This window comes from Thalassoglobus sp. (assembly GCF_048270125.1).
In the GTDB taxonomy this organism is placed as follows: domain Bacteria; phylum Planctomycetota; class Planctomycetia; order Planctomycetales; family Planctomycetaceae; genus Thalassoglobus.
Genome location: NZ_JBLWTN010000026.1, coordinates 1 through 57671, shown reverse-complemented (window position 1 = coordinate 57671; position 57671 = coordinate 1). Strand labels below are relative to the sequence as shown.

Here is a 57671-nt window from a genome sequence, read left to right as displayed (position 1 = left end):
GCGGGCACCGTCGGGAATGTTCGGATTCAACCTCTCGATCGCTTCTCGCAGTCTCCCAACGAGCACCACTTCATCGAACCCATTTCGCTCCGCCGCCGCTTCACCAGGGGCAATCTCCGGCCCATGCAGAACGGAATACGCGAGGCCATCCGTCCATTCAAGGACAGCTTCTTCAACGGTGGATTCGGTGAATTTATTGGTCATAAGGTTTTATCGTTTAGTAAATTCTAGCGCACGAGACACAAACCCTCCAAGTTCACCGTCATTTATTACTTCAGTGTCGTACGCAAGGTTTGTGTCATGATGGAATCTGTTCGCATAATCAATCAGATCACGTAGCTCGTCGATGTCGGCTTGATTCAGAATCTCGTCCGCCGTGCCCACTCTCTGTTCACAAACGCCTCGGAATGGGCCCAAGAGAGTTCCCGGCTGAAATTGTTCTGGATAAGCGACTCTACAAAATGCCTCCAGCAATGGACGGATTGCGGTAGCCACAGCTCTCGCATCTCCAGTTCCATTCGAATGATAATCTCTCAGGAGTCTATGCCTCCGATCATGTTCGGTGATGCAGTCATCAGCGACGTTCCATTGCTGAAGAGTCGAACCATTGCCATCACGCGCTACAACGATTGCGGTACGGGCATTCCTATCCGCTCCTTCCCAGATGTTGCAAAGAAATCTCTTGTTGTGCGACAGAACAACAACCTGAGAAGCACGTGCGGCGAGACGCCGAACCTCTTGAACAGTCGTTAATGACCGATGGTCATCAAGACTGGAGACCGGATCGTCAATCACGACTATTTTTTGTGCAAGATTCGGATCTTGATCAAGTGACGCAAAGAAGAATGCGAGAGCCAATGTGTTTCGGTCACCAGCGCTTAAAGCGGTGCGGAAGGATGGTTCCCCCGGATTTTCACGCGCCGCCACAGATATCGGATTGTTGTTGATCAATACACTGTAAGTACATGTGGGGCCGCCGCGCGTGAGGGCCGAAGTCACTTGGTCGAGCCGAAAACCCGCATTGAATCTGCCGAGATATGTATTGATAGCTGCTTGGAAGCCAGGAAACGTGGTTGTCCGATACTGGTCAAGTGACGATTGAGCCGTCGCTTTTTGCGTCTCGGTTTGGAGTTTAGCTGCCTTCTCTACAAGGTATTCCCGGCAAGCCGTGTCCGTTGCCGGTTCATGTCGAGCCTTCGTCGCTTTGAGACGGGCGACGTCTGCTTGTGCTGTCACAAGGTCTCCAGATTGCGCCTTCTCCTTCACGATTTCGATCGATTGATTCAAAGCTACCAGCGAATGGCTCAGCTGCTCGACAATTTGACGATGTCCATTGAACGTGTCGATTGCATCGGTGGCCTGTTGAGACAGTGAGACTTTCTCCAGTGGAGCTTTCGCTTTCTGTTCAAATGCAGCAAGCACAAGCTCACGAGCTAACTTCCAGTCTCTCTCAATTTCTGCGGTATCAACTTCTACCGCAGGCATTTCAGTGAACTGAGCCCAAAATGTTCGCCGATCTGTCGTGGCGCGAAATCGACGCTCGAACCCAGCGTGGACGTCACCACCGTGGTCTCTCCTAAAGGCGGCGGTAATCTCCGCAACTTCTCGCTTTAAGTCAGAGTAAGCGTCGGAAAAATACGCTCGATAATGCTCGACTAGACGCGTGCCGTCTAGATCCTGTGAGCAAAAAGGACACTCGTTGGAATCTGAGATCCTTGACATGCCATCGGCCAACCATGATTCGCCATTTTCTCCTATCGAAGCAAGGTGGGTTTGAAGTTCAGCGACTGCTGTAGCATCGAGCGAGTCAAGATCTCTTGTAAGCAAAGCCTCGATCGAGGCTGCATCAATTGCCGGAAGTGCGATCGATTCAAAAACAGGCGTCGTTTGGATGGCTTCTTGCTGCCGAACCGCAGCAAGAGTCTGTTCGGCGGCCTGGATGGCATCATCGATCTGTGCTTGTTTTGGCAGAGCGCAGAAATCGTCTACCGATAGACCTCCGCGAACTGCAACTGGAATAGCAGCGGCTTTAGCCCGTAGATCCGAGTTGTGTCGCTCAATTCTTTCCGCACATTGTTGAAGGGTTCGACTTAACGCGACGCCCTGAGCTCCAAGAATCAGTTCATGCAAGTTCTTCCGGTGATCGGCGTGAACTACGAGACCCGAATGTACGTTCGCATCGACAAACGAATCGTCAAAGACGCAGAGATCTGGAAGATTTCGATTCCACGAGCCATTCTGAAACATTGCGTGTGGTGGGCCGCCAACACAGTCCACGACAACGTGTGGAGTGTGTGGAGCAGCCAATCGCTTGCGTTCTGAAATAGCGACTGCGTCACCAGATCCAAGCGAACGCATGATTGAAGCGAGGGTAGTCTTGCCCCGACCATTCTCTGCGTAAATCAAAGTCAGTTTTTGGAACGTGAGGGCTGCTCCTGCGTTAACGGAATCAAACTGCCCGACGTTCCGAATGAGTTGCAGAGAATTAATCATGGTCTTGCTCCGTCAGGTATAGTGAGTTCGCCGGAAAGGAGTCTCGGCAACAATCTGTCCCGAGTTCGGGCCAAATCGGCGGACTCTTCGTCGTTCTTCTTCATCTGGGCAAACATCTCTTCAACGACTTGACCGAACTGGGACGCGATTGGTTCGTCGGGAATTGCGAGTGGATAGCCGTTGATGCAATCGGCTGGCACTCGTTGGCGACCAGACGTGCCAGTCATGTTTGCAATAAGGTGCTGCCGGAAGTCTTCGTTACGGGCGAGGAAGTAGGCGAAAACTGGCGGCAATGGCGCCCTCGGTCGTAGGACGATATATTCGGTCGAACCCGCCGCCGTTTCGTCGTCATCGAGAAAGTCGACGAACGCTGTTTTGCCGTTCTCCAGACACGGAGTAATGCGGGCTACGAGCGTATCGCCTTTTTCGAATTTTGTGCCCGACTTAAACTCGCGTTCCTCCCAATCGGTCGCTCTGGCGGAAGTGGTCGGCATGTTTTTCATGTCGAGCCATTTGATTGTTTCCCCCTTCTTGATCGTGCGTCGTGGATTGATATCGATGGCATCAGCAACGGCACCGTCTGTCCAGCCCTTCGGAATCGGCCCAATGGTGGAATCTTCGAACTCGTCGGGGAAGAGTTCGGCGATTTCGGGGGCCATGTTGGGGAGGGCGCGGCGGGAGAGGTCGGCGTTGCTGAGTTTGGGGTGCTGGCGTCGAAGGGTGGCTTTGGCATGGACGGGGTCGAAGTCGACGAACCAGCTCTTGAACAGCCGCCGCGCCATCGCCTCCAGCGTCTCGTTCATCAGTCGGTTCAACTCAATCTTGTCGTCCAGCGTGCCGAGGATTTCCGCGATGCGATCCTGAATCCGCAAAGGCGGCAATGAAAGGTCAGCACCGTAAATCTGCGCAGGAGATAGATTCGCTTGCCCTCCTGAACTCGTTGCTATCGCAATGAAGAGGTCTTGATATGTCGACGAACTCAATAGATACGAACAAAAGCGACGATTCAATTCAACGCCATTCTTGGGACGAAGAATGCCGACGCGTTGATTTACCAGATACGGTTGAGTCCCGCGATATTGTGCGATCTTGCCAACCCACGTGCTCGGAGTGCCGTCGTGACGATTGCCCGTCATTGAGATCAGAAGATCTCCGTCACGGACTACGAACTGCGGCTTGGTATTCAAATAGGCCGGATCGACGTAGGAAACATCATCAAAGAGAAGCTGATTTGCCTTTACATTCTTGATCTTCAAGACGGGCACACCGGACGCTACGAACTCACGGCTTTTGAAAGCAAATCCAGGCACGAGATCGAATAGGTCTCCTACGCAATATGGCGTCCATTCACTTTGCATGCTTCACCTCAAGTGAAAAGAGATAAAGTACGCGGTCATGCTTCGCGGAGAATCGCTCCTGCCCATGGTAATGGTGTACTGGCGTCATGACGATTCCTTACCGGTAAAGCCGAGGCTGGCCAGATTGGAGACAATCGTCTTTTCGAGTTTTCCGGACTCTTTGAATTGTCCTTTAAGCTTAGCGGTCAGGTACTCCATCCGTTCTTCAAACGGCATGTCGTCGTCGTCTTCAATGTCTTCGGCGCCGACGTACCGGCCCGGAGTCAGCACGTAATTGTGGCCGATGATGTCGTCGGTGCTGGCACTCTTGCAGAACCCGGCGATGTCCTCGTATTTGCCTGCATCCTTTTCGCCACGCCACGCATGATACGTGTTGGCGACACGGGTGATTTCTTCTTCGGACAATTCGCGGTGAGTGCGATCGACCAGCGTGCCAAGTTTGCGTGCATCGATGAAGAGCGTGTGCTTTCTTCTGTCTCTGAACTTGCCGTTCTTCTTGTTGCGAGCCAGAAACCACAGGCAGACCGGAATCTGTGTTGTGTAGAACAGTTGTCCCGGCAGAGCGATCATGCAGTCGACGAGGTCTTTTTCAATCAACTGTTTGCGAATCTCCCCTTCGCCCGAGGTGTTGCTGCTCATCGAGCCGTTGGCCAATACAAAACCCGCGATCCCGCTGGGAGCGAGCTTGTGAACCATGTGCTGCACCCAGGCATAGTTGGCGTTGCCTGACGGTGGCAGGCCGTAGGTCCAGCGAGCATCTTCCCGCAGCCGGTCTCCGCCCCAGTCGCTGATGTTGAACGGCGGGTTGGCAAGAATGAAATCGGCCTTCAGGTCTTTGTGAACGTCGTTATGAAACGTGTCGGCATTGTGTGGCCCGATGTTGCCATCGATGCCGCGAATGGCAAGGTTCATTTTGCACAGTCGCCAAGTGGTATTGTTACTTTCCTGCCCGTAGATCGACAGGTCACCAACGCGACCACCATGAGCCAGCACGAACTTTTCGCTCTGTACGAACATGCCGCCCGAACCACAACAGGGGTCGTAGATGCGGCCCTTGTAGGGCTCGATCATTTCGACCAGCAGTTTCACGACGGATTGCGGCGTATAGAATTCGCCTCCCCCTTTGCCTTCGGCGTTGGCGAACTTGCCGAGGAAGTATTCATAAACACGACCGATGACATCCTTGCTGCGACTGTCGGCATCACCCAGCCCAATTCCTCCGACGACATCGATTAGTTCGCCGAGCATCGTCTTATCGAGAGCGGCTCGCCCGTAGTCTTTGGGAAGCACCCCTTTGAGCGTCTGGTTGTCTTTTTCGATGGCCGTCATGGCGTCATCGATCAACTGGCCGATGTCCCGTTTCTTCTTCGAGTCGGGATCGACGTAGCCGGATTTGGCGTGCTGCTGAATGAAACTCCAACGTGCCCGCTGCGGCACCCAGAACACATTCTCAGCCAGATACTCGTCACGGTCTTCGGGATCGGAGTATTCGTCTTTGGAAAGCTGATCGTGCAATTCCTGAAACGCATCCGAGATGTATTTCAGAAAGACGAGACCGAGCACGACGTGCTTATATTCAGCAGCGTCCACATGGCCACGCAGCTTGTCAGCTGCGGCCCACAGTTTTTCCTCAAAGCCAAGATTGGCCCCGTTTGATTTCTTCTTTGCCATTGAGTTGTCAGTGCCGTTCTCTGTTGTTGGGTCCGTCGACATAAAGGCGAAAAGCGTTTGATGCGACGGTACGCCTGTTTGGCGTTTTGCTCCAGTATTTCCGTGAGTAATTCAAATTGAATGTGCAGCACTCGGGCTCGCACATGTTATTCATCCTTCCCCTTTTTCTTGCGGGGAGACTTCTTGCTGGACTTCTTCTTGGAAGCCGTTTTCTTCGTTGGTTTCTTTTTCTGAGCCTGCTTGGCTTCGCTTTCGATCTTCTTGAGTTCGTCGAGTGATTCGGCGAAGTGCTGATCGACCGGTTGGGGCAGGTTGCGTTGCTGCTGTTTGAACTGGGCGAATTCCGCTTCCGCTTTCTCTTTGGCAGAGTCGTGCGAAATCTTTCCGGCATGGGTCAGGATCTCGCGATCAGACAATCTCAGGAAGTCATCGAGCTTGCTGATCCAGTCAGCCATGTGCATCGGCTTGCGATTCATGGCCTGCAACTCGGCAAATTCGAGATAGGCGGTGACGATGCGATTGAGGGCTTCGATCTCCTCTGCCTTGAGATAGTTCTTGGCAATCGAGACATCGGCCTTGCGTGGACGGTCACCGTCGAACGTCGTCAGCCCCATGTTAGGCAGCGACGCATCAGCACGAGCGTGAACCACTTCGGCAGCGGTCTGACCGTGAGCGGCCCAGTGCATCTTGTTCTGCACCGTCTTGAAGAACAGCAGTGATGTTTCATCGCTGGGGTCGTAGTCGATGCTGGTCGAATAGATGTCGAGCACCTTCCGCCAGAACACCCGTTCGCTGGAGCGGATGTCGCGGATGCGGGCGAGCAGCTCTTCGAAGTAGTTGCCGCCACCGGCCTGCTTCAGTCGCTGGTCGTCCATCGCGAACCCCTTGATGAGGTATTCGCGTAGTCGCTGCGTGGCCCAGATGCGGAACTGCGTCCCACGATGAGAGCGGACGCGGTAGCCAACCGAGATGATGGCGTCGAGGTTGTAGTGCTCGACCTGCCGTGAAACCTCGCGTTTTCCTTCAGTTTGAACTGTCAAGTATTTCTTGACAGTTGCCTCTGGCTGAAGCTCACCTTCCTCGTAAACATTCTGCAAGTGGGCACTTATGTTCTGTTTCGTCGTCTGAAACAGCTCGGCCATGTCTTTCTGCGTCAGCCAGACCGTGTCCGCAGCCATGCGGACCTCGATGCGGGTTGAACCGTCATCGGTCTGATAAAGCAGGAATTCTCCTCCGTCGTCGGCAGCCGGTGCTGGAAGGTTGTTCGTCATGAACCACTTGGTTAATAATCTGCTGGCCCGAGTTTCGATCTCCGTTCCGGTCAAGGTAGACACGGCCTAACCACGTCGCTGTCACAGCGAGTGTCCGCGTGGATAGGGTGTGCGGTGAAACTGCCATAGGTGCCAACAGTTTACGACAAAAGACGTGGGCACTCCAGTAAGTCACCCAAGATGGCAGGCGAACACTGAAAAACCCCTGCATCCGAAAATGCAGGGCGTACCTGAAGTTTCAGGCACAAAGCGGGCAGCGGCCATGTTCTTGCGGAGATTCGAGGGTGGCGGTGACGGATCGAGCCCAGTCGTTTTGATCATCTTCGCCACGAAGTGTGGAAAGGATGTATTCCAGGGCACGGGCGTAATCGGACCAACCAAACGTGATCGATTCCACCTGACGCATGCCGCCATTGGGCAATTCCAGTCGGCAGACCGCGTATTCCTGAGCACCATCTTCCGACGTCGAATCGTTGAGCCACACATAGTGTGGTTGCCCAGCAATTCGAAATCCCTGACAGCAGCACCATGTGGTGCCAGTAAGCTTTTCGGCCAGTTCTTCCGCCGAAGGAACTTCTGCCACACTCCAGACTCGATTAGCATGCAGCATCGTCGACCTCCTGACCGGCATCACTCAGAATCTGACGGCAGACGCCTAAACAGACCGTTCGCGAGAATTCGCGATCCCATTCGAGTGAAAGTCCATCAATCGTGATCTCCGGCGGAAACCCTCCTTTGCTAAGCCAATCGAGTAGCTCCTTGGCATAGATGACCAGATTCTCTTTCTCCTCAAACCCGTAGGCGAGTTGGATACAGCCCCACGTTTCGTTCGGGTCCATTACCAGTCCTCCCCAAGTTCGGCCATCGCTTGAGGCCAATACTTTATTCCCCCATCATTGAATGCGTCTGGCTCGACATGCAGATATTCTCCGCAGTCGGTGCATTCTGCATCCAGTGACGCGTCATCGGCACCAGTGATCTCCAATTGCCCTCCACATTGTGGACAGCTGCCATCGTTTAGATCGACCAGCATGTCATCTCTCCTTGTAGCTCATGTTGAAAGAACATCCGCCGCAGCGGCTCCGTTCACCGGAACGAAGTAAGACGAGACTGCCAGCGATGCCGCCATGGCGCAAGAAGAAAGGCCGCCGGAGCGGCCCTTGAGTGACGCCTCAGAGAAAGGGAATCAATAGTCGCGAGTGATGGTCGACGACGGACAGGCGTTGAAGTACAGATCGCGTTCGACCGGCAACTTGAGAGCCCCGCGAACTTGTCGGATTTCGTGAATGGAGAAACTTCCCCACTCCGGGAACGGGCCGATCACAAAGCCGTGGCAAATGCCACTGTCGGGATCGTATTCGGCCACATACCAGGTAAAGCCCGCGTCCGGTGTGAACCACTTCAGATAGAACGTCGGATCAGGATTTTCGGCGGTTTCGCCCAGCTTCGGGATGGTCGCGACGATATCAGCGGGAAGTAAATCGTAGGCCGGTGATGTGAATGGTGATGAGGATTTCATCGGTGCATTGGGAAGGAAATAAATGCACCACGGCAACAAGCCACTCGTGGTCCGAAGCGGCAAGGTGGAGACTTGTACGACCTTGCCGTGACGGACGAGTGGCCAGAATGACCGGTGCTTATTTCCTGCAATCACCGAAAAGGCACGTCACAACTGTGACCGGAGATCTGATTGACACGCTGATGTCCGGACGTCAAAAGAGTTCAAGCTGGTTACCACGTGGACGAGACTGCTTGGGCGGGGTTTCTGCGGGTTTGGACGATTCGAGCTGAGGTGATGATTGATCTGGCACTGGGGTGTCTGGAGTCGCCTGAAACGATTGGGGTTCGCGGTCTGGCACCGGAACACGGTTGACCTTTCGGATCGCATTGCCCCAGACTTGGACTCGCCCCGTTTCATAGGTCAGCTCATTAGTGACCGTCAGTGTGTTGCCGTGAATGACGTGTCCGTAGTGGTTTCGTAAAGCAAGATTGATTGCTGTCATGCGGACGCATCGCAAGTCCACATCCTGACCGATGAAGTGCCAGTTCGGCTGGAGCTTCGCCACAGATAAGAGCATCCGACCCGATCCGCAACAGGGATCATTGACGGTGCGGCGACCATCGAGCCCGGTATTTTCATCTGGAACATTCATCTGGGCCATCATGTCGCAAATGGGCTCGGGAGTCATGAACTGGCCGCGTTCGCCGTACGTGATGGCACCTTGAAACAAGTCGCCCAACAGATCTTTGCGGGTTTCGGTCATCAGATGAACCAGATTCCCGAACATGTGGGCCATCTTATCGCAGCTCCGATTACCCTCTTTCCCCGCCTTGTGCCGTTCAATCGTTTGCAGGTACTCCTCTTCCATGAGCGGATGCCCGAGAGCACAGACCGACACATGCAGGAAGTCTTCAAACGCGACGGCTCGACTGACACCTGCCCGCTGCGAGACCTCCTCAAGTTGCTGGAAGAGGGTTTCAGTTTCCCGATGCAGGAAGGATTCACGTGACAGAAAGCAAAGAGGAAGATGAGGTGTCCGAATTCGTGGACATTACACAAAGCGACCTTCAGCGGTACGAGTCTTCAGTGCGAGCCAGAGACCGATGGTTGCAAACCAGCTAAAGACGAGCGTTAGGAACATCGATTTGGACTTGGAACGATTTCTTTTTGTCGCGATTCGATAGGAAATGAAGAAGGGCAGGATGAAGATCACGAAGAACGTAATTGCAGCCTGAATGGCGGAGGGACTGTCTTGCATAAAATGTCGGGGACGTGTCACAAGATTGCCACAGCTCAGACACGTTGACAAGAAGATTTGCGCTTGAGTTAGCCAAGGATCAGAACTCGACCGAGTCGTCCCGTCATTTCCAAAGGGCGAAGACATAGCCATCTGATAATAAAACTCTCAGTTTATTGCCCGTCCAGCGTGTCGGTGTTGACGACAATCAGATGCTCGACGCAGTAATCTGAGAGAATATCGTTGAGGAATCCAGCGGTGAAGTCGCTGGAGCCTTTGAGGGCGTAGGCGAAAAGTTCGCGACACTCGTCATCGGTCATCTGTTGATGGAATTCGTCGGAACGAAAGAACTCCATGAACTGCTCAGGAGTGACTTGTAGATCAGTGTTTATCGAAGTCGATGAATTGTGAATTGCTTCGACGGCGTATCGGCACTGGCAAACACTGCAATTTCGAAAGTCGCTGTCGCAAGTGCAATCGCGATGCTCAAGCACGCTTTGGCAAGCTCGATACAACGCTGATGCGTGGTCGTGTGTTATCTGGGTGTGAACGTTTTGGGATGGGTGATCCATACAGTGAGTTGGGAAAGAATAGAATGTTGCGGTGTTGGCTGTTGCTGAGAGCGGTCCAAGGTGGAGTTCGCAGAAAGCACCTTGACCGAACTCGCGAAGCAACGGCTACGTTGCCGCACATCTGTTCTTCCCAGGCTGCGGGATGATCTCGGAAATGAGACGGGCTGCCAGCGTAACTACCGACCAGCCCCCTGTTGTCCGTACCGCATCTGTGACACGCGTTTCACAATGTCGCTCCGCTTGGGCAGATAGCAGGGTGGTGGAAGTGTTTTCATGCTGAAGGTGTGAGCCGCTCCGTTGATGAGCAGTCGCAGGTAGGCGTGATACTTTGGAATGCGCATTAGGTCATCAGGCGTGAGGCCCGATCCCAGCAAGCTGCAAAGAATCTCGGCATCACGCGGGCCAACAGTCATACACAGTGTTGAACCACAGTTGCCCAGAACGCCTGCCAACGTCGCTTGGTCGAGTTGTTCCAGCATTTGAGTGGAAAGGACGTAGCTGGTGCGATACTTGCGGGATTCAGCCAGAGCATCGGCCATCGTGGTGTTGCCATCGGCGAGATACGAATGAAACTCATCCACCACGATAACGCAGTCATTGCGATCAGCTTCCGGGATGTCGGCACGGCTCATAGCTGCCAGTTGAAGACTGGAAAGCAACAGCGACCCAAGCAGTGTCGACGCATCATGTCCGAATGTTCCTTTGGACAGATTGCAAATCAGAATACGGGATTGATCCATCACCTGCCGCAGCTGAATCCCCTGCTGACCACAGTCAAGAATCGCTCGTAGATGCTGATTGGTCGTGAACGCTCCCAGCTTGTTCTGTAGACTCGCGATGTATTGTGTGCGGTCCCGTTCATTCCAACGGTTGAACTCGGTCAACCAGAAACTACGCACCGCTTCATTCTCTAAGCGGCCAACGACGGATTTGCGGTACACGGCATCAACCAGCAATCGCTGCACGGCGACCAGTGACGCATCAGGCGAACCGATAATCGAGAGCAGGCTGTTGCGGAAGATATGCAACAATCTGGGAGCAGAGCCGTCATCGAATCCGAACACATGCTTGAAGGACGTCAGAACCCCATCGGCAATCAGTGTCGGATCGGTGCCAGTAGGCCCCACCAGCGGATTGAAGCCAACCGGCGCGATGCGGTCAGCGGCATTCAGATAGATGACGTCATTTGTGCGTTGCTTTGGAACAACGTCGAGGATCTCTTCGGCCAACTGTCCATGCGGATCGAGGAGCACGACTCCGCGCCCAGCTTCCATTTGCTGGCGAACCAGATTGAAAAGAAAAGTCGACTTTCCGCAGCCCGTTTTCCCGATGGCCAGCAAATGCCTGCGGAGATCATCGGTTTCAATGCCAAACTGCTGACGTTGCCTGCGGTACTGCACTCGTCCCAATGTTGTTTGATCGAGCTTCCCTTTTCTTGAGGCGAGACATTGTGGTGGTTCGAGTTCCCGAAACTCCGTTCGCTGTAGGCGAGCTACAGAATCTCCAGAAGCCGTGGGCGGATGCCAGAGCGTAGCAACCTCCCGCGCCGAAAGCAGACTGGTAGTTGCTTGCTTCGATTCCTTCAGTCGAGCGTCAGCATTGAATCTGCCAAGCGTTGCGAAAATCTCGTCGCGTTTGCGGTTCGCTTGCGAGGATAAGTCTTTGAGAACGGTCACTCTCACCGTAAGTCGACAGTCAAACAGCGGTTCTTTGAACTTGGCGTCATCGAAAGCCTCGGATTTGCCACGTCTTGCTAACCTTCCAAGAATCATGGCAGCAAGTCTCCGCCTGAGTCGAGGATCGGTACGGCACGATAGAAAGAGTTGCTTGCTCCGCTGGGAACGAAACCCTTGAGAACAACGCCTAAAGACGGCGTGTGTCCATTGTAATCGTCTCTCGGTAGCCGGTTGTAGTTCAATGAGGAATTCGCACGACTGACCTTCATCTCGCTCAAACCGGACGGCCGACAACAGGGCGGCAATGGGATCTGTGAATTGACGTGCATCTGCCAGATCGAGAAACGCGTCGTACGTTCGGAGTGATAAGAATTCGGGGGAAACGCCAAGCGACTGCTCAATCGTGATTGAAGTGGGAGCCATGTCTTCGATGCGTCTGGCTGTGACCGTCACACCGGGGTAGGCATCCTGCAGTTCCTGTAAGAAGAGTGTACGCAGGTGATCTGGCACTGACGCGGCAATGCCAACGACTCCGCCTCGATAGAAGATGCGGAGGGTTAGTGACTCGGTTGATGGTGCGGCTCGATGGATCGCACGCAGTAGCGATTCGGTTGCGAGCGGACCGCGTTTGTTCCCGATGGGAGGACGGATTTCGAGTTGCATAAGTGCATAGGGCTTCCCGCTCCGCTTTGGAGACCGCCACGAAGCGGGCCCGACGTGCCCTCAATGTCCGCTCGGTCGCAATCCGTTATCCCAAAGCTTGTGAACGGGTTTCATTCACTTCTATCAGCCATATCGGGGCGACGCCACCGCAACCGACAACGCTGAGAGACGCTCGGCGAGAGAGAACGGATGATCGCTCGATCACGATCCATGCTGGCGGGAAGGGGCTACCAGCGGGGTTTCACCATATCACGCCAGCACCGTTTCCGTCATTGAAACCGCTCTGTTTTTGGTGGGCGGATTCAGCATAGGAATGAGCGTTCGCTTCAGGCCGCGATGGTCGCGGAAAATGGCTGATCCGAACGGATCGACTTGACTCAGCTGGTCGAGACTACATCCCAGAAAAACGGTGCGTTGTGGATTGTGCATCACCGCACTGGCCAGTGTGAGAATACGATCCAGTCGGCCAACACTGCGAGTTGTGACGAACAGTACCAGATACCGGCTGGGGTCATCGGCTGCAAATTGGCTTTGATGGAGATCGTAACCACGTAGTTTTCGTTCAATAGATTCGACGTCGAGACGAGACCGAACTCGCTCGGTTCCGTTGTCGAGTTCCACCATGAAATTGAAAACCGCACCGTCTGACCGTGCCAACTGGAATGCACAGTCAGGACGTAACGTAAAATCGCCAGCCGTAATACTAACGCTGTTCTCTCGTGCGAAATGCCGCATCACAATCCCCTGTTTGTGTCCGGCTGTCACCAGATGTACGATAAGTTCGGCCAGTGCGAACGTGTGATAGTGATGCCCGTGGCTGATTTCTTCGAACGTGCGGCGATGCGGCAACGGGGCATCCTGCCCATAGAGCAAACGGTACCCATCGCGAGTCAGCCGGAAATACCGGGGCGATCGACCTTCGGTTGCAATCGCATACGGCCACGACTTCAGCAGCCCGGCCTGCATCAGTGCTCGCAGGCGACGACGCAAGTTGTGTTGGTCGCGAAATGGCGAACCAAAGGTCACGCTGAGGCGGCAAAGTTGCTCGGTCGTTAGCGGTGTTCGGTCAAGCGAAGTGAGGATTTCGAGATCGCGAGGAGCGATTCTCGTGGGGAATCTTTTGCGCATTGGTAGTACTGGAGTGTACCATGAGCGCATCGTACTTTTGCTTGCATGAACTCGAAAAAGTCAGGCTACATTCAGGACGTCGATCGACTGATCGAAGAGACGCGAGTCGAGCAGGTGCTCTCGCATTACAATTTGCCTCTGCCGCAAAACGGCACTGGTGAGTATCGGATGCAGTGCGTCTTTAACGACAGCTGTGCTGACAGTCAGTATGGAAATTTGACCGTTCGCCTGGACGATCCCGCCAACCGTATCTACTGCCATACTTGTGAAGTACGTGGCAACCTGCTCACGCTGCTGCATGGACTGGAACACCGCTGTCCACCTGCAGGCGGACGCTTACGTGGGGCTGAGTTCAAAGATGCTGTCGCAAAACTTCGCGAAATTGCTGGAGAGTCGTTTGCTCCAGAGACAACGCCAGCGCGTTCCTCTGCTGCGAACATAACACCAGTTCCCCCGCCGAAAGAACCGGGCAACATTCCACTAATTCGCCACGAGAAGGAAGCGGCTCGCCAGTTGGCCAACCTCTACGAAGAGTTGGTTACAGACGTCTCGCAAATGAGTCCAGAAGCTGCTCAATATGTTCGCAAACGCGACTGGCTGACGCCTGAATTGATGGAGAAATGGGGTGTCGGCTGGATTCCTGGCAACGGTCGAAGTTTGTTCAGAAAGTCGTATCTCGTCTACACGCATCGGGATGAACGCAACCAAGTCCTCAGCTACAGCGGTCGCGATCTATCGTTTGAAGAGAAATGGAACAAGTGGCTTCGCGATGGTCGACCAGAAAGCAAGAAACCGAACAAGCATCGCTACGTCAGCGGCTATCGCAAGGGACAGGAACTCTACGGTGCTCAGGCTGCCAGGCTCGAAGAAGAATACGTTGGTGAATCGTTAGAGCGTCGTGGGGTCGTGGTGGTGGAAGGCATGAACGAAGTTCTGCGACTGGAAACGCTCGGTGTTGCAGCAGTGGGAATCGGCAGCAATAAGGCGACAGACACTCAAGTCCAAAAGCTGATCCGCTTTGCCAAGCATGCTGGCAATAATCGGATTCTGCTCCTACCAGACTGTGACGAAGAAGGCGAAGCCGGATTCAAAGATTTACTCTGGAAACTGGCCGAACATGGACTCGCGATCAGACTGGGCTGCAGCTCAAAGATGAATGAGGGCCGGTTCGCGGGCCGTCAACCGGAAGACTTCGATGCTGAAGATATCAAGGTCATCGACGCGAATCTCTGATAGGTCCAAAATCGCAAAAAATGGACCGTGGTGGTGCTTTTTGTTTTTGAGGGGTAGTCGGCCCCGTTGAAGAACGTTCTCGTTCATAGGTGGCGTTTTTGAGAGATTTTTCGGCTCTGCCGAAGCGGTGTTGGAGGTGTCCGATCGGCTTTCGCCGATCAGCGGAGCCGTCTCCGACGACGAGAGAGGGGTGCGACGCCAGCGTCGGGGCTGCGGGCGAGGAACGAGCCGCTGGCGCCGACCCGCGGAGATGGAGCAGCCTTCCACGGCGTCGTCGGAAGCTCCGCGGGTCGGGGGCAGAGCCCCTCGACGCGGCGTCCTCATCGAGGAGTCAGAGCATTGGCTTGTCCATGCGGCGAAAGGGTTCGTCTGTGACGACCCGTTACGTGACCCGTAGTCTGACCTCAGCAGGGTTCACGTTTAAAGTCGCCAAACGGACACAAGATTTTTCTTGTGGAGTGATTGTAAGGCGACAACTTTTAGCCGACATTTTGCTGGCGAGTTATCGAGGCGGCGACCTCCGGTCGCTCCCCCGCTCCCGCGTTTTCATTCGTCAGCGTCACGCCCGGCAAATTGCGATCCAACGCAATGGCATCCAACACTTGCAGGCGTGGTGTTTCCACGTCGAGTGCATCACGACGGATTAACTGAGCGACCATCTCCGACGTCTCGCGTTTCACAGCTTCATCAATCCAGATTCGACGTTGCTCAGGTGAGGCGTTCTTCCATTCAGCGGCCAATCGACGAGTACGAGCGGCACGTTCCTGTTTCATTTTGCGAACCTGTCGATCTTCAACAGATTCGAGTTGTTGTGACTGGCGGCGACGCTCTCGCAACTGCTTGATCTTCTGGCGTGCTTCCGTGTCACGCGGCGGCCCCCAGTTCTCTGCGATTGCCTTACGCAACATCCCAATACGATTCTCGGTGGGATGGCGATCATCCAGCCACTCCACCTGGTGTCGAATTTGTTCAACAGAAACCTGCTGACTAATCTGCTGGGCTGTTCTGCGATCCATTCCTGCCGCTGTCAAAATTCGAGTCCCCTCTTCCTGATCTGCAACAACCTGTTGTTTCAAAGTGTTTTTTGGTTTTGTCTTTTTAATACTGGTGGGATTTTTGAACCGTGTTTCTGGTTGGTTTTTTGAACCGTTACTGGTGGACTTTTTGAACCGTTCTGCCTCTGGTGGGATTTTTGAACCGTGCTCGATGTTCGCCTCATTTCTAAGCCATCGCATTGCGTAGCTGGCAGCACGCTGAGCACTCCGGTCAGCATGGAAGATTCCTGTTTCAACGCAGGTGATATAGCCCGCTTGCTGGGCTTGCTTTATGGCGGTGCTGAGTGTGCCTCGATCCTGAATGAGGGTGTGATTCTGCAGGTGAGAATACGACAACGGTGAAGACGAGCGACGTCCACCAAATTGGTTTTGATATCCGACTGTGTGACGGATCACGGCCCCAACGACTTTCACAACCGAGAGAGATTGGGCGGGAACAATCGTGTCGAAAAAGGCATTCGGGACTGGTGTCCGATGACCGTCACCGGCAAAGAAGCCCGAGAAGTTGTCTAGGTCTTTCGTATAGGTTGGATCAGCACTCCAGCGTAAGGCATACTCAGCGGACTGAGCAACTTGTCCCCGCTTCTGCTCCTGGCCTTCGCGTCGGCATTCGAGAAACTGGAGACGCAACACTTCTTCAAGTGCTGGACCGATCGCTCCCCTGCTGACACCTGCTTTCTCGATCAGGTCGCGGTAGCGGATGACGATATCTTGCTGAATTGGTTGTCCTTGCTCATCCAGCCATCCCAGCGTCTGACGCAGAACGTATGCCACGATGCGAACCGCGCCGCGAGAACAGTTTGGCAGACAGACATCCAGAAACTGATTCGGACAATAGACATAGTTGCCGGTCAGAGGTTCAAACCCTGCAAACTGAGTGGTCTTTGGCCGATTCTGAACTGGTTGCTCTGGCATACTGCCTATGACTGACGACGGCGGAACAAACGAAATTCACGAGTCCAGATCGAAGACTTCTCTGCATCTTTCTTGGTCGAGTCACTCCCCTCTTTGACCGATTGCCCGTCGACGACTCCTGCCTGTTGACCTGGTGCAGCAATCGACAATCGTTGCTGCAGATCTTTCATGAGAATGTTCTGCTCACGCATCCGTTCGTTCTGGCTGGAGATTTGATCGTCCTTCCGGTCAAGTTGCTTTTCGAGTGTCTCAATCTGACGGTCTTTGGTTTCCAGTTGTTTGTCCCGGCTTTCGAGCTGTTCGCGCAGCAAAGCTACGATGGTCTCGTTGGAAGAATCTGTTTCCGCTTTCGGCTTGGAGGCTGGAGATGTAGAAGCTGACTCGTCGGCCCCGTACCGCTTATCGAGCAGGTCAGTGTGAATCTTCCAGACGTACGGCTCCCCCGCCTCCTTCTTTGCTTCGAGGTCATCGTGTCCGGGATCGATCAGGCTTCGATCTTCATGATCGGGATCGGCGGTGATTTCACGGATGAGTCGCTTGAGAGTTGACTCGGATTTGCCGCAGTACTTGACGGCGTCTTTGACGATGAGAAACGAAGACATACACAACGGGGGAATGATGCGTGCAGTCTACCGCAGCCCTGACGAAAAATGCGGAAATTCACAGTGCACCAGTGACTGAACGGGGGTCGCCAGATAGGTCAATGACACGGGGCACGACTGGCGTCAGACCAGTGTCACGGCACAGGTCAAACCCCTAAACAACTGCGTTCTTGCGATGTCATGCTCTCAGTTCATGACCCCAGTCGTGAAGCAAGCCACGGCAGTTCAAAAAGCCCTTGCGACCGTTTTCAGACTCTGGTCTTGATACCGTTCATGGTGTAGTTCAGGTCATGCTATGACTGACCCCCGTTCATTCGTGATCGACAGGGGACAGGGGAGTCATGATCGACTCGTTTATCCCTTGAGTGAATCAATTTTGTGTTCAAGCAGATTCGAATGCTCAAACCATGACATAGGTCACGTCAGGAGTGGGGGAGTCATGACTGAGTTCATGCCCTGTGTCACGGAATAGGCCATCAACCACAGTGAACCAGCGATTGACCGATGGTAGGTCAGCGGTGACCTAGCGTCGCACAAAAAAAGCCCCGACGAATCCCAGATGGGTACGCCGGGGCCGAATATCCAGCTACTCGGAGCTTTCACGTTCCCGGCAACTGCCACAGCAATCATACTGAACCTTCCACTCATCAACGTCCATGAACCGATTGTATTCTTCAGCGAGTGGGCCGGAAATGTTTTGGTATGTGTTACTGGCGACGGTGTACAGTCCAGACGAGTCATAGTCGCCGACCATCGCGATTCGATCGCCCGCCCATCGACCAGCCATGGCTGAAGAGGGGAGTGACATCGGTTTGCCTTCCTGCGTCATGGTCTTGGCAATGAGGTCACTAATTGAGTCACCAGCATCGAGGTCGATCGTCTGTGACACTGGCCCGCCGAGATCGCCACCACCGGTGCAATCACTTTGGCGGAGCAAATAGGGGAAGACGGAGCCGTATGGATTCAACGACCATTCGATCAGTTTGGCACCACCACACAGGCACCACGGGCAGAGGTATTCTTGTTTGTCTAAGTTGATTGCTTTGAAGTATTGTCCCATGAGAATTGAGAGGAATAGAAATAAATCTCGCCCGAACCAATTGATCCAGGCGAGTGAAATGGCTTGCGCCGTTATTTGACAGGTGATACGCTGTCGTCAACTTCATGTTGGAGAGGGGACTGGTGAGCATCGCATTCTTGCTCCACAGGCCTCTTCCAGCTGCGTATCAATCCGGAAGCCTCAATCAGCATCGTGCTGAGTCCGAACAAATGCTCCGGTTCAAAAAACATCGAGGATGACGCTTTTCCTGTTCCACCAGGAATGATTCTTCGTGGCAGAATCTGAACGCTGATTTGACCGTCTCGTAGTGTTCGACCAAAGAGTTCCAACGCGAGTTCCCCCTGCGTCAGCGTGCCGATGTGTTGTACCGGTGTTGTCTTGTTCAAGTTGTTTAAGGCTGAACTGGCCTCTTTGAATGAGTAATTCATTGAAAATAGGGAAGAAGAATTAGGAAAGTAGGGGAGCACCTGATTCGAGTGATGCACCGTTCGGCTTTTCGAGACCTTCAGGTAACTGCCACTGGTGCATCAACGCCGTAGAAGACTCCAACAACGTACAAAGCGTTGGAACGTCGTCAGGAGCAAAGAACGATGACTGAATGAGTTGGCCTTGATCGTCCAAAGCCGATCGTTTCGGCGTCAGCAAGATGCCTGAGTCCGCTTCAGCGTCGTTGCCGGAGTAGAACTCCAGGATGAGATCGCCTTCCCGAAGGATTCCGGCCAGACGTACCGATGATGTGTTGTTCTGTTTGGATGAGGCAGAACGACCTCTTGAAGAATGAACCATAGGATATGGTGGGAAGAAATAAGAATGTCCGCGTGGTGTGCGAACAGCTTGCAATCAGCGATCCGCAGCTCGCGGTCACAGGCTGACGAGTGGTACTGGCGTCCCCGGTTGCGAAGCGCCTGCGCCAGCAACCGTTGGAGGACGCCACCCAGCGAGCACGCCTTGACCGCACTAGAGACCGGATCGCTACACTGAGGAAGCTGCAAGCACCACCCCCACTTGTTCAATGTCACCGTTTCAGACGGTTAAGTACCTGGGTGACTCTGGCCCGGCTGACCCCCAGATGGCGGGAAAGCTCAGCTCGGTTTGAAACCTCACCTGAGTCCAAGATGGCTTGATACTGGTGAGCCAGTTCGAGTGGGTCCCGTCTTGGTTCCCGTGGCTTCGAATCACGTTTCGTTGTGTGCTTCGGCAGGCTCAATGCCTCAGTCCAGGGGTGAAATGCGAGCAAGCTTGGTCGACGTAACTTGTTGATTTCGTAGGCACCTAGCTCCACTAGACCACGGTTTGAGTAGCGTGTATCTTGGGGAGCTCACTATCACAGAAGCGAATTGCTTCTGCCCATAAGTTTACTGAAACACCGAGAGCATCCCTCTCGGTGTTTTGCGTTATAGACGCCTGTTATCAAACGAGTTGCGTCGATTTATGCTTCTGGTCGTTTCTCTCGCTGCGATCTCGCCAACGCAGTTCAGGGCTAATTCTCGGTGAGTTCTCACCAACGTGAACCAAACTCTCACGACCTCTCTTCAAGTCTTCGTTGTGGGTTAACAGGGGTGTACTAAGCGGGGGGGGCGTGTTGGACTCGTGTCGGGACGGTGAGGGGTCATGGATTCTCTCTCTGCCTGTTTCGAAACTTGAAAAAGTTTCTGCGTCGGCGGATCGTCAGACCTTCCTTGATCAATATTCCATCAAATGTGGTTACCCGTGATCCGCCTCTGTGTTGGTTGTTCCAAGAAGAGAGTACGCATACATTGGCTCAAAATTCTAAACGGACTTGAATTGCCTCTCTGACGCCGCTGCAGGCTAGAATGGCAGTTGGATGTCGCCATCTTGTCGCCAACTGCAGATCGTGTAGTCACGGAGAGAATTAGAGGGCGGTCGCGGTCGCACGGATGTTCTTGAGCAAGCGTTCAATCTTGTCGATCTCTTCTGATGAGAAAAGCCCGTCGGGGCCTTGAGACGAAACGTCAGTAAAGGGGGAGTCATACAGTAGCGACAGGTCGACCATCCCATGGTCGACAAGCTGGTTGATAATCAAATTGATGAATTCAATCTGATTCGAGTTATAGTTGTTGTCTTGCAGAAATTCACCGAAGAGTTGTTTAGCAACTTCGCGATCAAGACCAACCAACGAGCGGACAAACACGCCCAGCCCTTCATTCTCTTTCTTTGCTTGAGAAAGATATTCTGCGTTGCCAATCTCATTGTCAGTGAAGATCCTCTCCAGGTTTTCGAGATCGGCTGAAGTCAGTGCCTCATTGGTTCTTAATTTACGGACGGCGTCGATGTCCATATGCTCGCGCAAAAACGCTTGCGCTTTGTCTCGGAATCGTTCAAATGTGTCTCCACCTGAAAAAGTTGCCAGTTCAATTTCGTCACCATCGCCAATCTCATCCTCGAAGTTTGAATAGACTGGTTTACGTTTTTGCTTTTCGATGAATTGAACCAAATCCCGCAAGCGTCGGCGGATGACTTCCAGCATCGGAACGGTAACATCGCTCCACCATGCTTCAGACTGAACATCACTAATGTAGGTGATCTGTTTGTCGACCATCGGGATCGTCGATTTCTCTTCCAGTAAACCAGCAATCGCAATAACCTGGTCGCGGAGTCTTTCGAACGCCGGTTCAGACTTGAGGACAGCAAGCTGGAGGTTTAACAGCAGCAAATCGAACCGCTTGGCTTCTTCCGATTCCCGTTCCATCTGTGTTGGCAGGGACGCGACTTCCACAGCAAGTTCCTGTAAGTCATGTTCGTTGAGTTCATCCCAGACTTCTGGTTTCGCAAACTTCTCCACGCTTCGACGGTGAGCACGCACGATGAAGTTGTCCACGTTCATTGAAGAGACATGTTTGAAAAGCAGTCGCTTCGTGATTTGCGTGACTTGGATCTCCGATTCAGGATTGAAGTCGTGACCATATTGCGCTGCGATCTCGACAACGTTCTTGAGTTGCTGCTCGGCTTGTGAAGAGCTTCGCTTATCTAGGTATTGAACAACTTCCAATCGCCGCTTGAACAATCGAGTCGATAGTGATTCACTATTCGAACCCTCGGAAGGTTCCGGGTTCTGACTGAAATATTCCAGGTTCTGGCAGTAATCAAAGATGTAAAAGAATTCCTTATGCTGACCGGGCCCAAAGAGGTCTGGACACAATCGCGTCCCGCGACCGAGCATTTGCCAGAATTTTGTCTTTGAACGGACGAGCTTGAAGAAAACCAGATTCACTACTTCCGGGACATCAATGCCGGTATCGAGCATATCCACTGAAATGGCAATCTGCGGAAACTTGCTCTTGTTCGAAAAATTATCGATGAGTGACTGCGCGTATTCGGTTTTGAACGTGATCATGCGGGCAAACTCCCCTTTGTAATGGGGGTAGTTCTCATCGAATCGCTCTTTGATAAACTCCGCGTGGGCCTGGTTCTTCGCGAAGATGATCGTCTTGCCCAGTTTGTCGCCCCCGTCAACGTATTGACCGCGCGTCATCAGGTGCTTCAACACTTTGTCCACAGTGTCGATGTTGAAGAGCCATTTGTTGACCGCTGCCGCTTCGACCTTATCTGGAATGTTGCCCTCTTCGTCCCACTCCTTGGCGTCCCAGTCGTCCTTTTCCTCTTCGGAAAGATTCTCGTATTTGATTCCCTCTCGTTCGAACTTCAGCGGCACCGAGACCGCTTTCGGGGGAACTAAGAACTTGTCAGCGACTGCTTCGTCCAAATCATAGGCATCAGTCGGGACCCCTTTTTCCAGTCCGAACAGGTCGTAGGTGTTCTTGTCAACTTCATCTCGCGGCGTGGCGGTCAGCCCGACGAGTAAGGAATCGAAGTAGTCAAAGATCGCCCCGTATTTCTGGTAAACGCTGCGGTGAGCTTCGTCGATCACAATCAAATCGAAGTGACCAACGCCGAAACGTCGCTGTCCATCTTTTGCTTCATCGATCAAACCCATCATTGTCGGATAGGTCGACACGAAGACACGTCCCTCGGTGTCCTTTTCCGTGACGAGATTGACCGGCGAAGAGTCTGGCAGGAATGTTTTGAAGGCGTTAGTCGTCTGATTGACCAGGGCGACGCGGTCGGCGAGGAATAAAATTCGTTTCGCCCAATTGCAGCGAATCAGTAAATCACACAAGGCGATCACTGTTCTGGTCTTCCCGCTGCCTGTTGCCATGACCAGCAGCGACTTGCGTTCGTTATCTTTCTCGAACGACTCCCCGATGCGGCGGATGGCGCGGGTCTGGTAATAGCGTTCGACGATTTCTTCTTTGATCGACGCTTCGCCGAGTGCTCGGCGCGTTTTTCTTCGCTGAATTAACAGCTCGAGTTCTGCCTTTTTGTAGAAGCCCTGAACACTGCGGGGAGTGTACATGGCATCGTCCCAGATCCAGTGTTCGTAGCCATTAGATCCGAAGATGATGGGCCGCTGTCCGAATTGTTTTTCGAGACAGTCGGCGTACAGCTTCGCCTGTTGTTCTCCTTCTTTGGAGCTGCGTTTAGTTCGTTTGGCTTCGACCAGACCGAGAGGTTTGCCGTCGTCGCCCCACAAAATATAATCAACAAACCCTTCTCCGGTGTTGTTTGGCATCCCGGTGACGGGGAATTCGGTGTCTCGTTTCTCATCGAGGGGCCAGCCAGCTTCTTTGAGCAGCAGGTCGATGAAGTAGTCGCGGGTTTCGGATTCGTTGTAGTTGTGGTCATCCGGAACCTTGGCAGCTGCTTTCTTCGCGGCAGCGACTTCTTTACGGAGTTGTTTAATCTCCTCGCTCAGTTTGTCCTTGTCAGCGAGAATGACCGAGAGTTTTTCGTCTTTCTCGGCAAGCTGAGATTCCAGCTTTTTGAGTTGATCAAGCGTCTGCTTCGGGATCGGAGTTGTTTGTGGCAATGCCAGTTCGTTGAAGGCGAGGTTGCCGTGCGGTTTGTTTTTCCGGGCGTACTCACGGGCGAACCAGAAGCAGAAGTGGAATAACTCTTTCACCGCTTGCAGCGAGTCAGCCTTGGGGATTGGTCGGTGGCTGTGAACTGCTCGATTGCCGAGGGTGATAATCACCTTGGCCTTATTGAAGACCGCATCGCCTGCGGTCTGTTTGAATGTTGGCTCGTGGACCAGAGCCGAAATGTTCTCTTTATATGGCAGCTTGAGTGTACGGTCGAATTTGTATGCCCACGTCACCGCCAGTTCGAGAGCGTAACGCGCGTAGAAGCATGCCGTACGAGGATCGGGGATCGCTGCCGACTCGGCTTTGCGGGCCGCTTCGTGGATCTCCTTCCATTCGGTCGTTAGAAAATTGAAGTTGCTCATGGTATTATTGAGGGAACACTCATCTACGCTAATAAACACTAATGAAGTACTCGTTTTCTTTATTAGTGAATATTAGTGCCGATGAGTGGTTTCCTGCTTTCAAAGAATGATTCGTTTCCATTCCAGTTCGTTAGCGGCTCCGTAGTTGATGAGGTAGCCGACTTTTTTGTTGCTGATTCGCATGTAGTTGAATAGTTGGGCTTCGTGTTCAGGTGCGAGAGTTTTGACTGCTTTCAGTTCGACGACGATCTCGTTGAAGACCAGTAAGTCAGGTTGATATTTGGTGGTCAGTTTCCAGTCTTTGTAGACGACATTGACAACTGCTTTGCTGAGGAAGGGAATGTTTCGTAGTCCCAGTTCGATTTCAAGGCTTTGCTGATAAATCTCTTCCGACATGCCGTAGCCGAGCACGTTGTAAACCTCGAACGCTGCGCCCATCAGGTCGTAACCTTCTTGTTTCAGCATGACCTTCTCCTTTGGTTGAGATTTTAAGGAACACTAATCTGAAATCGCTGTCGACTTGGCTTCGTTGGTCGCTTCGTGAATGTTCTTCCATTCGGTCGTTAGAAAATTAAAGTTGCTCATGTTTGTTTTGGGGGAACACTCATCTACGCTAATGAACACTAATGGAGTACTCGTTTTCTTTATTAGTGGAGATTAGTGAAGATTAGTGGTTAAAATCCTAGCCGCTTCGTGGCTGTTCTTCCATTCGAAGGTAAGGAATTCAAAGTTGCTCAGCGCGTCCCTTCGTTTTCCATTATTAGAGTTCCCCTCGAAACGCCCGGTGTTGGAGGGAGGCGAAGAGCTGGGCCAGCGCGAAACTGGAACATAAAAGTCGTGATTTCATCTCTTCAATTTGCATAGCTCTCGAAGCAAATACATCCTGGTCGTGTTGCGGAGGGACTAAGTACTCCACCCCCTCCAGTCTCCCTTTGCTAACGATTCCCTTCATTCCGTTTGACGACACTTGCTGGATTAGTCGTTTTCCAACGATCGTCTGAGCGTAAAGGAAATGAGGATTTGCTTCGGGGTCTACAATTGCATTGATCTGCTGGTTAAAAGCAACATTGCGATCGACCATCGCGGCGTTGCCAATACAATCTGGGCTACCAGCGATACAAGTAATCAGAATTGATTCTTTGGGGGCAATCCGTCCTACTTTTGCACCTTCTACTGAAAGATGCTCGGAAGCTACGGTCGCGTAGTAGTTAGGGCAATTAAGATTGTCGGATTTAATCCATTCAATGAATTCGCCGTAAAAGTCCTCGCGTTTTCTCGGTGGAGTGTTACCAGTCACGATCCTTCCGATCGCTCCGAGCCGCTTACGGGGCAAAGATTTTGGATTACTCACCGGATCGCCGAACATTTCTAGGAAGATGGATTGGGTGAGTTCGTCGAGGAGGGCGAGGGCGGCGCGGCGTTTGGCTCGCAACGCCTCCGCCCGATCCAAGATCTCCGCAATCCGCTTCTGCTCCGAAAGCGGCGGAAGCGGAACACGGGTGCGTTGTGCACGCGAGATAGTATAGGTGCCAACAGTTGAACCCGATCCAGATTCCACTTGGTCCAAAACCAGTCGCGTTCGAAACGCATGTTTAAAATAGTCGGCGCAAATCTCTCTTTTGGGATGGAATCGCAAAACGCTTGCATCCTTGTAGTAAAAACGGTCGCTCGGTCTTACTACGTAACAAGCGCCCAAAGTCCCAACGCCAGAAACCATCAGGTCCCCATCCTCCGGCACGCCGTATTTCTCGCTGTATTCCTGAAACATTTCTTCTGAGATAAACAGTTCGTTCGCAACGGACCCCTCCCGCGCCAACTTGACAACCTCGCGTGCGCGATAGAACGGTACACCTTCATTTTTCCACTGAGACTTCGTAACTCGCTTCGCAGATGAGATTTCGAATACGTCGCCGAATGTCACTTCTTCCCATTCACTCACTTCAGCATCCCCCGCAGTTGCTGCATGCCTTGGGTAATCTCGTTATCGCGGCAGGTATCGTTCGCGTTTGTGTTCTTTACATTCATCCCAGCACCTTGCAAAACTTTCTGATTCATCCGCTCTTCGCAACTGATCATATTAGTGTCGATTAGCGAAGATGAGTGTTCCAAAATTTTCAAACACTAATCCTCGCTCATCTGCACTAATTCAACATTCGACGAAGCTCTTTCATGCCCGTGGTAATCTCTTTCTCGATGCTTTCCAATTCATCCAGAATCTCTTGCGGTGGGCGATGCTCGACTTCTTCGTGGACGACTTCCTTGTAACGGTTGATCGACAAGTCATAACCTTCCTCAACAATGTCCGACTTCGGCACACAGAAGCTCTGCGCCGTCCTCTCATTCTTTCGCTCGGACTTGTCCCGCTTGCTCCATCGCTGCAAGATGTCGGGCAGGTTGTTCTTGACGTGCTCCTCCTTGGTCAGCTTCGCCGTCGGCACCGGACCTTGCTTCTCCGATGGGAGCAACTCGGTTCGTTTATCGTCCAGCGACTTGCCATCCGCCTGCATATCGTAGAACCAGACGTGCTCAGTGCCGCCTGAGTTGGTCTTGGTGAACAACACGATCGCTGTCGAGACGCCCGCATACGGCTTGAAGACGCCGCCCGGCATCGAGATGATCCCGTCCAGCTTCTGATCCTCGACCAACATCTTCCGCAGCGTCTTGTGTGCCTTCGACGAACCGAACAACACCCCATCAGGCACGATCAGCGCCGCTCTGCCTCCCGGTTTCAACAGACGCAGAAACAACGCCACGAATAACAGTTCGGTCTTCTTCGTCTTCACGATCTGCTGTAAGTTTTTGGAGCATGATTCATAATCGAGCGAACCCGCAAACGGAGGATTCGCCAGCACCAGCGAATACTTTTCCTCTTCCGCACCATGTTCCTCAGCCAATGAATCGCGGTAGACAATGTTCGGATTCTCAACGCCGTGCAGCAACATATTCATACTGCCGATCCGCAGCATTGTGTTGTCGAAGTCAAACCCGTGGAACATGTCGCCATGAAAATGTTTTTTGAGTTTGGCATCGCGGAGCACTTCGGGGTGGTTGTCGCGCAGATATTCCCCCGCTGCAACCAGAAAGCCCGCCGTCCCACAGGCTGGATCGCAAATGACGTCTGTCGGAGAAGGGGCAGTCAATTCAACCATCAATTGAATGATGTGCCGAGGCGTGCGGAACTGTCCGTTTTGCCCAGCTGTGGCGATCTTGCCGAGCATGTATTCATACAAGTCCCCCTTGGTATCGCGGTCTTCCATGGGGACCTGATCGATCATGTCGACCACTTTCGCCAGGAGCGCCGGAGTGGGAATCGTGAAGCGAGCATCTTTCATGTGATGGGCATAAGTCGATCCATCCCCCCCCAGATTCCGCAAGAATGGAAGGACATGTTCCCCCATGACTTCAAACATTTCCTGCGGCTCAAAGTGTTTGAACCGTGACCAGCGAAGGTCTTCGTAAGAGCGTTTCTTTGCGTCCTTGCCTTCTGGGAAAATCCGTCGCTCCATCGGCTTCTTCGTACGATTGGACTTGTTCTCTTCCAGCGTATGCAGGTCATCCAGACGTTTGATGAACAGCAAGTACGTGATTTGCTCAATCACTTCCAGCGGATTCGCAATCCCACCCGCCCAGAAGGCGTCCCAGATTTTGTCGATCTTGCTCTTGATATCGCCGGTAATCAATTTGTGTTTCCTTTGATCAGGTCCATCTGCGACTGCCACAGCATTCGGTTAAAAATCCAGGGATTCTGGAAATCTCTTCCTGATAAAAAAATGGGGCTATTCAACGTCAAAGACTAACGTCAGAAAAACAATTTGCCAGAGAGCAATCAAAGTGACAGCTGGCAGGATCAACAGAGCAACAGGGATGCGAGGACTTTGAGAGCCGAATTTGACCAAACGTCTGAAGAAGATTGTGCCCTAAGAGACTATTTGTTCTATGTTGAATTGGTAAAGCTTGTCCAACTTGTCCAGCTTCAAAGCCTTCACAGCGCAAATTCGATTTCATCGTGACGATTGATAAAATCATCCTTTGCTGAAAGTTGCAAGTTTGATACGCCGCAGAGTAGCGTAGTGTTCACTGGATTATGCAACTCCCAACAACGTTGGTGGTGATTGTACATAGCGACATGGTAATCCATTCGATAAATCAAAAATAAAAAGCCGCAGGTAGGGATGCCGGGCGAATGTGAATAGAAAATAAATCCTACCGAACGTGAACGGGCACGAAATGAGTCATTTGACAGTGAGTGAAATCCTGAATAAGGATCGTGAACAGCTCCTGGATATTGGAAACCGAAATCGATTAATCAGCACGCCAAGAAAGCAAAAACGGGCGAAGCAGATTGAGATCGTACACGAGCGATCCTCTGACATTTTTGACTTACTGGTCATCCAAAAGAAAGCGATGACGTTTCTGCCATTGGGAGATGACAAGGAGGAGGAGGAAGACGCGGTCGACAGCCGCAAGGAGCAACTGCTGGCGTTCATGGCAGCTGAATCCGAAGATGATTCCCCAGGCCATTTCCTCGACACGAAACTTCAGACCGACCTTCCTCCGAAAAAACTTCAAGGGCGACTTAGAGACCTGCAGACGGACTCCAGGACATTCGTCGAAGAGCAAGGCGTCAGTCCGCTCTACCTTGCACTCGGATTTTTAAAGTGGAGAGAGAGCGACTCCTCTGATCGTGACCGTTTTGCTCCGCTGATTTTGATTCCGATTGAAATCACTCGAAATGATGTCAATTCCAGCTTCAAACTCACATTCAGCGAGGAGGAACTTTCGACGAATCTTTCACTTCAATTAAAACTGAAGTCTGAGTTTGGAGTGGTCCTGCCGGAACTTCCCGAGCTTGAAGACTTGAACGTCGAAGAATACTTCGATTTTGTCAGCAGGGCGATTGAATCTAAAGCGAACTGGGAGGTCTTGCGCAATGATATTCAGTTAAACTTCTTCCAGTTTGCGAAATTTCTGATGTACCGAGACCTCGACCCTCAATCGTGGCCAGCATCAGAAGGCCTCAATGACAAGGATGTCCTCTCCAACCTGCTGGTTGATGAGTTTCCACAATCTGAAGAGACATTCCACAACGATGATCGAATCGATGAATACTTGCCAGCCAGAAACATGATTCACGTCGTCGATGCCGACAGTTCACAAATGGAAGCTATTGAAGAGATTCGCAAAGGCAAAAACCTGGTCATTCAAGGTCCACCCGGAACCGGGAAATCCCAGACAATTACGAATCTCATCGCGACTGCAGTGAAAGAGGGAAAGCGAGTGCTGTTTCTCTCTGAGAAGATGGCTGCACTCAATGTTGTGAAAAGCCGCCTTGAATCAATTGGCTTAGGGCAGATCTGCCTGGAATTGCACAGTAACAAATCGCGAAAGAAGACCGTTCTTGAGGAGTTGTCGCGGACCTTACGGCTGCGCTCTTCCAAACCAGTGGCGGATCACCTTGTTCATGATTCGGTCGACCAGTTGAGAAAGCAACTGAATAAGACGGCTGATGCGCTGCATTCACCATTCCGAAACTCAGGCAAGACGCCGTTTTCAGTTATGGGACGACTCGTCTATTTGCATGAAGAAATCGGGGCTCAGTCTGTTCAGCAGCGGACGCTTCAGTTCGACGGCGCGACCGAGTGGGATGAGTCGAAGTTTAAAGAGCTCAAAATCCAGCTCGAATCGCTCATAGACCTGGTCGAGCAAACTGGGGCTCCACACGAGCACTCATTCCGAAACACACGGTGCAGCACTCTCATACGTACGGACCAAGAGGCTCTCCAAACTGCAATTCAGAACTGTCTCGACACCGTTTCGAAGCTGCTGGAACTTGGACTGAGATTGAGTCGTCTTCTGAAAATATCTGCGAACGAAGAAGAATTCGACTTATCTTCCCTCGGTAGCCTCACGACAATTGCAGACTGCCTTTCGCGGGCTCCGGACCTGGATCGAGAAGCGATCGCCAGTGACCATTGGCAAACACGTTTCAAAACGATTCAAGAAGTGGTTGAACTTGGTGAACAGAGTTTAGAAGCGAAAATTTGTCTGGATGGAAAGCTCAATGATGGCGTCATGGATGTCAAGATCGATGAAACCCGTCGTCATCTCAATGCATACGGCCGGCAGTTTTTCCTTTTCAGGATTTTCAACAAAAAATATCGTGAGGCACAGAATACTCTCCGAGAGATTTTACGTTCAGCTCCTCCTACGGATCTCGAATCACAACTGAAAATTATTGACGACCTGCTAGCACTACAGAATTTTGAGAGAACGCTCAATGGCGATGTCACGATCTTACAGGTCTGCCAAGAAGCATTTGGGACTCTCTGGAAAAGTGAATCTTCCGATTGGGGAAAGCTGAGGGAAATCCTGGACTGGATTCAAAATTGTGCTCAGCAAAACGTTCATAAGAAATTCAGACTGATTTATTCAAAGCTGAAAACGGAGAGCAGCGTTCTAGAACACTACGTCAATGAAATTTCTCGGCTGACTCCAGAATTCAATCACCAAATTAAGCAAGTGGAGGATTTGCTTGCTTTCGATTGTCAAACTCATTTCGGCACAGACGCAATGGCGAGTCTGCCACTGCAACTGACGATGCAATGGCTGGAGAATCTGGACAGCAATTTCGATTCATTGCCGAACTGGATCAGGTACCGTCTCAAACGAGAACTTCTCATTGAGGAAGGATTAGCGCCCGTTGTCACACTCATCGATCATGGCGAAATTGATCCTGACTTTGCGGTAAATTTGTTCGAGTTGAAATATCTCGAACAAATCCTGCGTGTGATGTATTCTGAATCCCCCGAACTTGCAGAGTTCTCTGGTCTCGGACATGAAACAATCCGACAGCGATTTCGCGAAGCGGATCACAAGATGATTGAAACCAATCGTGACGATGTAGCAGGCTTTCATCTGGCGAATATTCCGAGTGGAAATCTGGGCGGGATGAAGACGGTTCGCCATGAAATTCAAAAGAAGTCGCGACATCTAGCGATTCGAAGATTGATCAAAGAAGCAGGGCCAGCGATTCAACGCATTAAACCCGTTTTCATGATGAGTCCCCTTTCCGTCGCGCAGTATCTTGAGCCGGGTGCTGTTGAGTTCGACCTCTTGCTCATTGATGAAGCGAGTCAGGTTGAACCAGTCGATGCTTTGGGAGCGGCGGCTCGTTGTAAACAAATGGTTGTTGTGGGTGATGACAAACAGCTTCCCCCGACACGATTTTTTAGTCGATCAGCCGAAGTTGACGAAAAGGATGAATCGCAGTCTGCCAGAGATTTGGAAAGTATTTTAGGACTTTGCCTCGCTCGTGGAATGCGGCAGAAGATGCTTCGATGGCATTACCGCAGCCAACATCAATCACTTATCGCTGTTTCAAACTCCGAATACTATGGGAATGATTTGTACGTCGTCCCAAGTCCAATTCGAGATAGTAATGAACACGGTGTCCATTTTGAATTCGTTGAAGATGGAGCGTATGACCGTGGAGGCAAGTCCGACAACCCAATTGAAGCCAGGAGGGTCGCGGAAGCAATAATCAATCACGCCCAAACAACTCCTGACCTTTCATTGGGCGTTGCAGCATTTTCCGTGAGTCAACGAGATGCCATTCTCGATGAATTAGAATTGCTGGAACGAGACAATCCTGAAACGTTTTCATTTTTCCAATCCTCAGGATCAGAACCATTTTTCGTTAAAAATCTGGAGAATGTTCAAGGAGATGAACGAGACGTCATTTTCATTTCTGTTGGATATGGAAAAGACAAGGACGGTTACATGACGCAGAGCTATGGCCCTCTCAATCGGGAAGGTGGTGAGCGGCGGTTGAATGTACTTATCAGTCGTGCCAAACAGAAGTGCGTGGTTTTCTCATCAATTACAGCCAACGACATTGATCTTCATAAAGCACATGCACGAGGCGTGGTGGGCCTTAAAAAGTATCTTCAATTTGCTGAGAATGGTTATTCGGACGTTGGTGAAATTACTGGTCGAGGTTTTGATTCAGATTTTGAAAGGGAAGTTGCGAACCAAATTGCCAATTATGGTTATGACGTCGAATGCCAAGTTGGAATTGCTGGTTTTTTCATTGACCTTGCCATAGTCGATGCTCAGCAACCAGGTCGTTATCTGATTGGAATCGAGTGCGATGGGGCAGCATACCATTCATCTCGATCAGCGAGAGATCGTGACAGGCTTCGTGAAGAAGTACTGAAAGCGCGAGGTTGGAGGATTCACCGAATTTGGAGCACTGACTGGTATCAGAATCCGGAGGTTGAGCTCCGAAAAGTCATTTCACAAATCGAAGCAGTGCGAACATCATCTGAGGAAATACTGGATTCAGGCGGGAATCAGAGAGAATTAGCAACAGCAAATGTCCAGGAAGTGGAAGAGGTTGAAGACGCCACTCAAACGGGGCATGGATTTCAGGTTGAGCCATATCGGGAAGCGTCATTCGAAATCATTGCACTCAATCCTCTGCCAGAGATGCATTCTGATACGATCGATAAATACTGCTTGAAGGTTCTAAGGTTAGAGAGTCCGATTCACTCAGCTGAGCTTGCAAGAAGATTAGCTTCACTGACCAATTCAAAAGCAGGGAAGCGAGTCGTCCGTTCAGTTGAGGAGTCAGTTCTACGTTTACAGCGACGAGGGGAAGTTCAATATATAGGAGATTTTATAGAAACTGTTCCACTACAAGAAGTGGTGGTACGAGACCGGTCGTCTGTCACGAGTTCCGGATTAAAAAAAGCAGAGAATATTCCAGAGTCAGAAATTGGGCTAGCAATTGTCCTGCTGTTACATGAGAACGGTAATGCAGAAAAAGAGGAACTTCTAAAAGCTGCAGCGTCAGTATTTGGTATTAAGCGACTCACGGTAAAAGTTCAATCTCACTTTGATTCGGTCCTTGAAAATTTGGTTGCTAGGGAAGCGGTCGAGTCCAGCGACAGTGTGTTGTCGATTAAAAACTGGGAATCCTGCGAGAAAATATTTCGCATGACTACTTCCGAAGGTCAACTGCTCTAATCTTCAATTTATGTCGAATCAGGATTTCCAGATGAGCAGTTGCCGTTCCCAACTCACCTCCGCAGCCACCGGCAACACCCCCTTCAACGTCACCGGATCCTTTCCCTTCTCTACTCTTGGCAGAAACAGGATCTCCTCCTGAATCTCCGGTGCCAGGTTCAGCAGATTCATGATCTGAGTCACCCGTGCCCGTGAGATCATTCCAAGTTGTGCAATTTCAGCCTGGTTCTCAACAACACCATCCCGGATCAGTTTCTCAAACCGGATCGCCAGCGCCATCAGCTTGGTAATTCTCGGTAACCGACCTTCGGGAACTGGTCGTGGATCCTCATCGCACTCCTCCATGCGGCGCTGACCACAACGTCCATTGGTCTCGGTGAACTTCTTCGTAATCGTCCGACTCATTCTGCATCCTCCAACAATGCGGCTCCACATTCTGAGAATGTCACCGTGACCTCGCCCTGGGCACCGTCATAGTCGATCCGTTCGACCAGCAGTTGAAGAGTCTGTTGCTGTTCCCCCTTCGTCATCTCATCCCAGACGTCATCAAATTCACTGAGCAACTTCTCCACATCCGTCGTCTCAATCTCAGAAAACGGACTTGTCCGCTTTTTCAATCGTTCGATCTCAGTCTGCTTCTTCATGATCAGTTCGTTCAGATCTGCCAGACGCTGTGGCGATCGCTGATCAATGGCTGCATCACGCAGTTGCTGGCACAGCGCTTTCAGTTCTTCTTCGAGGTTGGATTGGCGATTACTCTGCTCGGCATTTCGAATTTCAACCTGTCGCTGTAGTTCCCGCAGAACTTCCTCCCTCAATTCTGGATTCCGTCCGACTTCCCGAATCTGATCAATCACAAACTTTTCCAATTCGGAGGCAGAAACCGTGGGCGCGGGACATTTGTCGTACCCACGTTTCTGGGCATGGCTACAGACATAGTATCTGTAGCGACGGTTCCCCCGCTTGGTGGTACTTTGCACCATCGCCGCCTCACAGGCCCGACAACGCACCAGTCCCGCTAGGAGCGAGGAGCTCTTCGTTTTTTCCCTCTTCCCACCAAGCTGGGCGTTATGTTGCAACCGAAGTTGCGTCTCGTGAAAGATTTTCTCGGAAACCACCGCCTCGTGCTCTCCAGCGTAAATTTCATTGTCATAAGAAACCTTGCCGATGTAAGCGACATTGCGGAGCAAATACAGCAGCGTGTTCTTGGTGAACGGTGTTCCGCCTTTGAGTTTACCTTTGCGTGTGGTCCAGACCTTAGTCCGGTATCCCCGCTGTTCGATTTCGTTGAGTACCTGATGAGTCGATTTCAGCTCCAGGTACAACTCAAAGATCTCCCGCACCTGTCTGGCTTCCACCTCATTGACCACCAGTTTGCGATCGATGAGGTCATACCCAAAGACCGGACTCCCACCACACCATTTTCCCTTGCGTCTGGCTGCTCCCATTTTATCCCGGGTTCGTTCGGAGATGAGTTCCCGTTCGAACTGAGCGAACGACAGCAGGATGTTGAGTGTCAGCCGCCCCATAGAACTTGTGGTATTGAACTGCTGCGTGACGGAGACGAACGAGACATTGTGTTTGTCGAACGTGTCCATCAGTCTGGAGAAGTCCGTCAGCGAGCGGGAAAGGCGATCAACCTTGTATACGATGACGCAGTCGATTTCCCCGTTCTCGATGTCCTGCAACAGCTGCTTCAATGCCGGGCGTTCGATGTTCCCCCCGGTATAGCCTCCATCATCGTAGTGCCGGGAAACGCAGGTCCAACCTTCATGCTTCATGGAAACAATATAGGCTTCAGCTGATTCCCGCTGGGCATCGAGTGTATTGAACTCCTGCTCGAGTCCTTCCTCGGTCGATTTCCTGGTGTAAATGGCACAGCGAATCGTTGGTGTGGACGATTTCTTACGAGAGAGATTTCTTGGTGGTGCTGCCGGACTCATTGTGCACCTCCCTTCTTCAACCTGAAGAACAGATATCCATTCCAGTGCGAACCGGTGATCGCCTTCGCCACAGCGCTGAGCGAGTTGTAGACCTGATTCTGATACTCGAACCCCTCTTCCAGCACGAGAACCCGATACGTGTTCCCTTTGTACTTCCGTTCAATGACCGCTCCCGCCACGGGAAGTCGACGATCCTGATCAACGTTGATCTTCCCCTTTCTGATTCGTGATGGAGCTGGTTCCACAGCGAGAGATGTGGGGGCTTTGATTCGTATCTCACGGTCGTCGGCAATCTCTAGTGCTCGCTGACGTGCTCGTTCTGACAAATCACCAAACTCGTTCGCCTGTAACCGCCAGGCAATGCGCTTGATGAGCCAGATGCGATTACCGCTACGGGCTGGTTCATGAAACAGTTCTTCGTAACGTTGGCTCAGTTTAGTGATGGTCATCGATTCCATCTCCGCCACTTCTGCATCAATGTCTAATGGCATGCCTTCTTCTCCTGTTGGTCAGTTTTGAGGGGCATTCGCGACTCTCGCGACCGTAAACCCGTGGGTGACACACTGAGCGGTATCTCGGAAGAAGTTGCAAGGCATGTTGCTTCTGAATCCCGAGCTTTGAGCCTTACAAGGGCGCTTGCCAGCAAGATTGCGAGTTGACTGGATGAGCTCTGAGCAGAGCTTCGATGATTCCGTTGAACCGAATCCATGTTGACATTTTCACTTTGAACGAATGACAATTCCTCTATCTGTTAACTTACGGGTCAAAGCTAGAAACTGTCCGCAATATTCTGAAAGGTATCGTGACTATGTTTGGAAAGCGTCGCGAATCCAAATCCCCAGACCAAAAAGTTCGAATTGAGCAGAGCTTTCGTTTCGAGAGCGTGAAGACGCGGATCGCGCCTGGGACCTGGTTCGTCGCATTGAACGATGCCATTGATCGATGGGTCGTTACTTTGAATGCGTCCTATGACTTTTTAGGAAAGAGTTTCCGGATTCTCTATCAATTAAAAGACGACCGTTATCTGATGCTTCAATATGAGTGCTGCCAATTAAATTCAGCATCACAAATTTGGGAATCTACCGAGCCACCCAGAGGAAGAGGCATCGAGCCATTCGAAGCTGCTCATTTTCTGATGCAATCCGGATTTGATGTTCCAGATCAATTGGCTGATGCGTGGGATCTCTGGGAACAAAAGCAGCGGGAACCAAAGGAGCCTGAGGTTCGCCCATTCAGCTTTTGGGTTGAAAAAACTCCAGTCTTTATGAAGACCGGAATACTCTCTCATGAGTTGGACTTGGTGAGCAATTCTGATGAAGTGGCTCATTATTTGGCGATCTTAATTCGCAGTCTCAACGATTGGGGCGGAGAAGGACGTCACTTAACCAACGAAGAATTAGGAATGAAATACAAATTATTCGGGCAATATAAAGTCGACCCGAATCGATGGCGCAGTAAATGGGATGATCCACCACCGGAATATCTGAATGTTATCGATCTCGACTGGCCTAGCGAATTACTGAATATACGTGACATTTACTCGCAACTACAGAATTTGTTACTCGAACCGTTAAGTTGCCTTCCACATTATCGAATGCTTACTTCCGATCAGAATCCAACAGAAGAAGAAATGAAACGAGCATGGGAAGACTTAGTTACCAAAAAAGACAACTTGCAGAGCCTCTACATCGATTTGAATAGTGAAATTCGAAAATTGAAGGAGGCGATCGCGATCAAGGAGCTAGAAGAAGCACAAATAGAATCTCGCTCGGTAGATCAGGTTTCAGAGAACATTGATTCTGAACTCTTAACAAGTGGAGCAGAGACTTGTGGAGAAGTCACGAGCCTATCAACGAGTCATACAACTTTTGCAAACGATGAATCAAAGATTGAAACCTTGAGTGAGCAGCCAGAAGATCCGATTCTCGAATTTCTTCCAGGTGGATATCGTTTCAATGGCCGAGATTTCAGTCTCTCAGGAAAACCATATGCACTATTCGAGCTCATCGCAAACTCTAAACACCGAACATTGACAAGGCAGGAAGCGCTAGACGAGGTATGGAATGGGATCGCAGTTCAAGACAATACCGTCAATCAAACGATCAGCACGATTCGTGGTTCGCTGCGGAAATGCCTGTGCTTAACAGACAAAGTTGACCCAATTCCAGCTCTTGATCGTGGTGAGAATGCCGCTTGGAGACTGGAATTCAAGTTTCAACTTAAAAATGGATAAGAAATCCCCTCAAAAAAACATTTTGAGGGAACTTTGAAGCTGATGACAACCGCGTTTTAAGGGCATAGTCAATCCTACCACGGCTTGGAATTTACTCCACACCGAGGTGCGACCATGGACCATGACATTGATGTCTTCGCCAAAAACTATATCTATCAAAAGTCAATCTTACTGACAAAGACCGCTCAGCGTGCAGATTGGGATCGTGAAGACGTTGTATCCGAATTGACGCTGCATCTGTTGCGCCGGCGAGATCAATTCAATCCTGGTCGAGGTTCCTGGACAACGTTTGTGAAGGCGGTCGTGAACAATCGCACGACAGATCTCCACCACCAACTCTCCCGTCAAAGAGCGACTCTCAGCTTAAGTGATCCACGTGTCAGTCGAGTCGCAGAAAGACTCGAGGATATCGAACGCCTCCGACATCACGGTGTGTCGATTGATCCGGAATCTGATCAGTGTGATCGCACCATCGACCTCAACAATGTTCTCTCACAGATTCCGCAACGTGATCGACGGCTTTGCGATCAACTTTCTCGCTTTCGCACCGCAGATGCTGCCAAGCACTTAAACCAGTGTCGTTCAAACATTTATCGACGAATCGTATCACTGCGAAAAGAGTTCTCTTCTGCAGGTCTCACAGATTATTGGAAATAAATGAGGACAGTTTTTAGCTGCCACTCGTAAGTTAATAGTAGAGGGTTTCAACATTGTTTGAGGAACTAAAAATGACCGCTCACCATTACACATTCACTGACAATGTTGCGATGCACGAAGTTGAAGCATCGTTATTGCTCTCGATCTGGGCGACTGAGTCGCTGCATGGCGAAAGTCAGGTCCGCCTTGATGCTGCACATGTCCTGGATGAAGACGAGCGTTCGCTCGTGATCGACTCCGACACAAACGTTGGATGTGATCTGAACCGGATCTTGATTGGTTTTTTACGGCGTGAGTTCCGCGCCACAGACTTTGAAGTTCGTAGATGTGAAACACCTGTCGCTGCGTCAGTGTAGCTCGAATATTGAAGGAGCAAATGATGACCATCTGCAAGACGCAACTTCAGAATAACTCAAAAACCGGACAAGTCCGTTTTTGCGAGAAAGGACTCGATGAGATCACACCTGCTCCAGAAAACGACACTCTGTATCGTCCCATTGATCCCAATGATCCAGAAATTCGAGCGTTAGCTGCCAGTATTCAGGAGCATGGTCTTCGCGAACCGCTGGTCGTCACACAAGATGGCTACATCTTATCTGGGCACCGCCGTTATTGCGCTGCCGGTATTGCGGGTCTGAGATCAGTGCCTGTCCGTATCGAACTGTTGAGAAGAGAGGCTGATATTGACCGTTTTGTGCTGCTACTACGCGAGTACAACCGTCAACGCGAAAAAACACATGATGAGCGTCTGCGGGAAGAGATGCTCACTGTTGAGCCAGAGGAAGCGTATCAAGCGCTGATCCAACATCGCCGGAATGCTGCAGAAGTCAAAATCACCCAGATGCCTCTTGGTGCTCGGAAACGAAGATCGAGAATTACCGCTGCGAAACGACCGATGCTGAAAGCCATTCAACGTGTGCTTCAGGAACTGCGCCCCTACTGGCCAGTTGGGGAACGAAAAGTTCATTACAAATTACTAAATGATCCTCCACTTCGACATGCTTCAAAGCCCGGGTTTTATGAAAACACGTTGCAGTGCAGTAAAGATCTCAGCAACCTGATTACCCGGGCACGTCTGATTGGAGAGGTCCCCTGGGATGCCATCGGTGATGAAACTCGTCCCCACACCTCATGGGATGTTCTCCCCAACCCGCGTCAGTTTTTAAGAAACGAGCTCTCCGGATTGTTTCATGGTTACTGGCGGAATCTCCAACAGAGTCAGCCGAACTATCTTCACCTGCATGTCGAGAAGAATACGGTTTACTCCATCCTCCGCAGTGTCGCATCTGATTACCGCATTCCCATCAGCAGTGGACGTGGATTCAGTTCTCATGAGCGTATTCACGATATCGCAGTCAACTACGAGCAGAGTGGTAAAGAACAACTGATTCTGATTGTCGCATCGGATTTTGATCCCTCGGGAGATTGTATCGCAGAGGCTTTCTGTCGCAGTCTGCGAGATGACTATGGGATTTCATCCATTGTCCCCATCAAGGCGGCGTTGACGTACGAACAAGTGCAGTCGCAGAACCTGCCCCGTAGCGTCGACATGAAGAAATCGGACTCGAGATATCAACAGTTTGTGGAACGCTATGGTCCAGACGTTGAAGCTTATGAGTTGGAAGCTGTTGATGAAGAGACTCTCCAGGGCTATGTCCGCGACGTCATCGAATCCGTAATCGATCGTGATCTGTTTAAACAGGAGGTGGCGGCTGAACAGGAGGATGCAGCATTCCTGGCGGGTGTGCGCCGAAGTGTTCAAGCATCCCTTCAAGAGATCGTTCGTGGAGATGATCAATGAGATTGTGTGAAAAACGGACTTGTCCGCTTTCCTGTCCACCTCCTCCAAAGAATCCCTGGTCAAGGAGAGGATCATCATGGTAGCCACTGATGGCTGGATCCGAGTCAGTTCCTCTCACCCTTGCCCAATCTGCGGCAAGCCGGACTGGTGTCTCGTCACCAGCGATGGAAACGTTGCGATCTGTCCACGGGTGGAACAGGGCTCGATGAAAGACATAGGTGCTGCTGGTTATTTACACGTTCTCAACGACCGAAGGACTTACTCACCACACCCTCTTCCCTCATTACCACCGCTCCCAAAGACACCCGCCAAGCGATCCACGGCTGACCTGACGTGTGAATTAGAACGTTATCAACCATACGCTGAGCGTGGCTGCAACCTGTTGCAGGAACAGCTGGGACTCGATTCCGCAGTCTTGCAACGACTCGAAGTCGGTTATTGTCCGCTGCAGAAAACATGGTTCTTCCCTGAACGTGATGCCGACAACCATGTCATTGGCATTCAGCGTAGATTACATAATCACTCAAAACGTCGCCTGAAAGGTTCCAGCGCAGGTCTCACCTATGCCAGCAATTGGGACACAGGAAGCGGTCCTCTGTTATTGGTCGAAGGCGCCTCCGATGTCGCTGCCGGCATGATGCTCGGCATCTCCGTCATTGGTCGACCGAGTAACCGTGGCGGTTGTGCACTGCTCGGAACCATGCTGCAACCGTTCCCCGACGACCGTGAAATCATTGTGCTCGGTGAGCGGGATCAGAAAGAGAACGGACTCTGGCCGGGGAAAGAGGGAGCGATCCACACGGCGACCGATTTAGCCAAGCGCCTGTTGCGTCCTGTCCAGTGGGCGTTGCCACCGGACAACGCCAAGGACCTGCGTGCCTGGGTCAATGAATACGCCACGCAGACACCCGCACAGATGGGAGCACTCTTTCTTCAAGGACTGCAGCTTCACAAAATTCAGCCGCCACCGATTCAACGTGCTCCATTGGCAGCCACTGGAAATATTCTCGCTGCCGATGAGTATCGTCACCTGATGCTCAAGATTCGGAAACGATCACTGGACCAACCCGGGATCTATCTCGATCGCTCTGGAACCGGTCATGGAAAATCCTCGATCGATTTCGAGATGATCTGTCCCGATCTGCTAGGGGAGGCCTGCCGATGAAATACCTCCTGGTCTATCCGACACACGCCAATTTGCAGGAAGAGTTCGAGCGTTACGATGCCGTCGGTATCGACGTCGCCACCTATCCCGCCAGAACCACGGTCGACACCAAACTGCAACTGACCAACTGCTGGAACACGGAAGCCGATCAAGCCGAAGCGGTCGGGTTTCCTGTGGGCAAGACTGTCTGTTTTCGTTGTGAACAGCGTGAACAATGTCTGCAACAGGGTTATCTGCAGCAACTGATCACTGCCAGCGAAGCCGATGTCGCGCTCGCAACGCATGCCCGAGTGCAATACACCAGTTTTGAAGAGTTGAGTGGTGATCGTGATTATATCACCGTGCATGAAGATCCCGTGCAGCTCTTAAACCCAACTGTTGCGTTGTCCGTTGCAGATCTCGAAGTGGTTCAAAACCACCTGCAGCAGTTGTTGAGCGATCCGTTCTGGCTGGACTGGTTTGGGGATGGGATCAGCAACGATGCAGATGGAAATCAGTACGACGCTCAGTCAAAACAAATTCAACGCGAACGCTATCTCCAGGTCACCCACATTCTGACTGACGTCGTGGATGAGCTGTCTCAGTCAGTCCACCAGACTCAGCAGACGACAGCGTGGGAACCACTCGAAACAATCAAACTCCCCTCAGGCTATGAAAGCTTTCTGTGGTGGACCACGAAAATGTCGCAACGGAAATTCAGTGGGACTCCCTGGCGGTTTCTGCTTTCTGCAATACGAGGTGACCTGCTGCGATCGACGATCATTGTCGTGCAGAAACATGTTGCTGGTATGAAACAGGGAACAACGCGGTTACAGAAATCGATTCTCGGCGTCCGTGAGAATCATCCGCCGCATGGGAAAACAGTCTGGTTCAACGATGCCACGCTCACCATCGAACGCCTGCAGGGAATCCTGGGGCGTCCCGTGCAGAATGGAACTCCTGATGGTTGTCTCGGGCAGAAAAAGTTCTCGTTTCAATATGTGCGTGACATCACCCGCAAGACGTCACTCGATGTGACCGTTGCATTGATGCGGGGAGTTCTGGCGAAGCATCAACACTATCGTCGTGTGGGAGTGATTACACATCGACCGCAGTTGCAGGCAATTGAGAGATTGGAGGAGTTCTTTCGTCAGCGCATCGTGATGTCGACCTACTACGGCTCTGGCGAGGAACGCTCATCCAATGCCTGGTATCAGGAGTGTGATCTTATTCTCGTGCTGGGAACGCCACGTGTCCCTTCGCAGGCGGTGCTGGAATACTTGATTCAGGTTGGTGAACAACGGGTCGCCTGTACGGATCCAACGTGGGATGACGTTCTCTGGCAGGCAACGACTCATCGTGGCGATCTGAAAACATGGACTGGACGAGGCTATCACGAAGAGCGATGGCGAGCTGCACATCGTGATCTGGTCCGGGCTGCGTTGATTCAAGCGATTGGTCGCGGTCGTACCGTGCTTGAGGATGGCTGTGATGTCATTGTCCTCAGTAACGAAGAATGCGGGTTGATGGTCATTGATGATGAGACACCCCGTATAAATGACTCAGCGATGGAAGTATTGCTTCACCTGCAACAATTAACGGCCACAAAATCTAATAAAGAGATATTAGAAAAAGTGGCCGTTAGCTCTCAGGAGATTGCTCAATCTCTTGCTCAACCATTGCGGTCCGTCCGTCGCTCTTTGGCCGATCTCGAATCTTTCCATCTGATCCAACGACACGGTCAACGCTCCGGCTGGTCTCTCTCGCCGGTTCCGAATTCACCACCCACTTCTTCCCCTGATCCCACCAAGGAGATCCCCCATGCCCGCTGCCGCTAGAAACACCAAAGCGACCAATAAGAACAACGCTGATCAGCAACTTCGCGTTGAACAATGGTCCCTCGAGAAGGTCACTCCTTATGAGAACAACCCTCGCATCAATGCTGGTGCAGTGGAGTCCGTCGCCAACTCGATTCAAGAGTTTGGATTCCGGCAACCCATCGTGGTTGATGATGCCGGCGTGATCATCGTTGGTCATACCCGATTCAAAGCAGCTCAACAACTGGGACTCACAACCGTCCCCGTCCATGTTGCCAACGGCCTGACCGAAGCCCAGATCAAAGCCTACCGCATCGCCGACAACCAGACCGCCACCATCGCGGAATGGGACTTCGATCTGTTGCCACTGGAACTGACTGCGCTGGGAGAGATGGAGTTCGATCTCGATTTGCTGGGGTTCAGCGCTGAGGAACTGACAGGTCTCATGGCAGAGAAAACCGAGACTGGCAACACCGATGTTGATGATGTTCCCGAACCACCCGATGAAGCCACGACTCAGCGTGGAGACATTTATCTCCTCGGTCAGCATCGACTCATGTGCGGGGACAGTGCCAGTCCTACTGATCTGGACGAGTTGCTAGATGGGAACAAGATTCATCTCGTCAACATGGATCCTCCTTACAACGTCAAAGTCGAACCCAGATCCAATAATGCGATCTCCGCCGGGAACAGCAGCTTCAACAAGTCTTCATCGAAAACACACCACCAGAAGTTTGACCTGGAACGGCATCCCGAAAAAGGGAAGAAGACCACTAATAAACTCCGTGCCAAGGACCGTCCCCTGGCTAACGACTTCGTGACCGATGACGAGTTCGATGTCCTGCTGGATGGCTGGTTCGGCAATGCGGCCCGCGTTCTGGTCCCCGGTGGTGGGTATTACATCTGGGGTGGCTACGCGAACTGTGCCAACTACCCTCCGTTCCTGAAGAAGCATGGTCTCTACTTTTCGCAGGCGATTATCTGGGACAAGCAGCATCCGGTGTTGACCCGAAAGGATTTCATGGGGGCGCATGAATGGTGCTTCTACGGTTGGAAAGAGGGTGCTGCTCATAAGTTCTATGGTCCCACCAACGCCACCGACCTCTGGCACATTAAGAAGGTGAACCCACAGAGCATGGTGCATCTCACCGAGAAGCCTGTGGAACTCGCGGTGCGTGCCATCGAGTTCTCTTCCAAGAAAGGACAGAATGTGCTCGACCTGTTTGGAGGGAGTGGCTCAACACTAATGGGGTGTGAGCAGACCGGACGCAAAGCGTTTTTGATGGAGCTCGATCCGCTTTATTGCGATGTCATCGTTCAGCGGTGGGAGCAGTTTACTGGCAAGAAAGCTGAGCGTCTCTCCGCCGAGGAGGTGGCAGCATGATCTATTTGGCTTCACCCTATTCCCATGAAGATCAATCGGTTCGCGAGTTGAGATTCCACGCGGCGTGTCGTGTCACCGCAGATTTGATCAGGCACGGTCAAGCGGTGTACTCTCCGGTGGTCCATGCACATCCGTTAACGAAACAGAACCTCCCCACGGACTGGTCGTTCTGGAAGTCCATCGATGAAGAACTGCTTGGATACTGCGATGCCCTGCTGGTCCTGCAACTTGATGGCTGGAAAGAATCCGTTGGCGTGCAGGCTGAGATCGTTATCGCACAACAATTTGGTAAACCGATCTGGTATCACAACCCCGCAGACTGGTCCGCAAGGTTGCCACGTGTGACGGAGGTAAAACGATGTGGCACGTGAACGCGACCCACGAAAAAACGCCCACACGTTGCGAACGTGGGGCGTTTGGAAACAGCAGGAGGTTGTCAATCGTTGGTGTGACGGTCCACCATCTCGTGATGCCAGTCCCAAAGGTGAATCTCATCTGCTGTGGCGTGGCGAACGGTGTGAATCTCAATCGGAAAGTTGTGTGTCACCAACTCCTTGAGCATCGGCTCAGCTCTGGTCCGCGCTTCAGGTTCATCATCAGCCTCCACCAGAACATAGTGCACACGTGTCGCGACATAAAATTTCATCGAGTTCTCCTACTTGGATGCCAGAGTGAACAACCCCTTGTCGACTTTCACGAACCGGGCGTCGTTACCTTTTGTGTTGATCTCCCTGAGGAGTGCAGCATACAGAGTGTTGTGGGGTGTCTTGCCATTGGGGCTGGTCCACAGTTTCTGTTCTGCCATGGCGGTGATCAACGCTTTGGAGTTCATTGGCTCACTCGCTTTGGACAACACCTTCGCCGCGGCGTCGAGCATGCTCAGCTTCTTCTTGGCAGTTGGTTTCGGTTTCGTCGTCGCCTTCGGTTCAGTTACCGTGGTCTTTTTCGTGGTCGTTGCGTTGGTGCTCGTTGCTGTGGCTTTCTTGGTCGTCGCTTTCTTCTTCGCCATGGTCGTTTCTCCTGTTTGAAAAGTGTTGGTAGGCAGTCCCCATCGACCGCCTGCCATGACCATGAGTTACCTCAGCTTCAAACAGTCATGAAGGCAGATGTCGCAGCTGATTCAGCAGGTTCTCGAAATACATTTTCACGCTTCGATAACCGTCTGAAAAAAGGGCCACGAGACACGGCCAGGTCGCACAGAATCGCTCCTGTCGCGTTGTGCGCCTTGGATGGGAAGCGACTCGGTTTAGCTGCGGCGGCGTGGCTAGGGGGCCTATTGGTTCCTTCCGGGCGATGCGTAGAGGCTCCGTTCTCGCATTCGCGTAATTTTTGTGCATAACGTGTTGAATCCCTGAGTAAGTAAGAGTTGATGGCGAAGAAGAAAACAGCACGTTCACCACAGAAAAAACAGGGGCTGGCGGATCAGCTCGATCGCCAGCTGGCAAATTCTGCTTACCGCAAGGTGATGGCTGGGGAGCAGCCGACCGCGCAGGAAAAAGCGGCCCTTAAGCGTTATGAGAAGGAACAGGAAGAGACACGCCGCTGGCAATATTACGAATCGATCCCACAGAAACATTGGCGACAAATGTCTGGTCGTCAGACAAAGGTTTTGAATGAACAGGCGGAACGGTATGGCATCCCCTTTGGTGGACGGACAATCAACCTGCCGCAGGTCGTTCATGCTCTGCATGATTTCCTGGCTGCCAACGCCAGAAAGTTCATCGATGACGATGACGACCTCCTCAATGCCAATGTCTCCTCACCAGCACTGGAACGATACCGTGAAGAACGTGCCAAACTTGCCAAGCTTGATCGCCTCGAACGGGAACAGAGACTCGTCTCGCGTGATGAGATTCGGCAGGGACTGGGACAAATCGCCGGGATCCTGAGAACCGCAGGAGACGTCCTGCAGCGACAATACGGAAACGGTGCCGTCGAGATCCTCAACGAAGCCCTTGATGACGCAGTCGATGCGATCTCTCAACTCTGTGGTGCTGAGAATATTGAACCAGCGGAGGATCACGAATGATCTCATCCTGCGCTCATGAAGAGTTAAACTGGTTCCTACAGCGATCACGCGCTGCCAAAGTCCGCTCCATGCTGGAGTTCGCTGAGTCCGAGATCGTCATTCCCGATGGTCCCTATGAAGGTCGTCGGTTTCGTTGTCAGCGTCAGCCCTATACAGGTCTGTGGTTCGATGCGATTGATTCGGGGAGTTGGAACCGGTTCGTCGCTACGGGACCAACACAGTCTGGAAAAACATTGGCCTGTTTCCTGGTGCCGTTGTTGTATCACCTGTTTGAAGTCGGTGAGACGGTGATTTGCGGGTTACCGGACATGGACATGGCAGCGGACAAATGGCGGGAAGACATCCTGCCGATCATTGAAAAGTCCCGTTATCGGAACCTGATGCCTTCCAAAGGTGGTGGATCTCGCGGTGGGAAAGTGGAGGCAATCCAGTTCCTCAACGGGGCCACACTCAAGTTCATGTCGGGTGGAGGTGGAGATAAGAGCAGGGCAGGGTTCACATCCCGAGTAGTGGTGATCACGGAAACCGATGGGATGGATACTCCCGGTGCCAGTAGCCGTGAATCAGACAAGGTGACTCAACTCGAAGCGAGAACGAGAGCGTATGGATCTCGCAAACGGATTTATCTGGAATGTACGGTCTCCACTCAACAGGGACGAACCTGGCAGGAATATCAAAACGGGACAAGTTCCAAAATCGCTCTCCGTTGTCCGCATTGCCAAGTCTGGGTGGTTCCTGAGCGTGAACAGTTAAAAGGTTGGCGAGAGACGGACTCGCAGGTCGCTGCTCGAAGTTGTGGGCAGTTTCATTGTCCTGAGTGCGAGAAACCATGGGATGAAGCACAACGAACGGATGCCAACCGTCATGCACGACTGCTGCATCATGGTCAGACCATTGAGAATGAAGAACTGGTCGGGGAACCAAAACCAACGGAAACACTCGGGTTCCGCTGGTCAGCTGTGCATAATCTGTTTCTGGAGGCGGGGGAGATCGCTGCGGATGAATGGCGCGCATCACGCTCTGCGGATGAAGACAACGCCGAACGAGAAATGCGACAGTTCGTGTGGTGTTTGCCAGTGTTGCCTTCCCGCTGGGAAGAGACTGCGATCCGTACTGAAGAAATCACGCATCGCGTCGCCAAATGGCAGCAGGGAATCGTCCCCGCTGGAACACAGCATCTGACCGCAGCGATCGATCTGGGGAAATATCTCTGTCACTGGGTGCTGGTGGCCTGGAGTCCTCAGGCGACTGGACACATCGCGGATTACGGTCGGATCGAAGTGGCCTCCCCGGAACTGGGGGTGGAGAAAGCCCTGCTGGTCGCGTTGCAGGAGTTCGGGGATCGAGTTCTGGAAGGCTGGCAGCTGGAAGGGAGTGAAGAAACCGTTCTGCCCGGAACCGTGTGGGTTGATGCGGGGTATATGACCGATGTGGTCTATCGGTTCAGTCAGGACTATCCGGGGTTCCTGCCGGCGGTTGGTCGTGGCGCTACTCAGCAGCGTCAGCAATGGTATCAACGGCCCAAGTCGACCGGAGCGATCGTCCGGCAGATCGGAGAAGGCTATCACCTGAGTAAGCTGCAATCCCCCTCGACGTTCCTGTTCGAAGTGAATGCCGATCACTGGAAGACGTGGGTGCATCAGCGGTTGGCGACACCGCTGGGAGAACCGGGCGCGATGACGCTGTTCCAGGCGCCAGCCCATGAACATCTCTCACTCGCCAAGCATCTTACCGCAGAAAAGAAGACGGAAGAGTTTTTACCGGGGAAAGGTGTGGTGACGCGGTGGGAATGCATTCGGCGGAACAATCACTGGTTCGATGCGTTGTATAATGCCTGTGCTGCCGGGCATTACGTTGGAGCACGGTTGATCCAGGACTCTCAACCCGAGCCCCGCACCTACGGCAAGCTGAGCGACCTCGCCCAGTCAAAACGTGACCAGCGGGGCGGAATGGTCGACACTCAACGCTGGGAACGGATGATGGAGAGGTACACCAGGATCGAGCCGCGAAGATGAGGTGACATGCGTTGGATGCCAATGCAGAAATCGACCGTGGTATCGCCTCTCTGCTATCAGTGAGGGAAAACAATCGTCTGCGGGTCCATGCCATAACTTCGCACTGTTCAACAGCGACTGGAGTGCGAATACTCGGATGGCTCGGACTGTTGAAGTTGGTACCTGAAACGCTTGTCACCGCTGCATGCCTTGGTTTAGTTCACCGTCTGGTATATCTTGAGTTCGCCATTATCTTTGAGACGAATAATGGCTGCACCGTCTTGAGAAAATCGGACCTTAGTCCCGCTGGAACCATGCGGACGTTCAAGTTCTAGAATCGGCTGAAGTGATTCGGTGTGCCACACTGAAAGGAGTCCGTCGACGGTCAGACTCGCAAGTTCGAGTCCGCTTTGTGAAAAGTCCAGGCTGTGAATTTCATCTCGATGCCCTTTTGTAGAATTGATGAGTGTTCCTGATTCAAGATCCCATAGGCTAATTCGACGATCATGGCTCCCCGCAGCGATGAACCTGGAATCCGGCGAAAATGCGACCGTTTCCAGCGTCGACTGGTGGAAACTTAACCGGTGCTCCAATTGCAGGTCATCTGTGCGAAAAACCAATAAGTCATCCATCTCTCCGATGGCGAGAAATTCTCCGTTTGGAGAATATCGAACAGTATCGCATTGGATGGCAGATATAACACGATCAAACCTTGCGTCGTTGACATCCCAAACGTCAATGCTATTTCGCTTTCCGTCGAAACATGCGAAGGCAACTTTCTCACCATCTGGCGAAATGTCAATTTCATTGATAGTTCGGTCGATCTTTCGGTTCATCACCTCCCTGTTCTCTTCCAAGTCATAGACGATCACTCGCTCATGCGACGCCAGAACGATTCGATCGGCGTTCCGAGCGGCATGCAGGTGATGCCACCGAGAGGTCGATATGATGGGGGTTCTTTTTTTTGTGTGATGTTTCAGATCGTAGATAGTGACGTAGTTACCGCAAACGACTAATTGTCCGCCGGATGCCAGACAGAAATCTTCTGCAGATCGAATCACGACGTGGTTTCCGGAATCAGCGTTCCACTGTCTGACATAACCATCTCTCCCTCCTGAAATGACTTCACACTTAGAACCGATCAGCAGGGTTTGTACATACGGGGCATGCGATTCCCATATAGAAGCCGGTGTCTGGCTCAGATCCACTCTCTTAAGTATATCCTGTCCAAGGTTCCACACATTGATCGCACCACCACGATCTCCAGACACAATGCGTAGGGGGGACTCCAGGAAAGCGACGGTCTCAATTGCGTCAAACGCGAGGGATTGGTCCCATTTCTGATTTGACAAGTCTGTCACTACGACCACGCCGTCGACATTGCCAGCCGCGACGTATCGCCCATTGCGAGAAATTGCAACACTTGTCATACGGCCCCCTTTGTAAGTGTACCACCGTCTTACAAGTTCCTTCTCTTGCAGATTCCAGACACTACAAGTCCTGTCGGAACTGCTGGCTGCTAATGTGGTGTCATCTTCACTCAATGCGATTTGCTCGACTTCGCGTTCATGCACATCGAATGTGCTTTGTATTGTTTTTGACTCCACTTCAATCAGTCGAATCAGGCCATCATCACCACAACTGATCGCACTTTTTCCGTTCGAGGTGATGAGAACATCGTTGACTTCACCCTGGTGAACTTCAAGACTCCACCTTGCTGGATGATGTTCAGAGAACTGCTTAAGATCGGGGTTCGAGAGATCGAGTGGCTGCGACTCCGTGGCTTTGAGCAAATCCTCCCCGTACCACCCATAGATCTTCCCATCATTGCTTCCGACCACGATATGATCACCAGACTTCGACCAGGCAACAGCATTAACTCCAGTCGCAATCCAGGCCGCTGCCCAGGTCTGTCTCGTCTCCATCAGTCGCAATAATAAACGACCATCTTCTAGAGCAATGACTAGATAGTCTTCGTTTGGAGATAAGCAGAGATCCTGAACATTTCCACTCAAGTCGACTTCCCAGTCTGGTGTTTTTTGAGTGAGTTTTCTGAGATAGTTCGCTGCGAAACCAGCAGAAATGGAATCGGGTTCAGGACGATGATCATCGATGAGTCCAGAAGCCCGGACGATGTCTCCTGCCCAAATCGCATCGGAAGCGAGCTTCATTTGTGCAATCTTGAGACGCTCGTTAGCTGTGCGTTCAGCTGAGATGGCGGATTGTTCATGTTGTTGGGCTTCGATTGCCAACCGTTCCGCCAGCAATTGTTTGTCTCGCGAAATCGCCTCGGATTGCATGGCATGACTTGCCAGCCAGAGGCTGGTGGTGAGGCCAATCAGGAATGTGACCATCACACTCGTAATCGCAACAACCAGTCCACGATGGCGTGAGATCAGTTTGCGAGTTTGATAGAGCAACGATGGAGGACACGCACGGACGGTTTCTCTTGCGAGATACCTTTCGACGTCTTCAGAAAACTCATTCGCAGTCTGATATCGACGCTCTCGGTCTTTATCGAGCGCTTTCATCACAATCCAGTCGAGTTCTCGTCGAAGTTGTTTTGCGATTTCTTCCGCTCGATAAGTCCGTTTGTCACCAATTGTTGACAGATCGGAATGTTTGATCGTACTGATTCGAACACTGGGCCGAGGTGGATCCTGTTCTTTAATGAGCTTGCGAATGCCGTCAATTCCCAATTCGGAAATGCTGGTGCGATCAAACGGTGTCGTCTCTGTCAGCATTTCGTAAAGAATGACTCCGAGAGAATAAATGTCACTGCGAGTATCGATATCGAGGCCACTCAATTCAGCCTGTTCGGGAGCCATGTAGAGTGGGGTTCCGATTAATTGTGAGTAATGGGTGAACAAGGTCTTGTCTGTTAACTCTTGATCGAGCGCCTTTGCGACTCCGAAGTCAATGACTTTTACGACAGGGATGCTATCATGAAGAGTGACCATAATGTTACTGGGCTTGATGTCCCGATGAATGATTCCCTTCTGGTGCGCATGCTGCACGGCATGACAGACATTGATGAACAGTTTCAGACGGTCTTGTAAGTTGAGTTCTTTTTCCCTGCAATACTTAGTGATCGGCACTCCACGTACCAGTTCCATGGCAAAGTAAGGGCGCCCGGAATCAGTGGCTCCACCATCCAGAACTTTGGCGATATTCGGGTGATCCATCAGTGCCAGTGCTTGTCTCTCCGCATCGAAACGTGCAATCACCTCCTTGGTATCCATGCCCATCTTGATGAGCTTGAGAGCCACTTTGCGTTTGACAGGTTCAAACTGTTGGGCCATGTAGACCGTACCCATCCCGCCGCATCCGAGTTCTTCGAGTAGCTTGTATGGACCGATTGTGGGGTGAGTGGACAGGTCGACGGCATCGACCACTGAAGCGTTTGCACTCTCATCGGTAGTGAGATTTTCTTCAGCATCATGAGAGATGAATGCGGGGAGCTGACCGTTCACATGGTGGACTGCCTGTTCCAAAATATCATCCACTGAGTCTTCGTCGACTCTCAAAAGCAGCTCTATACGCTTTCGCATTGCAGAGCTTGAGCATGACCGGTCCAGAAAGGAATTACGATCTTCGGGATGGCTGAGCTGGATCGCTTGGAGGTAAATCTCACGTTCCTGAATCGATTTGTCTCTGGATGACATCCCTCGTTCCAACATAAATCAATATCCATCTCAACCATGTATCACGCTCTCTGGATATCAATACGTATTTACACTCGAATGAGTCTCATTTTTACTGGGAAAATCTGAAATCCTTGTTTGGTGCTTTCAATCGGGCTCACGTCTGAGTCGAGAGCGTTCTTTAGTGACTTCATCACTCTTCGTTTGTAAATTCCAGATTGAACCAGGCTTTCGCGTACTTCCAACAGCGAAAGGCCGTTGCTCTGGAAGCACCAAGAACTTTTGCCGCTTCAGTGATCGACAATCCACCGTAAACTCGTAGTTTGACCAATTCAGCGATTTGTGGATCGTCGGCTTCGAGTTTCTGTAAAGCCTCATCGAGTTCCAGAAGGTGTTCAGGCGTCAAGGGGATGGAACGCTCGGCAATTTGATTCATGTCTGCAGTGATAACGCTGCCGTCACGCTTCTTCGTTTTTTTCGAACGAGCATGGTCGATCAGAATACGTCGCATTGCTTCGGCAGCTGCGGAAAAGAAATGAGCTTGAGAATCCCAGGTTTGGACCTGTTCGACATCGACCAGCCTAAGAAATGCTTCGTGGACCAATGCGGTCGGTTGAAGAGTATGGTCGAATCGCTCGTTTTTCATTCGTTGCGCAGCGAGTTTGCGAAGCTCAGCGTAGACCAGCGGCAACAGCTCTGAGGATGCAAATTGATCGCCAGATTCGAACTTACGCAGGACTCTCGTGATATCAGACATGGTTCACAATGTATGGTAATCGTCGAGCAAACGCCCCCAATGATTTTGGGAATTCTCAGTGAAAATCGAATTGGCCAAAGTGTTTATGAGAAAGAGATGAGTAGGGATTTTCGCTCAGCCCGGGGAGTTCGAGAGTAACTGGGCGGAAATTGAGTGTCCCACCGTATATGGCGAACCTTCCAAACGAAGCCATGCTGCACAAGCACGAAGTCATCTACGGACCTACCTGCCAGAATATCATTGAGATCTTCTAGGTCGAGCGCTTTCCGTGCAGCAGTGTAGTTGAGTGGAATCGGTGATGTGAACCCAGTGCGTCGTCTGATGTTTCTGATGGATTTAAATTTTTCTCAATTATTTTGAGACACTGGTAAATCAGATATCGCATTGATGAACGGGCACACAGCCCCATTGCCAAAAAGATGGAACGATGCACACCGACTTCCCTTGAGTAATAAAACCAAGAATTCGCAATTGTGCGGAGTTTCGGCAGGTGTGCTCGACATCATTTAAACGCTTCGCTGCATGAACAATCTGCGATGAACTCCCTGCCTGTTTATGTACTGAGTAGCCCTTAAAGAATGCTGCAAAGATCTGAGTTGGTTCCGGAAGAGGTTGCAAAATTAATGCTCTGATTCTCGATACCGCTAAGCAATATTGATGAAACCAACCGCGCGGTGATCGTTCCACTCGGAAGATGAAAATGAGCCTGAACCTAGTTTGTCAATAATAAGTTGAGAAGCAAGAAACACCGACCAGTGAGCCCGTGCCGCCAAGCACAACTCACCGACCGACCCAGCCCCCCGAACTCACAGTCTGCGCCCCTGTGGGGTTGTTTAAATATACCGTGCAGACGACAGAGTCTAAAGGATCACATAATGGCACGATCACAGTGTTTTTCGGTGTTTGCAATCTTACTCATGCTGTATGGGAACGAGATCGCTGCCGACGAAATCACGTACACAATAACTGGCAGAATTGTAGTCTCTGAGGACACATCTTATCCCAATCCGTGGGCATTAGAGTATGGATCATCAGACACACCATATACGATCACGATGACGTTTGAGGACAGAGAATATCCATATGCAAGCACTGGCTATGGAGAAGCGATCAACATCTATGCGTCCACCCCGAACTCAGGATTCCTCTATGGTGAAATGACATTAGGGGAAGAGACTGCTCAAATCGATACAAATTATTCGCTCTACATGCGCTTTGCAGAAGAGTTTCCCATCGACTCCCAAACGTTTAATTTGGTCAACTCAACGTTTCGGGTCAGGTTGCGGGGTAAATCAAACCTGGTTGGTGTCCTGGCAGCATTGAATCAGGCAGCATTTGACTTCAGCGGAGGCACTTCTAAGTTACCTGAATTATCGCTCGGGGAAGACGACTTTTATCGAAACGATGGAAGATTTGGAGCCTACACATACGTCACCACTTCCATTACCTGCAACTGCAATACTATTCCCGAAGCCAATGCAGGTCCGGATCAAGTTGTCGATTGCACAAACTCCGACGGTGCGGTTGTGACCCTGAATGCGACAGCATCATTTGATCCCGATGGTGATGAACTTACATATGAATGGAGCGTCCCCAATGGAGTCGTCCTGGATGTCCCAACGAGTCCGACGCCGACCGGCATATTCCCAATCGGAATCACTACCGCCACGCTGACTGTCACTGATGGAAACGGCGGTCTGGATGTCGATGATGTTGTAGTCACCGTCGTCGATCAGACACCTCCAGAAGTCGTCTGTACAACCAGTGTCGCCGCTATCTGGCCTCCGAATCATAAAATGATCCCAGTCATGATCTATGTCGACGCAACGGATCACTGCACCAATCCCGAAGACCTAATCCTGGGATTGGTTACAGTTGAAAGTAATGAACCAGATGATGCTGAGGGCCTTGGCGACGGAGAGACTACCGGCGATGTTGATGGCCAGGATGGCTTCACCGCTCCCGTCGATGTGACGGATCTCCTGACTTACAACCCTGAGACTGCCAGTTTCGAAGGTCTGGTGCTCTTAAGAGCAGAACGTAACGGCGAGGGTGTTGGCCGCAGTTACAGCATCAACACGACGGTCATCGATTCCTCTAACAACATCGCTGACACTAGCTGCGTGGTAGTCGTCCCCCACGATCGCAGGAAGCAGAAGTGATCAGTGACACTACGTCAATAAAAGATTTAGAGATCAAAATCAGTGCGAAGAGTTTCATGACAAGACCGGGCTGTGATTGCAATGAAGCGAATAGCTGGGGTGCTGAAGTCCTCACGCTGTTGCGAGTACTTCTCGTTTGTTGGACCACGTTAGGATTCTGTACGGTTGGGCAGGCCGAGATCCTCTCTGCCGGGTTTGATTTGAACCAGGTTTCGAATGATGAGGTTCTCAACGGAGTCCTGAAACTCACATCGAAAGATGGAGAAACTTCTCCCGAACTCAAACTGGCTATTGAGCATTTCCGTGCGGGGAAGATCGACGCTGCGTTTGCTGCATTCGGACAGGCTCGGAGCAGTCTGCCGCATCTTCCTCCTCCTGAAGTGATGATCAGTCGCCTGTTGATTGCGAGCCAGAAGTTCGAACCGGTCAACGGATTGCTTGAGCGTGCGATCCTGGATACTCCCCAGTCTCCAGTGGTTGCTCTCGCATTCGGTGAATTTGCTTTGGCGACAGGCCGAAACGCCGATGCTCAGCTGCACTTTGAACGTGTACTCGACCTTTATGAGATTGAAGAGAGTTCAGACCTGTCAGCGAACAACAAAGCCCCTGCGAAGATTCTCGCTGCGGTCTACTCGGGGCTGGCAGTCATTGCGGAACGCCGTCTGCGGTGGGATCAGGCTCAAGCTCTACTCCAGAAAAGTCAGGAACTCGCTCCCAAGGACACCCGTCTGGTGTTGCGAAAAGCCCATGCCTTGTTTCAGCAGGAGCAATATCAGCAGGCGACCGAAGAACTGCAGCGTGCTGTTGAAATCGATGCCAATTTACCACCCGCTGAGTTGACCGTGGGGACCTGGTATGTCGCTGCGAAGAAATTTGATTCCGCGACGGAAAGCTTTGAAACGGCATTGCAGCAGTCTCCAGAAGACTTTCGTGTGATCTCCACAGCCACAACGTATTTCCTGGAGCGGGGCGCATTCACACGGGCAGAAGAAGTTCTCAACAGCAGTCCCAGCGAGGAACACTCCACGCGCCGCTTTCAGATGTTACGGGGTAATGTCGCTCGTGGTGCTGGTGACTTGAACACAGCGGAATCCTGTTTTGAAAACTTACTGGCTGAGGCTCCTGCAGACATCGAAGCAGCCAACCAGTTGGCGGCAGTTCTGGCAGAGCAGGATGAGCAGAGCAAGCGGCAACGCGCACTGCAACTTGCGGAAGTCAATTTCCGTCAGTTGCCGCGATCTGCCGAGTTACGGGCCACACTCGGGTGGGCGCTGTTTCAACTCGAACGACTCGACCTCGCAGAGCAGGTGTTCCAACCGTTGAATTCCGGGAGCACCATCTCTCCCGATGCCGCGTATTACTACGGTCGATTCCTCGAAGCACGCCAGCAAACCGAACAGGCAGGTCGACTCTACGCCACAGCGATGCAGGCTCAAGGAGTTTTCATCCATCGGGCAGACTGCGAACAACGGGTGAAATCACTGCTAGGAGAACGGAATGCCTCAAGCAAAGAGTAAGTCAGCAATGTTGTGGTCAGCTCGTCGATCGCAATCTTCTCGGGCCGAGAGAGCACGAAAGTGCTCGAATGAATTCAGTGGTTTCTGAAAAGTGAGCATGCTTATCAGAAATCACTCCCCCTTTAATCCTCCCCCTCAATCGGAAGAGTACAGATAATGTTGAATTATTTATCGCCGAGTCTGACGTCGCGACGTAAACGCTGGATGTGTGCGTTGTTGACTGGGACCGCCGCGTTGTTTGTTCAGGGTGAGCACCTTTCCGCTCAAGAAACCATTTCTTCCTCGACCACGCAAACTGGCGGAACTGTCGCGACGTCTGGAAATGGTCTGTTGGAAATTACGCACGGGACAAGCAGTCCGGTGCTGACTCTTGAATCCACAGCGACCAGAAATTCTGAATTTCTGGTGATAGGCACATCAAGTGGCGAATCCGGCGGACTTGTGATTCAAGGGGGCAGCGCACTCAATAATAATTCAGGTACGACTGACAATATCTCTGTCGGCGGAACGACCGTCTACGATGGAAATTCGTATCTTGGGTTGAACCAGGGGAGCATTGGTTCTGCAACCGTAACGGGGACCGGATCTGCACTGAATAGTACGTCCACGCTGTACGTCGGGAATTCCGGAACCGGAACGTTGAACGTTTCGGATGGCGGAACGGTTTCCAATACCAGTGCCACTGTTGGTCGCAACTCACTGAGCATTGGCGAAGTGAATGTTAGCGGCACCGGATCTGAGTGGAACAGCGCTTATGGTCTGTCCGTTGGCAGTTCCGGAATGGGAACGCTGAACGTGACTAGTGGTGGAACCGTTTCGAGCGTCTATGGTTATGTTGGTAACAGTCCATCAGGCGTCGGTGAAGTGAATGTCAACGGTTCCGGGGCAGCTTGGAATTCTACGGATACTCTATACATCGGAAATTCCGGAACCGGCACTTTGAACGTTTCGGATGGCGGAGCCGTTTCAAACAACAGAGCCTATGTTGGTATTGGATCAGACAGCAACGGTGAAGTGAATGTCAGCGGTACCGGGTCTACATGGAACAGCACGAATAGCCTGTACCTCGGAAGTTCCGGAACAGGCACACTAAGCGTGACAAGTGGTGGAACCGTTTCGAACGGAACTGTCTATGCTGGGTTCGGTTCAACGGGCGTTGGTGAAGTGAATGTCAGTGGCACCGGGGCTGCGTGGAATAGTACATCGACTCTGTTCCTCGGCCGTGACGGGACAGGTACAGTGCACGTGACAAGTGGTGGAGCGGTTTCGAACAGCACTGCCACTCTTGGGCTCGGATCAACGGGCATCGGCGAAGTGAATGTCAGCGGCTCTGGGTCTACATGGAATAGCATAAACTATCTTAATCTCGGCTTTTCCGGAAAAGGCATTGTGAATGTTTCGGATGGCGGGACCGTTTCGAGCAGTAGTGCATTTATCGGTGATGGTTTAACTGGCGTTGGCGAAGTGAATGTCAGCGGCACTGGGGCTGCATGGAACAATACGAATAGTTTAGTCGTCGGAGATTACGGCAAGGGCACACTGAACATATCGCTTGGTGGAACGGTTTCAACAGGTAGCTCTGCAATTGTTGGTCGCGTTTCCGGCAGCGTTGGCGAAGTGAGTGTCAGCGGCGCTGGCTCTGCCTGGAACAGTACGAATGGTCTGTATGTTGGTGGTGGATTATCAACTACCGGAGGAACGGGTACGGTCACGATCTCTGATGGTGGATTGGTCGCTGTGAGCGGCAGTAGTAGTCGGGTTTGGTCATCTGGAACAATCGATATTCAGAACGGAGGAACGTTCCATCTTCAATCAGGCACAT

At 51.7% G+C, this 57671-nt stretch carries 45 protein-coding genes and 1 pseudogene (1 of these 46 running past the window's edge); 16 read left to right on the top strand and 30 right to left on the bottom strand.

What is annotated here, in order from left to right:
- The 10 genes from ACN0YR_RS20580 to ACN0YR_RS20535 form a co-directional block, all read right to left on the bottom strand.
- Positions 1–204 carry the start of an HsdR family type I site-specific deoxyribonuclease gene (locus tag ACN0YR_RS20580; protein ID WP_417851100.1) on the bottom strand. 2898 nt of this gene lie to the left of the window's left edge, so only the first 204 of its 3102 coding nucleotides appear in the window; it begins with the start codon at positions 202–204; its stop codon lies beyond the left edge, outside the window.
- Between the two features lie 6 nt (positions 205–210).
- A complete protein-coding gene (locus tag ACN0YR_RS20575) occupies positions 211–2493 on the bottom strand; it encodes an AAA family ATPase (protein WP_417851099.1) in 2283 nt (760 codons plus the stop codon).
- Positions 2490–3851: a restriction endonuclease subunit S gene (locus ACN0YR_RS20570; protein ID WP_417851098.1), complete on the bottom strand. Its 1362-nt coding sequence runs from the start codon at positions 3849–3851 to the stop codon at positions 2490–2492. The genes ACN0YR_RS20575 and ACN0YR_RS20570 overlap by 4 nt, the downstream gene beginning before the upstream one ends.
- A gap of 84 nt (positions 3852–3935) precedes the next feature.
- Positions 3936–5522 (bottom strand): type I restriction-modification system subunit M, encoded by a 1587-nt coding sequence (locus tag ACN0YR_RS20565; RefSeq protein ID WP_417851097.1) that lies wholly within the window; start codon positions 5520–5522, stop codon positions 3936–3938.
- Positions 5523–5668: 146 nt separating this feature from the next.
- On the bottom strand, positions 5669–6793 hold the full coding sequence (locus ACN0YR_RS20560; RefSeq protein ID WP_417851096.1) for a virulence RhuM family protein: 1125 nt from the start codon (positions 6791–6793) through the stop codon (positions 5669–5671).
- A gap of 238 nt (positions 6794–7031) precedes the next feature.
- Positions 7032–7403, bottom strand: coding sequence for a hypothetical protein (locus ACN0YR_RS20555; protein ID WP_417851095.1), 372 nt, complete (start codon positions 7401–7403; stop codon positions 7032–7034).
- Entirely contained in the window at positions 7390–7632 is a 243-nt protein-coding gene (locus ACN0YR_RS20550; RefSeq protein WP_417851094.1) for a hypothetical protein, read from the bottom strand. The genes ACN0YR_RS20555 and ACN0YR_RS20550 overlap by 14 nt, the downstream gene beginning before the upstream one ends.
- Positions 7632–7826 carry a hypothetical protein gene (locus tag ACN0YR_RS20545; protein WP_417851093.1) on the bottom strand — a complete coding sequence of 65 codons (195 nt, stop codon included), beginning with the start codon at positions 7824–7826 and terminating at the stop codon, positions 7632–7634. The genes ACN0YR_RS20550 and ACN0YR_RS20545 overlap by 1 nt, the downstream gene beginning before the upstream one ends.
- A 153-nt stretch (positions 7827–7979) precedes the next feature.
- Complete coding sequence (locus ACN0YR_RS20540; RefSeq protein ID WP_417851092.1) at positions 7980–8312, bottom strand: DUF2958 domain-containing protein; 333 nt, start codon at positions 8310–8312, stop codon at positions 7980–7982.
- 193 nt (positions 8313–8505) lie between these two features.
- The gene (locus ACN0YR_RS20535) at positions 8506–9057 is read right to left on the bottom strand and encodes an N-6 DNA methylase (RefSeq protein WP_417851091.1); all 552 of its coding nucleotides are present in this window, start codon (positions 9055–9057) and stop codon (positions 8506–8508) included.
- A gap of 3 nt (positions 9058–9060) precedes the next feature.
- On the opposite strand from ACN0YR_RS20535, the gene ACN0YR_RS20530 reads away from it, so the two are divergent.
- Positions 9061–9303, top strand: coding sequence for a hypothetical protein (locus ACN0YR_RS20530; RefSeq protein ID WP_417851090.1), 243 nt, complete (start codon positions 9061–9063; stop codon positions 9301–9303).
- Positions 9304–9345: 42 nt separating this feature from the next.
- Here ACN0YR_RS20530 and ACN0YR_RS20525 read toward each other — a convergent pair whose 3' ends face one another.
- From ACN0YR_RS20525 to ACN0YR_RS20510, 4 genes are all read right to left on the bottom strand, one after another.
- Positions 9346–9552: a hypothetical protein gene (locus tag ACN0YR_RS20525; RefSeq protein ID WP_417851089.1), complete on the bottom strand. Its 207-nt coding sequence runs from the start codon at positions 9550–9552 to the stop codon at positions 9346–9348.
- A gap of 152 nt (positions 9553–9704) precedes the next feature.
- Positions 9705–9887, bottom strand: a complete 183-nt coding sequence (locus ACN0YR_RS20520) for a hypothetical protein (protein ID WP_417851088.1) — start codon at positions 9885–9887, stop codon at positions 9705–9707.
- Between the two features lie 392 nt (positions 9888–10279).
- Complete coding sequence (locus ACN0YR_RS20515) at positions 10280–12442, bottom strand: type IV secretory system conjugative DNA transfer family protein (protein ID WP_417851087.1); 2163 nt, start codon at positions 12440–12442, stop codon at positions 10280–10282.
- 249 nt (positions 12443–12691) lie between these two features.
- Positions 12692–13570 carry a replication-relaxation family protein gene (locus ACN0YR_RS20510; protein WP_417851086.1) on the bottom strand — a complete coding sequence of 293 codons (879 nt, stop codon included), beginning with the start codon at positions 13568–13570 and terminating at the stop codon, positions 12692–12694.
- A gap of 45 nt (positions 13571–13615) precedes the next feature.
- Between ACN0YR_RS20510 and ACN0YR_RS20505 the strand changes: the two genes are divergently transcribed.
- A complete protein-coding gene (locus tag ACN0YR_RS20505) occupies positions 13616–14803 on the top strand; it encodes a DNA primase (RefSeq protein ID WP_417851085.1) in 1188 nt (395 codons plus the stop codon).
- Between the two features lie 479 nt (positions 14804–15282).
- Here ACN0YR_RS20505 and ACN0YR_RS20500 read toward each other — a convergent pair whose 3' ends face one another.
- The 9 genes from ACN0YR_RS20500 to ACN0YR_RS20460 all read right to left on the bottom strand — a co-directional run bounded on the left by ACN0YR_RS20500 (position 15283) and on the right by ACN0YR_RS20460 (position 27420).
- Positions 15283–16773, bottom strand: coding sequence for a hypothetical protein (locus ACN0YR_RS20500; RefSeq protein WP_417851084.1), 1491 nt, complete (start codon positions 16771–16773; stop codon positions 15283–15285).
- Positions 16774–16778: 5 nt separating this feature from the next.
- Positions 16779–17375 carry a hypothetical protein gene (locus ACN0YR_RS20495; protein WP_417851083.1) on the bottom strand — a complete coding sequence of 199 codons (597 nt, stop codon included), beginning with the start codon at positions 17373–17375 and terminating at the stop codon, positions 16779–16781.
- 586 nt (positions 17376–17961) lie between these two features.
- Positions 17962–18435 (bottom strand): hypothetical protein, encoded by a 474-nt coding sequence (locus tag ACN0YR_RS20490; protein WP_417851082.1) that lies wholly within the window; start codon positions 18433–18435, stop codon positions 17962–17964.
- A 71-nt stretch (positions 18436–18506) separates the two neighbouring features.
- Entirely contained in the window at positions 18507–18863 is a 357-nt protein-coding gene (locus ACN0YR_RS20485) for a hypothetical protein (protein ID WP_417851081.1), read from the bottom strand.
- A gap of 19 nt (positions 18864–18882) precedes the next feature.
- Positions 18883–19221 carry a hypothetical protein gene (locus ACN0YR_RS20480; protein ID WP_417851080.1) on the bottom strand — a complete coding sequence of 113 codons (339 nt, stop codon included), beginning with the start codon at positions 19219–19221 and terminating at the stop codon, positions 18883–18885.
- A 1087-nt stretch (positions 19222–20308) separates the two neighbouring features.
- Entirely contained in the window at positions 20309–23740 is a 3432-nt protein-coding gene (locus ACN0YR_RS20475; protein WP_417851079.1) for a DEAD/DEAH box helicase family protein, read from the bottom strand.
- A 99-nt stretch (positions 23741–23839) separates the two neighbouring features.
- Positions 23840–24205, bottom strand: coding sequence for a GxxExxY protein (locus ACN0YR_RS20470; RefSeq protein ID WP_417851078.1), 366 nt, complete (start codon positions 24203–24205; stop codon positions 23840–23842).
- A gap of 295 nt (positions 24206–24500) precedes the next feature.
- Complete coding sequence (locus tag ACN0YR_RS20465; protein WP_417851077.1) at positions 24501–25679, bottom strand: restriction endonuclease subunit S; 1179 nt, start codon at positions 25677–25679, stop codon at positions 24501–24503.
- A 202-nt stretch (positions 25680–25881) separates the two neighbouring features.
- Positions 25882–27420, bottom strand: coding sequence for a type I restriction-modification system subunit M (locus ACN0YR_RS20460; RefSeq protein ID WP_417851076.1), 1539 nt, complete (start codon positions 27418–27420; stop codon positions 25882–25884).
- 547 nt (positions 27421–27967) lie between these two features.
- Here ACN0YR_RS20460 and ACN0YR_RS20455 point away from each other — a divergent pair.
- Positions 27968–32767: a DUF4011 domain-containing protein gene (locus ACN0YR_RS20455; protein ID WP_417851075.1), complete on the top strand. Its 4800-nt coding sequence runs from the start codon at positions 27968–27970 to the stop codon at positions 32765–32767.
- 18 nt (positions 32768–32785) lie between these two features.
- On the opposite strand, the gene ACN0YR_RS20450 is transcribed toward ACN0YR_RS20455, so the two are convergent.
- The 3 genes from ACN0YR_RS20450 to ACN0YR_RS20440 are packed head-to-tail and all read right to left on the bottom strand — an operon-like array spanning position 32786 to position 35201.
- Positions 32786–33172 carry a hypothetical protein gene (locus ACN0YR_RS20450; protein WP_417851074.1) on the bottom strand — a complete coding sequence of 129 codons (387 nt, stop codon included), beginning with the start codon at positions 33170–33172 and terminating at the stop codon, positions 32786–32788.
- Positions 33169–34710, bottom strand: a complete 1542-nt coding sequence (locus tag ACN0YR_RS20445; RefSeq protein WP_417851073.1) for a recombinase family protein — start codon at positions 34708–34710, stop codon at positions 33169–33171. Before ACN0YR_RS20445 ends, ACN0YR_RS20450 begins: the two co-directional genes overlap by 4 nt.
- The gene (locus tag ACN0YR_RS20440; RefSeq protein WP_417851072.1) at positions 34707–35201 is read right to left on the bottom strand and encodes a DUF2924 domain-containing protein; all 495 of its coding nucleotides are present in this window, start codon (positions 35199–35201) and stop codon (positions 34707–34709) included. Before ACN0YR_RS20440 ends, ACN0YR_RS20445 begins: the two co-directional genes overlap by 4 nt.
- 317 nt (positions 35202–35518) lie before the next feature.
- Between ACN0YR_RS20440 and ACN0YR_RS20435 the strand changes: the two genes are divergently transcribed.
- The 8 genes from ACN0YR_RS20435 to ACN0YR_RS20400 all read left to right on the top strand — a co-directional run bounded on the left by ACN0YR_RS20435 (position 35519) and on the right by ACN0YR_RS20400 (position 44117).
- A complete protein-coding gene (locus ACN0YR_RS20435; protein ID WP_417851071.1) occupies positions 35519–36943 on the top strand; it encodes a winged helix-turn-helix domain-containing protein in 1425 nt (474 codons plus the stop codon).
- Positions 36944–37057: 114 nt separating this feature from the next.
- Positions 37058–37600: a sigma factor gene (locus tag ACN0YR_RS20430; RefSeq protein WP_417851070.1), complete on the top strand. Its 543-nt coding sequence runs from the start codon at positions 37058–37060 to the stop codon at positions 37598–37600.
- Between the two features lie 71 nt (positions 37601–37671).
- Complete coding sequence (locus ACN0YR_RS20425; protein ID WP_417851068.1) at positions 37672–37956, top strand: hypothetical protein; 285 nt, start codon at positions 37672–37674, stop codon at positions 37954–37956.
- A gap of 20 nt (positions 37957–37976) precedes the next feature.
- Positions 37977–39401 (top strand): ParB/RepB/Spo0J family partition protein, encoded by a 1425-nt coding sequence (locus ACN0YR_RS20420; RefSeq protein ID WP_417851067.1) that lies wholly within the window; start codon positions 37977–37979, stop codon positions 39399–39401.
- A 76-nt stretch (positions 39402–39477) separates the two neighbouring features.
- Positions 39478–40566, top strand: a complete 1089-nt coding sequence (locus ACN0YR_RS20415; RefSeq protein WP_417851066.1) for a toprim domain-containing protein — start codon at positions 39478–39480, stop codon at positions 40564–40566.
- A complete protein-coding gene (locus tag ACN0YR_RS20410) occupies positions 40563–42383 on the top strand; it encodes a hypothetical protein (protein ID WP_417851065.1) in 1821 nt (606 codons plus the stop codon). The genes ACN0YR_RS20415 and ACN0YR_RS20410 overlap by 4 nt, the downstream gene beginning before the upstream one ends.
- Positions 42367–43746 (top strand): DNA modification methylase, encoded by a 1380-nt coding sequence (locus tag ACN0YR_RS20405; protein WP_417851064.1) that lies wholly within the window; start codon positions 42367–42369, stop codon positions 43744–43746. Before ACN0YR_RS20410 ends, ACN0YR_RS20405 begins: the two co-directional genes overlap by 17 nt.
- A complete protein-coding gene (locus tag ACN0YR_RS20400) occupies positions 43743–44117 on the top strand; it encodes a DUF1937 family protein (RefSeq protein ID WP_417851063.1) in 375 nt (124 codons plus the stop codon). Before ACN0YR_RS20405 ends, ACN0YR_RS20400 begins: the two co-directional genes overlap by 4 nt.
- Before the next feature lie 65 nt (positions 44118–44182).
- Here the strand turns inward: ACN0YR_RS20400 and ACN0YR_RS20395 are convergent, their stop codons facing one another.
- Positions 44183–44392 (bottom strand): hypothetical protein, encoded by a 210-nt coding sequence (locus ACN0YR_RS20395; RefSeq protein WP_417851062.1) that lies wholly within the window; start codon positions 44390–44392, stop codon positions 44183–44185.
- Between the two features lie 9 nt (positions 44393–44401).
- Positions 44402–44755: a winged helix-turn-helix domain-containing protein gene (locus ACN0YR_RS20390; RefSeq protein ID WP_417851061.1), complete on the bottom strand. Its 354-nt coding sequence runs from the start codon at positions 44753–44755 to the stop codon at positions 44402–44404.
- A 360-nt stretch (positions 44756–45115) separates the two neighbouring features.
- On the opposite strand from ACN0YR_RS20390, the gene ACN0YR_RS20385 reads away from it, so the two are divergent.
- A complete protein-coding gene (locus ACN0YR_RS20385; protein WP_417851060.1) occupies positions 45116–45775 on the top strand; it encodes a hypothetical protein in 660 nt (219 codons plus the stop codon).
- Positions 45772–47790: a terminase gpA endonuclease subunit gene (locus ACN0YR_RS20380; protein WP_417851059.1), complete on the top strand. Its 2019-nt coding sequence runs from the start codon at positions 45772–45774 to the stop codon at positions 47788–47790. Before ACN0YR_RS20385 ends, ACN0YR_RS20380 begins: the two co-directional genes overlap by 4 nt.
- Before the next feature lie 194 nt (positions 47791–47984).
- Here ACN0YR_RS20380 and ACN0YR_RS20375 read toward each other — a convergent pair whose 3' ends face one another.
- Both ACN0YR_RS20375 and ACN0YR_RS20370 read right to left on the bottom strand, forming a co-directional pair.
- On the bottom strand, positions 47985–51320 hold the full coding sequence (locus ACN0YR_RS20375) for a protein kinase domain-containing protein (RefSeq protein ID WP_417851058.1): 3336 nt from the start codon (positions 51318–51320) through the stop codon (positions 47985–47987).
- 286 nt (positions 51321–51606) lie between these two features.
- The gene (locus tag ACN0YR_RS20370; RefSeq protein WP_417851057.1) at positions 51607–52170 is read right to left on the bottom strand and encodes an ECF-type sigma factor; all 564 of its coding nucleotides are present in this window, start codon (positions 52168–52170) and stop codon (positions 51607–51609) included.
- Between the two features lie 875 nt (positions 52171–53045).
- Between ACN0YR_RS20370 and ACN0YR_RS20365 the strand changes: the two genes are divergently transcribed.
- The 3 genes and pseudogenes from ACN0YR_RS20365 to ACN0YR_RS20355 form a co-directional block, all read left to right on the top strand.
- A complete protein-coding gene (locus tag ACN0YR_RS20365; protein WP_417851056.1) occupies positions 53046–54332 on the top strand; it encodes a PKD domain-containing protein in 1287 nt (428 codons plus the stop codon).
- A 56-nt stretch (positions 54333–54388) separates the two neighbouring features.
- A complete protein-coding gene (locus ACN0YR_RS20360; protein ID WP_417851055.1) occupies positions 54389–55849 on the top strand; it encodes a tetratricopeptide repeat protein in 1461 nt (486 codons plus the stop codon).
- Positions 55850–56005: 156 nt separating this feature from the next.
- Positions 56006–57671: pseudogene (locus tag ACN0YR_RS20355) on the top strand (hypothetical protein); the annotation flags it as partial.

Coding starts and splice junctions, on each gene's coding strand:
- ACN0YR_RS20485 (WP_417851081.1), bottom strand. CDS start 18,863: ATGAATTACTCATTCAAAGAGGCCAGTTCAGCCTTAAACAACTTGAAC.
- ACN0YR_RS20385 (WP_417851060.1), top strand. CDS start 45,116: ATGGCGAAGAAGAAAACAGCACGTTCACCACAGAAAAAACAGGGGCTG.
- ACN0YR_RS20410 (WP_417851065.1), top strand. CDS start 40,563: ATGAAATACCTCCTGGTCTATCCGACACACGCCAATTTGCAGGAAGAG.
- ACN0YR_RS20500 (WP_417851084.1), bottom strand. CDS start 16,773: ATGCCAGAGCAACCAGTTCAGAATCGGCCAAAGACCACTCAGTTTGCA.
- ACN0YR_RS20430 (WP_417851070.1), top strand. CDS start 37,058: ATGGACCATGACATTGATGTCTTCGCCAAAAACTATATCTATCAAAAG.
- ACN0YR_RS20390 (WP_417851061.1), bottom strand. CDS start 44,755: ATGGCGAAGAAGAAAGCGACGACCAAGAAAGCCACAGCAACGAGCACC.
- ACN0YR_RS20365 (WP_417851056.1), top strand. CDS start 53,046: ATGGCACGATCACAGTGTTTTTCGGTGTTTGCAATCTTACTCATGCTG.
- ACN0YR_RS20380 (WP_417851059.1), top strand. CDS start 45,772: ATGATCTCATCCTGCGCTCATGAAGAGTTAAACTGGTTCCTACAGCGA.
- ACN0YR_RS20520 (WP_417851088.1), bottom strand. CDS start 9,887: ATGGAGTTCTTTCGTTCCGACGAATTCCATCAACAGATGACCGATGAC.
- ACN0YR_RS20560 (WP_417851096.1), bottom strand. CDS start 6,793: ATGACGAACAACCTTCCAGCACCGGCTGCCGACGACGGAGGAGAATTC.
- ACN0YR_RS20575 (WP_417851099.1), bottom strand. CDS start 2,493: ATGATTAATTCTCTGCAACTCATTCGGAACGTCGGGCAGTTTGATTCC.
- ACN0YR_RS20415 (WP_417851066.1), top strand. CDS start 39,478: ATGGTAGCCACTGATGGCTGGATCCGAGTCAGTTCCTCTCACCCTTGC.
- ACN0YR_RS20515 (WP_417851087.1), bottom strand. CDS start 12,442: ATGCAACTCGAAATCCGTCCTCCCATCGGGAACAAACGCGGTCCGCTC.
- ACN0YR_RS20360 (WP_417851055.1), top strand. CDS start 54,389: ATGACAAGACCGGGCTGTGATTGCAATGAAGCGAATAGCTGGGGTGCT.
- ACN0YR_RS20370 (WP_417851057.1), bottom strand. CDS start 52,170: ATGTCTGATATCACGAGAGTCCTGCGTAAGTTCGAATCTGGCGATCAA.
- ACN0YR_RS20535 (WP_417851091.1), bottom strand. CDS start 9,057: ATGACCGAAACCCGCAAAGATCTGTTGGGCGACTTGTTTCAAGGTGCC.
- ACN0YR_RS20435 (WP_417851071.1), top strand. CDS start 35,519: ATGTTTGGAAAGCGTCGCGAATCCAAATCCCCAGACCAAAAAGTTCGA.
- ACN0YR_RS20375 (WP_417851058.1), bottom strand. CDS start 51,320: ATGCGAAAGCGTATAGAGCTGCTTTTGAGAGTCGACGAAGACTCAGTG.
- ACN0YR_RS20540 (WP_417851092.1), bottom strand. CDS start 8,312: ATGAAATCCTCATCACCATTCACATCACCGGCCTACGATTTACTTCCC.
- ACN0YR_RS20420 (WP_417851067.1), top strand. CDS start 37,977: ATGATGACCATCTGCAAGACGCAACTTCAGAATAACTCAAAAACCGGA.
- ACN0YR_RS20550 (WP_417851094.1), bottom strand. CDS start 7,632: ATGGACCCGAACGAAACGTGGGGCTGTATCCAACTCGCCTACGGGTTT.
- ACN0YR_RS20480 (WP_417851080.1), bottom strand. CDS start 19,221: ATGGTTCATTCTTCAAGAGGTCGTTCTGCCTCATCCAAACAGAACAAC.
- ACN0YR_RS20570 (WP_417851098.1), bottom strand. CDS start 3,851: ATGCAAAGTGAATGGACGCCATATTGCGTAGGAGACCTATTCGATCTC.
- ACN0YR_RS20395 (WP_417851062.1), bottom strand. CDS start 44,392: ATGAAATTTTATGTCGCGACACGTGTGCACTATGTTCTGGTGGAGGCT.
- ACN0YR_RS20530 (WP_417851090.1), top strand. CDS start 9,061: ATGAACCAGATTCCCGAACATGTGGGCCATCTTATCGCAGCTCCGATT.
- ACN0YR_RS20490 (WP_417851082.1), bottom strand. CDS start 18,435: ATGGGACAATACTTCAAAGCAATCAACTTAGACAAACAAGAATACCTC.
- ACN0YR_RS20450 (WP_417851074.1), bottom strand. CDS start 33,172: ATGAGTCGGACGATTACGAAGAAGTTCACCGAGACCAATGGACGTTGT.
- ACN0YR_RS20405 (WP_417851064.1), top strand. CDS start 42,367: ATGCCCGCTGCCGCTAGAAACACCAAAGCGACCAATAAGAACAACGCT.
- ACN0YR_RS20555 (WP_417851095.1), bottom strand. CDS start 7,403: ATGCTGCATGCTAATCGAGTCTGGAGTGTGGCAGAAGTTCCTTCGGCG.
- ACN0YR_RS20495 (WP_417851083.1), bottom strand. CDS start 17,375: ATGTCTTCGTTTCTCATCGTCAAAGACGCCGTCAAGTACTGCGGCAAA.
- ACN0YR_RS20545 (WP_417851093.1), bottom strand. CDS start 7,826: ATGCTGGTCGATCTAAACGATGGCAGCTGTCCACAATGTGGAGGGCAA.
- ACN0YR_RS20475 (WP_417851079.1), bottom strand. CDS start 23,740: ATGAGCAACTTCAATTTTCTAACGACCGAATGGAAGGAGATCCACGAA.
- ACN0YR_RS20445 (WP_417851073.1), bottom strand. CDS start 34,710: ATGAGTCCGGCAGCACCACCAAGAAATCTCTCTCGTAAGAAATCGTCC.
- ACN0YR_RS20440 (WP_417851072.1), bottom strand. CDS start 35,201: ATGCCATTAGACATTGATGCAGAAGTGGCGGAGATGGAATCGATGACC.
- ACN0YR_RS20510 (WP_417851086.1), bottom strand. CDS start 13,570: ATGCGCAAAAGATTCCCCACGAGAATCGCTCCTCGCGATCTCGAAATC.
- ACN0YR_RS20565 (WP_417851097.1), bottom strand. CDS start 5,522: ATGGCAAAGAAGAAATCAAACGGGGCCAATCTTGGCTTTGAGGAAAAA.
- ACN0YR_RS20425 (WP_417851068.1), top strand. CDS start 37,672: ATGACCGCTCACCATTACACATTCACTGACAATGTTGCGATGCACGAA.
- ACN0YR_RS20400 (WP_417851063.1), top strand. CDS start 43,743: ATGATCTATTTGGCTTCACCCTATTCCCATGAAGATCAATCGGTTCGC.
- ACN0YR_RS20525 (WP_417851089.1), bottom strand. CDS start 9,552: ATGCAAGACAGTCCCTCCGCCATTCAGGCTGCAATTACGTTCTTCGTG.
- ACN0YR_RS20470 (WP_417851078.1), bottom strand. CDS start 24,205: ATGCTGAAACAAGAAGGTTACGACCTGATGGGCGCAGCGTTCGAGGTT.
- ACN0YR_RS20455 (WP_417851075.1), top strand. CDS start 27,968: ATGAGTCATTTGACAGTGAGTGAAATCCTGAATAAGGATCGTGAACAG.
- ACN0YR_RS20505 (WP_417851085.1), top strand. CDS start 13,616: ATGAACTCGAAAAAGTCAGGCTACATTCAGGACGTCGATCGACTGATC.